The 52,411-nt window shown below is 63.6% G+C and carries 49 protein-coding genes (1 of these 49 cut by a window edge); 28 read left to right on the forward strand and 21 right to left on the reverse strand.

Going from position 1 to position 52,411, the window contains the following annotated elements; genetic code table 11:
* Positions 1-1,120 carry the 5' portion of a methyl-accepting chemotaxis protein gene (locus AC1RBA_RS20925; protein WP_070291018.1) on the reverse strand. It extends 578 nt beyond the left edge of the window, so only the first 1,120 of its 1,698 coding nucleotides appear in the window; its start codon is at positions 1,118-1,120; its stop codon lies beyond the left edge, outside the window.
* Between the two features lie 64 nt (positions 1,121-1,184).
* Positions 1,185-1,643 carry a cache domain-containing protein gene (locus AC1RBA_RS20930; protein ID WP_034780434.1) on the reverse strand — a complete coding sequence of 153 codons (459 nt, stop codon included), beginning with the start codon at positions 1,641-1,643 and terminating at the stop codon, positions 1,185-1,187.
* A 281-nt stretch (positions 1,644-1,924) separates the two neighbouring features.
* On the opposite strand from AC1RBA_RS20930, the gene AC1RBA_RS20935 reads away from it, so the two are divergent.
* From AC1RBA_RS20935 to AC1RBA_RS20955, 5 genes are all read left to right on the forward strand, one after another.
* The gene (locus tag AC1RBA_RS20935; protein WP_492419739.1) at positions 1,925-3,289 is read left to right on the forward strand and encodes a KamA family radical SAM protein; all 1,365 of its coding nucleotides are present in this window, start codon (positions 1,925-1,927) and stop codon (positions 3,287-3,289) included.
* Positions 3,290-3,291: 2 nt separating this feature from the next.
* On the forward strand, positions 3,292-4,641 hold the full coding sequence (locus AC1RBA_RS20940; protein ID WP_492419740.1) for an MFS transporter: 1,350 nt from the start codon (positions 3,292-3,294) through the stop codon (positions 4,639-4,641).
* Complete coding sequence (locus tag AC1RBA_RS20945) at positions 4,586-5,434, forward strand: fumarylacetoacetate hydrolase family protein (protein WP_070291020.1); 849 nt, start codon at positions 4,586-4,588, stop codon at positions 5,432-5,434. Before AC1RBA_RS20940 ends, AC1RBA_RS20945 begins: the two co-directional genes overlap by 56 nt.
* Positions 5,434-6,000, forward strand: a complete 567-nt coding sequence (locus AC1RBA_RS20950) for a carboxymuconolactone decarboxylase family protein (RefSeq protein WP_492419741.1) — start codon at positions 5,434-5,436, stop codon at positions 5,998-6,000. Before AC1RBA_RS20945 ends, AC1RBA_RS20950 begins: the two co-directional genes overlap by 1 nt.
* Positions 6,001-6,090: 90 nt before the next feature.
* Positions 6,091-7,638: a S1C family serine protease gene (locus AC1RBA_RS20955; RefSeq protein ID WP_492419742.1), complete on the forward strand. Its 1,548-nt coding sequence runs from the start codon at positions 6,091-6,093 to the stop codon at positions 7,636-7,638.
* A 56-nt stretch (positions 7,639-7,694) separates the two neighbouring features.
* Here AC1RBA_RS20955 and AC1RBA_RS20960 read toward each other — a convergent pair whose 3' ends face one another.
* The 3 genes from AC1RBA_RS20960 to yjgA form a co-directional block, all read right to left on the reverse strand.
* Positions 7,695-8,363: an alpha/beta hydrolase gene (locus AC1RBA_RS20960; RefSeq protein ID WP_070224231.1), complete on the reverse strand. Its 669-nt coding sequence runs from the start codon at positions 8,361-8,363 to the stop codon at positions 7,695-7,697.
* On the reverse strand, positions 8,360-8,989 hold the full coding sequence (gene mog, locus AC1RBA_RS20965; RefSeq protein WP_070224232.1) for a molybdopterin adenylyltransferase: 630 nt from the start codon (positions 8,987-8,989) through the stop codon (positions 8,360-8,362). The genes AC1RBA_RS20960 and mog overlap by 4 nt, the downstream gene beginning before the upstream one ends.
* Positions 8,990-9,078: 89 nt before the next feature.
* Positions 9,079-9,678 (reverse strand): ribosome biogenesis factor YjgA, encoded by a 600-nt coding sequence (gene yjgA, locus AC1RBA_RS20970; RefSeq protein WP_070224233.1) that lies wholly within the window; start codon positions 9,676-9,678, stop codon positions 9,079-9,081.
* 92 nt (positions 9,679-9,770) lie between these two features.
* Here yjgA and pmbA point away from each other — a divergent pair, with 92 nt between their 5' ends.
* Positions 9,771-11,123 carry a metalloprotease PmbA gene (gene pmbA / locus AC1RBA_RS20975; RefSeq protein WP_070291024.1) on the forward strand — a complete coding sequence of 451 codons (1,353 nt, stop codon included), beginning with the start codon at positions 9,771-9,773 and terminating at the stop codon, positions 11,121-11,123.
* A gap of 46 nt (positions 11,124-11,169) precedes the next feature.
* Here the strand turns inward: pmbA and AC1RBA_RS20980 are convergent, their stop codons facing one another.
* The 3 genes from AC1RBA_RS20980 to AC1RBA_RS20990 all read right to left on the reverse strand — a co-directional run bounded on the left by AC1RBA_RS20980 (position 11,170) and on the right by AC1RBA_RS20990 (position 15,903).
* A complete protein-coding gene (locus tag AC1RBA_RS20980) occupies positions 11,170-12,279 on the reverse strand; it encodes a cytochrome-c peroxidase (protein ID WP_254679551.1) in 1,110 nt (369 codons plus the stop codon).
* 421 nt (positions 12,280-12,700) lie between these two features.
* On the reverse strand, positions 12,701-14,410 hold the full coding sequence (locus AC1RBA_RS20985; RefSeq protein WP_492419743.1) for a methyl-accepting chemotaxis protein: 1,710 nt from the start codon (positions 14,408-14,410) through the stop codon (positions 12,701-12,703).
* 368 nt (positions 14,411-14,778) lie between these two features.
* Positions 14,779-15,903, reverse strand: a complete 1,125-nt coding sequence (locus AC1RBA_RS20990; protein WP_086137170.1) for a M14 family metallopeptidase — start codon at positions 15,901-15,903, stop codon at positions 14,779-14,781.
* Positions 15,904-16,044: 141 nt separating this feature from the next.
* Here AC1RBA_RS20990 and AC1RBA_RS20995 point away from each other — a divergent pair, with 141 nt between their 5' ends.
* Positions 16,045-16,299 (forward strand): hypothetical protein, encoded by a 255-nt coding sequence (locus AC1RBA_RS20995; RefSeq protein ID WP_070224236.1) that lies wholly within the window; start codon positions 16,045-16,047, stop codon positions 16,297-16,299.
* Positions 16,300-16,534: 235 nt separating this feature from the next.
* Here AC1RBA_RS20995 and paaX read toward each other — a convergent pair whose 3' ends face one another.
* The gene (paaX, locus tag AC1RBA_RS21000) at positions 16,535-17,464 is read right to left on the reverse strand and encodes a phenylacetic acid degradation operon negative regulatory protein PaaX (protein WP_070224237.1); all 930 of its coding nucleotides are present in this window, start codon (positions 17,462-17,464) and stop codon (positions 16,535-16,537) included.
* Between the two features lie 267 nt (positions 17,465-17,731).
* On the opposite strand from paaX, the gene paaA reads away from it, so the two are divergent.
* From paaA to AC1RBA_RS21100, 20 genes are all read left to right on the forward strand, one after another.
* The gene (paaA, locus tag AC1RBA_RS21005; protein WP_492419744.1) at positions 17,732-18,721 is read left to right on the forward strand and encodes a 1,2-phenylacetyl-CoA epoxidase subunit PaaA; all 990 of its coding nucleotides are present in this window, start codon (positions 17,732-17,734) and stop codon (positions 18,719-18,721) included.
* 28 nt (positions 18,722-18,749) lie between these two features.
* The gene (gene paaB / locus AC1RBA_RS21010; RefSeq protein WP_070224239.1) at positions 18,750-19,034 is read left to right on the forward strand and encodes a 1,2-phenylacetyl-CoA epoxidase subunit PaaB; all 285 of its coding nucleotides are present in this window, start codon (positions 18,750-18,752) and stop codon (positions 19,032-19,034) included.
* 14 nt (positions 19,035-19,048) lie between these two features.
* A complete protein-coding gene (paaC, locus tag AC1RBA_RS21015; RefSeq protein ID WP_492419757.1) occupies positions 19,049-19,801 on the forward strand; it encodes a 1,2-phenylacetyl-CoA epoxidase subunit PaaC in 753 nt (250 codons plus the stop codon).
* The gene (gene paaD, locus AC1RBA_RS21020) at positions 19,801-20,328 is read left to right on the forward strand and encodes a 1,2-phenylacetyl-CoA epoxidase subunit PaaD (protein ID WP_492419745.1); all 528 of its coding nucleotides are present in this window, start codon (positions 19,801-19,803) and stop codon (positions 20,326-20,328) included. The genes paaC and paaD overlap by 1 nt, the downstream gene beginning before the upstream one ends.
* Before the next feature lie 40 nt (positions 20,329-20,368).
* Positions 20,369-21,448, forward strand: coding sequence for a 1,2-phenylacetyl-CoA epoxidase subunit PaaE (gene paaE / locus AC1RBA_RS21025; RefSeq protein WP_070224242.1), 1,080 nt, complete (start codon positions 20,369-20,371; stop codon positions 21,446-21,448).
* Between the two features lie 113 nt (positions 21,449-21,561).
* Positions 21,562-22,353, forward strand: a complete 792-nt coding sequence (paaG, locus tag AC1RBA_RS21030) for a 2-(1,2-epoxy-1,2-dihydrophenyl)acetyl-CoA isomerase PaaG (RefSeq protein ID WP_492419746.1) — start codon at positions 21,562-21,564, stop codon at positions 22,351-22,353.
* A gap of 1 nt (position 22,354) precedes the next feature.
* On the forward strand, positions 22,355-23,920 hold the full coding sequence (gene paaH / locus AC1RBA_RS21035; protein WP_492419747.1) for a 3-hydroxyacyl-CoA dehydrogenase PaaH: 1,566 nt from the start codon (positions 22,355-22,357) through the stop codon (positions 23,918-23,920).
* Entirely contained in the window at positions 23,913-24,365 is a 453-nt protein-coding gene (paaI, locus tag AC1RBA_RS21040) for a hydroxyphenylacetyl-CoA thioesterase PaaI (protein ID WP_070224245.1), read from the forward strand. The genes paaH and paaI overlap by 8 nt, the downstream gene beginning before the upstream one ends.
* A 47-nt stretch (positions 24,366-24,412) precedes the next feature.
* On the forward strand, positions 24,413-25,741 hold the full coding sequence (gene paaK / locus AC1RBA_RS21045; protein ID WP_121671209.1) for a phenylacetate--CoA ligase PaaK: 1,329 nt from the start codon (positions 24,413-24,415) through the stop codon (positions 25,739-25,741).
* A 22-nt stretch (positions 25,742-25,763) separates the two neighbouring features.
* Entirely contained in the window at positions 25,764-26,969 is a 1,206-nt protein-coding gene (gene pcaF / locus AC1RBA_RS21050) for a 3-oxoadipyl-CoA thiolase (RefSeq protein WP_492419748.1), read from the forward strand.
* 84 nt (positions 26,970-27,053) lie between these two features.
* A complete protein-coding gene (locus AC1RBA_RS21055; RefSeq protein ID WP_070311614.1) occupies positions 27,054-28,205 on the forward strand; it encodes an ABC transporter substrate-binding protein in 1,152 nt (383 codons plus the stop codon).
* Positions 28,206-28,277: 72 nt separating this feature from the next.
* Positions 28,278-29,156 carry a branched-chain amino acid ABC transporter permease gene (locus AC1RBA_RS21060; RefSeq protein WP_070224249.1) on the forward strand — a complete coding sequence of 293 codons (879 nt, stop codon included), beginning with the start codon at positions 28,278-28,280 and terminating at the stop codon, positions 29,154-29,156.
* Complete coding sequence (locus AC1RBA_RS21065; RefSeq protein WP_070224250.1) at positions 29,153-30,136, forward strand: branched-chain amino acid ABC transporter permease; 984 nt, start codon at positions 29,153-29,155, stop codon at positions 30,134-30,136. Before AC1RBA_RS21060 ends, AC1RBA_RS21065 begins: the two co-directional genes overlap by 4 nt.
* A 1-nt stretch (position 30,137) precedes the next feature.
* The gene (locus AC1RBA_RS21070) at positions 30,138-30,893 is read left to right on the forward strand and encodes an ABC transporter ATP-binding protein (protein ID WP_070224251.1); all 756 of its coding nucleotides are present in this window, start codon (positions 30,138-30,140) and stop codon (positions 30,891-30,893) included.
* A complete protein-coding gene (locus tag AC1RBA_RS21075) occupies positions 30,893-31,624 on the forward strand; it encodes an ABC transporter ATP-binding protein (protein WP_070291038.1) in 732 nt (243 codons plus the stop codon). The genes AC1RBA_RS21070 and AC1RBA_RS21075 overlap by 1 nt, the downstream gene beginning before the upstream one ends.
* 102 nt (positions 31,625-31,726) lie before the next feature.
* Positions 31,727-32,341 (forward strand): phenylacetic acid degradation protein PaaY, encoded by a 615-nt coding sequence (gene paaY, locus AC1RBA_RS21080; RefSeq protein WP_492419749.1) that lies wholly within the window; start codon positions 31,727-31,729, stop codon positions 32,339-32,341.
* A gap of 62 nt (positions 32,342-32,403) precedes the next feature.
* Positions 32,404-34,455 (forward strand): phenylacetic acid degradation bifunctional protein PaaZ, encoded by a 2,052-nt coding sequence (gene paaZ / locus AC1RBA_RS21085; RefSeq protein WP_492419750.1) that lies wholly within the window; start codon positions 32,404-32,406, stop codon positions 34,453-34,455.
* A gap of 405 nt (positions 34,456-34,860) precedes the next feature.
* Positions 34,861-36,123, forward strand: a complete 1,263-nt coding sequence (locus AC1RBA_RS21090) for a hypothetical protein (protein WP_070224255.1) — start codon at positions 34,861-34,863, stop codon at positions 36,121-36,123.
* Between the two features lie 10 nt (positions 36,124-36,133).
* The gene (locus AC1RBA_RS21095) at positions 36,134-36,541 is read left to right on the forward strand and encodes a type 2 periplasmic-binding domain-containing protein (RefSeq protein WP_070224256.1); all 408 of its coding nucleotides are present in this window, start codon (positions 36,134-36,136) and stop codon (positions 36,539-36,541) included.
* A gap of 61 nt (positions 36,542-36,602) precedes the next feature.
* Positions 36,603-38,177, forward strand: a complete 1,575-nt coding sequence (locus AC1RBA_RS21100; protein WP_121670497.1) for a methyl-accepting chemotaxis protein — start codon at positions 36,603-36,605, stop codon at positions 38,175-38,177.
* Positions 38,178-38,255: 78 nt separating this feature from the next.
* On the opposite strand, the gene AC1RBA_RS21105 is transcribed toward AC1RBA_RS21100, so the two are convergent.
* The 12 genes from AC1RBA_RS21105 to AC1RBA_RS21160 all read right to left on the reverse strand — a co-directional run bounded on the left by AC1RBA_RS21105 (position 38,256) and on the right by AC1RBA_RS21160 (position 50,950).
* Positions 38,256-39,479 carry a M24 family metallopeptidase gene (locus tag AC1RBA_RS21105; protein ID WP_070291044.1) on the reverse strand — a complete coding sequence of 408 codons (1,224 nt, stop codon included), beginning with the start codon at positions 39,477-39,479 and terminating at the stop codon, positions 38,256-38,258.
* A gap of 45 nt (positions 39,480-39,524) precedes the next feature.
* Positions 39,525-40,061, reverse strand: a complete 537-nt coding sequence (locus AC1RBA_RS21110) for a type II secretion system protein (protein ID WP_240453454.1) — start codon at positions 40,059-40,061, stop codon at positions 39,525-39,527.
* Complete coding sequence (locus AC1RBA_RS21115; protein WP_070291076.1) at positions 40,048-40,431, reverse strand: type II secretion system protein; 384 nt, start codon at positions 40,429-40,431, stop codon at positions 40,048-40,050. Before AC1RBA_RS21115 ends, AC1RBA_RS21110 begins: the two co-directional genes overlap by 14 nt.
* Before the next feature lie 5 nt (positions 40,432-40,436).
* Positions 40,437-40,919 (reverse strand): type II secretion system protein, encoded by a 483-nt coding sequence (locus AC1RBA_RS21120; RefSeq protein WP_071654440.1) that lies wholly within the window; start codon positions 40,917-40,919, stop codon positions 40,437-40,439.
* Positions 40,916-42,808 (reverse strand): secretin GspD/PilQ domain-containing protein, encoded by a 1,893-nt coding sequence (locus AC1RBA_RS21125; RefSeq protein WP_240453453.1) that lies wholly within the window; start codon positions 42,806-42,808, stop codon positions 40,916-40,918. Before AC1RBA_RS21125 ends, AC1RBA_RS21120 begins: the two co-directional genes overlap by 4 nt.
* Positions 42,805-43,344 (reverse strand): hypothetical protein, encoded by a 540-nt coding sequence (locus tag AC1RBA_RS21130; RefSeq protein WP_070224261.1) that lies wholly within the window; start codon positions 43,342-43,344, stop codon positions 42,805-42,807. The genes AC1RBA_RS21125 and AC1RBA_RS21130 overlap by 4 nt, the downstream gene beginning before the upstream one ends.
* The gene (locus tag AC1RBA_RS21135; RefSeq protein ID WP_070291047.1) at positions 43,341-43,961 is read right to left on the reverse strand and encodes a type 4a pilus biogenesis protein PilO; all 621 of its coding nucleotides are present in this window, start codon (positions 43,959-43,961) and stop codon (positions 43,341-43,343) included. Before AC1RBA_RS21135 ends, AC1RBA_RS21130 begins: the two co-directional genes overlap by 4 nt.
* A complete protein-coding gene (locus tag AC1RBA_RS21140; RefSeq protein ID WP_070291048.1) occupies positions 43,949-44,497 on the reverse strand; it encodes a hypothetical protein in 549 nt (182 codons plus the stop codon). Before AC1RBA_RS21140 ends, AC1RBA_RS21135 begins: the two co-directional genes overlap by 13 nt.
* The gene (locus AC1RBA_RS21145) at positions 44,488-45,276 is read right to left on the reverse strand and encodes a hypothetical protein (RefSeq protein ID WP_139143098.1); all 789 of its coding nucleotides are present in this window, start codon (positions 45,274-45,276) and stop codon (positions 44,488-44,490) included. Before AC1RBA_RS21145 ends, AC1RBA_RS21140 begins: the two co-directional genes overlap by 10 nt.
* Positions 45,263-46,960 (reverse strand): GspE/PulE family protein, encoded by a 1,698-nt coding sequence (locus AC1RBA_RS21150; protein WP_070291050.1) that lies wholly within the window; start codon positions 46,958-46,960, stop codon positions 45,263-45,265. Before AC1RBA_RS21150 ends, AC1RBA_RS21145 begins: the two co-directional genes overlap by 14 nt.
* 22 nt (positions 46,961-46,982) lie before the next feature.
* Positions 46,983-48,176, reverse strand: coding sequence for a type II secretion system F family protein (locus tag AC1RBA_RS21155; RefSeq protein ID WP_492419751.1), 1,194 nt, complete (start codon positions 48,174-48,176; stop codon positions 46,983-46,985).
* 242 nt (positions 48,177-48,418) lie between these two features.
* Complete coding sequence (locus AC1RBA_RS21160; RefSeq protein WP_070224267.1) at positions 48,419-50,950, reverse strand: M4 family metallopeptidase; 2,532 nt, start codon at positions 50,948-50,950, stop codon at positions 48,419-48,421.
* A 674-nt stretch (positions 50,951-51,624) separates the two neighbouring features.
* On the opposite strand from AC1RBA_RS21160, the gene AC1RBA_RS21165 reads away from it, so the two are divergent.
* A complete protein-coding gene (locus AC1RBA_RS21165; protein WP_070224268.1) occupies positions 51,625-52,281 on the forward strand; it encodes a hypothetical protein in 657 nt (218 codons plus the stop codon).
* Positions 52,282-52,411: the final 130 nt, after the last annotated feature.

Below are 52,411 nucleotides of genomic sequence, written 5' to 3' on the forward strand. Positions count from 1 at the left end.
GGATATTGGTCTGGAAGGAAATGCCGTCGATCACGCCGATAATCTCCACGATCTGGCGCGAATTGGCGCGTATCGTCGCCATTGTCGCCACCGCTTGCTGCATCGATGCTCCCCCTTGCACGGCCAGGGTCGACGCTTGTCCCGCCAGCTCGCAGGCCAGCTGGGCATTATCCGCATTGTTGTTGACGGCTGCCGTCAAGGTTTCCATGGCGCTCGATGTTTCTTCCAGCGAACTGGCTTGCATTTCCGTGCGCGCCGACAGGTCCAGATTGCCGGTGGCAATTTCGCGCGAGGCCGTGTCGATCGATTGCACGGCGCCCGTGATGGTGCGCAAGGTCTGGTTCAGGTGGGCGATGGTCTGGTCCAGCACGCGCGACGTGGCGGCGATTTCGTCATTGCCCGGCTTGGGGGCGCTGGCCATCAGCTTGCCCGCCGCCAGGTCTTGCACGGCGTCGGCAATGCCGCGGATTTCCACCAGCATGGCGCGGCGCACCAGCATGGTCACCACGATGGAGACGAGGATGGACAGCAGGACCGTCAGCAGCAGGCTCCAGCCCAGGCTGCGGAACTCGGCGCTGGCCGTCGCGTGGGCTTGGCTGCTGAGCGTTGTTTCCAGGGCAGACAGTTGCGCCAGCTGCGTATTGAACTGGACGAATTGGGTTTCCGCCTTGAGCATGGAGTTGGTGGCGATCGACTGGTCCATCTGCGCCATTTCCATGGTTTCCAGTACGGCCTTGCGATAACCGGCCAGGGCCGTGATGGCCGCATCGACCAGGGTGCGCTCGGCACCCGTGGCCGTGGAACGCAGCGTGCCCAGCTGGGCGCCGATGGCCGCGTGGCGCGCCTTGATCTGTTGCTCCAGCGCATCGAGGCGGGCCTTGGCGAAGCTGCCATTCGTCCATGACAGCAGCTGGTACATATTGCCATGTACGTGCTTGGCCTCGCCTAGTACGTCCGCGGCCGCCTTCAAATGCGTAATGCGTACCCGCACCATGTTTTCCAGCGAGGCATTTTGCCGCACCATGCCATACCAGGCACCGCTCGAGCTGAGTATCAGCAACAGCAAGACCAGGGTGGGCGCCAGCAATAATTTTGGTCCGATGCGTAATTGATTGAGCATGCTTGACTCCTGGCTATGGCTGATCAAACCGCAGGCGGCGCGCGGCGTGCACGCCGCCCCTGCCTTATTTTTTGTAGATGCCCGCTTCCAGCACTACATCGTTGACGCGCAGGATGTAGGTGGTTTTCGGCTCGATCTTGCCGCTGGTGGGATTCTTGTATTGGTAGTCGACCCAGCCCTTGCCCTGCTTTTGCGCCAGCTCGATGATTTCACGCCGATATTTCTTGCCATTCGCATCGGGCACATCCGTCAAATCCTTGCCGACGATGGAAGGATTGATCGGGTGGGCCAGCACGATGCCCGTCTTGATGTCGCGCATGTCCACGTACAGCGAGCCCTGCACGAAGTCCGGGTCTTTCGCCGTGATTTTCTTCATCATTTCTTCCTTGCCATGCGCCTTCATGAAGGCGGCGCCCCGTTCGGCCATGGCGATGGCGTCTTTTTCCGTTGGTTCGACCGCGGCACTGACGCTGCCGCCGGCAAATGCCAGGCACAGCAGGCTACCCGTGAATAAGCGTTTCATGAAAGCTCCTTGTGATATCGAGGGATGTGTTGCCAAGCCGTAATTTACGTCGCCGACAGTCCCATCAAATTGCGGTGGAACAAACTTAGGTGTTGCTTGTAGGCAGCATGCAACGTATCGACCGCTTGTTGATATGTAGCAATTTGGTTCCTAGGGGCAAGAACTATGATGACTTTCACAGCATGCCGCGCTGGACTGGCATGGAGAGGAAAAAGCTGGAATTGGCCGATATACGGCCGATTTCATGAAAGTTGTCGCCATTTACAGGCAAGGAGCTGATCGTGTCCGCACTCATTACCGAGCCGTCTGCACCCAAGTTCAAGCCGTATACGCGGCAAACCATTCAACAGGCGCGGCAGTGGGAATGGCTGCCGGAAGAGCAGCGCGAAGCCGTGCAGGTGGTCTCGCACGTCTTGCCGTTTCGCACCAATGAATATGTGCTTGATCAATTGATCGACTGGAACAACATCCCTGACGATCCCATCTACCGCCTCGTCTTTCCCCACCGCGACATGCTGCCGCCGGAGCAGTACGCGCACCTGCGCGACCTGGTGCTGGTGCAGCGGGACAAGGCGGCCATCGACGCCTATGTGCATGGCTTGCGCCTGGGAATGAATCCCCATCCTGCCGGGCAGATGACGCATAACGTGCCGAGGGTCAACGATGCGCCCGTGCGCGGCCTGCAGCATAAATATGCGCAGACGGTGCTGTTTTTTCCCAGCGCGGGCCAGACCTGCCACGCGTATTGCACTTTCTGTTTTCGCTGGCCCCAGTTCGTCGGCATGGACGACATGAAGTTCGATGCGCGCGAATCGAACGAGCTGGCCGCCTACCTGAAACTGCATCCGGAAGTGACGGACGTGCTGATCACGGGCGGCGATCCGATGATCATGAACACGCGGCAACTGGCGGCCTACCTGGAGCCGCTGCTGGCGCCGGGCCTGGAACACATCCAGAACATCCGCATCGGCACCAAGGCGGTGGCGTACTGGCCGCAGCGCTTTGTCTCGGACCGCGATGCGGATGACTTGATGCGCCTGTTCGAGCGCATCGTCAAGGCGGGCAAGAACCTGGCCGTGATGGGCCATTACAGCCATGCCGTCGAGTTGCGCCAGGACATCGCGCAGCAAGCCGTGAAACGCATCGTTTCCACGGGCGCCACCTTGCGCATGCAGGGGCCGCTGATCCGCCACATCAACGAAGACCCGGCAAGCTGGGCCGAGCTATGGCAGACGGGCACGCGCCTGGGGGCGATTCCGTATTACATGTTTGTGGAGCGGGACACGGGCCCGCGCGGTTATTTCGAGTTGCCGCTGGCGAAGGCGCACGAAATTTTCCAGGCCGCCTACCAGATGGTGTCGGGCCTGTCGCGCACGGTGCGGGGACCGTCCATGAGCGCCTTTCCCGGCAAGATCGTCATCGACGGCATCGTCATCATCAATGGCGAAAAACTGTTTGCCCTGCAATTCTTGCAGGCACGCAACCCGGACTGGGTGCGCCGGCCGTTCTTTGCGAAATTCGATGCGGAAGCGACGTGGATGGACGATTTGAAACCCGCGTTCGGCCACGATAAATTCTTCTTCGAGACGGATGAACCTGTGCCGCAGCTGCCGCATAAAATCATCCGCCTGGCGCAGGCTGCCTGAGCATGCACGCGGCCGGTGCGCCCGCCCGTTCCGGCGTGGCCGTGTTTTGCCTGGTGTTCCTGCCATTCGCGCTCGGGCATTACCTGTCGTGTCTGCTGCGCGGCGTGAATGCCGTGCTGACGGCGGAATTGCTGGGCGCCATCGCCCTGACGCCAGCCCAGCTGGGCCTGCTGACCAGCGCCTTTTTTCTCGCCTTTGCGCTGGTGCAATTACCGGTCGGCATGGCGCTGGACCGCTACGGCCCTCGCACCGTGCAACTGTGGCTGCTGGCGCTGGCGGCCCTGGGCGTGTGGCTGTTCAGCCGGGGCCACAGCTTTGCCGAGCTGATGTGGGCGCGCGCCCTGATGGGGGCGGGGCTGGGCGGCTGTTTCATGGCTGCCGTGAAAGCGATCTCGTGCGCCATCGCGCCGTCGCGCCTGCCTTCCGTGCACGGCTATCTGATCGCCGTGGGTGGCCTGGGCGCGGCCACGGCCACCATGCCCGTCAAGCTGGCCCTGCATTACACGGACTGGCGCGGCGTGTTCCTGGGGCTGGCGCTGGCGGCGCTGGCCGTCGGCTTGCTGATCCGCCTGCTGTCGCCGGCCATGCCCGCGCCTGCCGCAGGCATGCACAAGGTGAGCAAGGTCAGCGTCTGGAGCGTGTACCGCGATCCCGGCTTTCGCCGCACCATCGCGCTGATCCTGTTGCCGCACACGGTGTTCTTTGGCGTGCAGGGCTTGTGGGTGGGGCGCTGGCTGGCCGACGTGGGCGGCTTGTCCGATGACAACGTGGCGTATTTGCTGTACCTGGGCATGGCGGCCGTCATCTTCGGCGCCATCGGCATGGGCATGCTGACGGAATGGGCCGGGCGGCGTGGCATTGCGCCCATGCAAGTGGCGGCCGTGGGCATCATCCTGTTTGTCGCCGTGCAAGCGGCGATGGCGTGTAATGTGGTGCCCAGCCTGCCGTTGCTGTCTGTGCTGTTTACCTTGCTGGGCACGGTGACGGGCCTCGAGTATGCGATCGTCGCGCAAAGCATGCCGACCAGCCTGACGGGCAGGGCGGCCACCTGTCTGAATTTGCTCATTTTTACGGGCGCCTTCCTGGTGCAGGCGGGTTTTGGCCTGATCCTCGGCTGCTGGCCCCTGAACGGCTTGCAGCAGTACCCGCCGCAGGCGTACCAGGCGGCGTTTGGCGTGCTGGCGGCCTTGCAACTGCCGGGACTTGCGATGTTTTTCATCAACCGCTACAGGCGTGCCGGGCCATCCGGTAAAATGTCAGCCTGCACAGCGGCAATGATCAACTCCAAGGAAGACTATGAAACTCGTTCGTTATGGACGTCCAGGCAAGGAAAAACCGGGCCTGATCGATGAAGAAGGCAAACTGCGCGACCTGTCCGGCGTGATTGCCGATATTGACGGCGCACAACTGTCCGACAAGGCCTTGCGCAAGCTGGCCAAGCTCGACGAAAAGACCTTGCCCCTGGTGCGCGGCAACCCGCGCTTCGGCGTGCCGCTGGCCAAGGTCGGCAAGTTCATCGGCATCGGCCTCAATTACGCGGACCACGCGGCCGAATCGGGCATGCCGATCCCGGCCGAACCCATCGTGTTCATGAAGGCGATCACTTGCCTGAACGGTCCGGACGACAATGTCGTGCTGCCGAAAGGCTCGAAAAAGACGGACTGGGAAGTGGAGCTGGGCGTGATCATCGGCACGCGCGCGCAGTACGTGAGCGAAGAGGACGCGCTGAAATACGTGGCCGGCTATTGCGTCGTCAACGATATTTCCGAGCGCTCGTTCCAGCTGGAACGGGGCGGCCAGTGGGATAAAGGCAAGGGCTGCGACACCTTCGGCCCTGTCGGCCCGTGGCTGGTGACGCGCGATGAAGTCATCGACGAGCAGGACCTGGACCTGTACCTGGAAGTCAACGGCAAGCGCATGCAGACTGGCAATACGCAAACCATGATCTTCACGGTGGCGCAGATCGTCAGCTACCTGTCGCAATTCATGACCCTGGAACCGGGCGACGTGATCGCCACGGGCACGCCGCCGGGCGTGGGCCAGGGCCGCAAGCCGCAGCGCTTCCTCAAAAAAGGCGACAGCCTGCGCCTGGGCATCGCCGGCCTGGGTGAACAGCAGCAGGACGTGGTCGCCTGGACGGCCTGATGGCCGGTAGCGATATCGACCGTTTGCCCGCGCTGCCTTTGGCGCAGCTGGACCAGCAGCAGCGCGCCGCCGCGCAAGCCATCATCGATGGTCCGCGCGGGGCCCTGTACGGCCCCTTCGTGCCGCTGATCCGCAGCCCCGAGCTGATGGAAACGGCGCAGCGCATGGGGGAATACTTGCGCTACCGCAGCGCCATCGGCACGCGGCTGTCGGAGCTGGCGATCCTGGTGACGGCGCGCCAGTGGGACCAGCAAGTCGAGTGGGCCATCCACGCGCCGCTGGCCGTGCAGAACGGTATCGCGCAAGCGGCCGTGGACGCCATCGCCGCGCGGCGCGCGCCGCTTGCCCTGAAGGAAGACGAGCAAGCCGTGCACGACTTCTGCATCGAGCTGCAGCAAAACAAGCGCGTCAGCGACGTCACGTATGCGCGCGCGCTGGCGCTGTTCGGCGAGCACGGCGTGGTCGACTTGATGGGCATCAATGGCTATTACACCTTCCTGGCCATGGTGATGAATGGCGCGCAGACGGCCGTGCCGGCCTTGGGCGTCACGCCTTTGCCCGATTAGAATAGTTCTTCGGCAAAGATGGACAAAGTGTAATGAAGTTGAAATTATTCAATATATAATTTTGCTTCCCTTCCATTGCCAATTAGCTCAATGAAAACTCGTCCGTGCATCACTCTGATGGGCCGCGCCTTCCTGGCGCTGGCCCTTTCTTTTTCCCCCTTGATGACGCTGCGGGCGCTTGCCGCCGAGACCACCGCCAGCGCTTCTGCGCTGGAAAATTCCGTCGTCAAGGTGTTTTCTACCCTGCGCGGGCCGGACCCGTATAAACCGTGGAGCAAGGCCGCGCCGCAGGAGGTGACGGGCTCCGGCGTCGTCATCGAAGGCCGCCGCATCCTCACCAATGCGCACGTGGTCGGCTATGCCAGCCAGGTGCAGATCCAGGCCAATGGCGCGGGCGACAAGATACCGGCCACCGTGCTGGCCATTTCGCGCGGCATGGACCTGGCCTTGCTGAAGATCGACGACGACAGTTTTTTCGCCAGCCACAAGGCGGTGCCGCGCGCCAATGTCTTGCCCGACGTGCGCGATGCCGTGCTGGCGTATGGCTATCCGACGGGCGGCACCTCGCTGTCGATCACCAAGGGTATCGTGTCGCGCATCGAATTCGTGCGCTACAACTTTCCCGTCTCCGGCCTGCGCATCCAGATCGATGCGGCTATCAACCCGGGCAATAGCGGCGGCCCCGTGATTGCCGGTGACAAGATGATCGGCCTGGCCTTTGCGGGCATGCTCAATGCGCAAAACATCGGCTACATCATCCCCAACGAGGAAATCGAGCTGTTCCTGCGCGACCAGGAAGGCGGCGCGCCCAAGGGCAAGCCGGCCATGCGCGACGTGACGCAAACGCTGGAAAACCCCGCGTTGCGCACGTATTTGAAACTGGCCAAGGGTGTCGAGGGCGCCGTCGTGATGACGCCGGCCAGCAAGGATGCCGGCTATCCGCTCAAGGAGTGGGATGTGATCACGCATATCGGCGATTTTCCGGTTGACAACCAGGGCATGGTCAAGCTGAATGCCAACAGCCGCGTGCGCTTCCAGTACCGGGTGCAGCAGCTGGCGAAAGACGGCGAATTGCCGTTGACGGTGGTGCGCCAGGGCGCGCCCCTGAAAATCAAGGTGCCCGTCTCGGCGGCGCACCCGATGCTCATCAGCGGCCTGCAGGGCAGTTATCCTTCCTATTTCATCTTCGGCCCCATGGTGTTTTCGCGCGCCACGACGGAGTTCATGGCCGCGCCCAATGGCAACCCGGCGATCTTGGGCGGCATGGCGTTCGCCGGCAATCCGCTGGCCACGCGGCGCGGCGATGCGCCCGATGCCGAGCGCGAAGAGCTGGTGGTGATCGCCGCGCCGTTCTTCCCGCACAAGCTGATGAATGGCTACAGCACCCGTTTCTTCTCGGTCGTCGATTCCGTCAATGGCGTGCGCGTGCGCAGCCTGGCGCACCTGGTGGCCTTGCTGCGTGACCAGACCGATGAATTGCTGACGTTCCGCTTTCAGCAGCGCGATGCGGAAATGGTCGTCGTGCCCCGCAAGGAGATGCTGGCCGCGACGGAATCGGTGCTGACGGACAACGGTATCCGCTCGGAAGCGTCGGCCGACATGCTGAAAATCTGGAACGAAAAAACGCCGGCGAACTGATCGTTCCCGGCGCTTCGTTTGACAACAGGCGCGGCGCACACCGCGCCTGTTTTATTTTATGCCAGCACTTTTTTCAGCCAGGCGCCGATGGCGTCGATCTCTTCCTGACACAGCGAGTGCTGCATCATGTATTCATGCCATTCCACTTTGTAACCCATACCGGTGAGCAAGTCGCGCGACTGCTGCGCGCGGCCGATCGGCACCACGGGGTCGGCCGTGCCATGCGCCATGAAGATCGGTGTTTCCAGGCTGGCCGGCGTGCGCTCAAGAGCCGTCTTGTCGGCCAGGGGCAGGTAGCCGGACAGGCACATCAGGCCGGCCAGCGGTTCCGCGTGGCGCAAGCCCGTTTGCAAGGTCATGGCGCAGCCTTGCGAGAAGCCGGCCAGGATGATGCGGCTGGCGGGAATGCCGCGCGCCTTTTCGCGCGCGATCAGCGCTTCGATCTGCGCCTGCGAGGCGCGCAAGCCGCCCTCGTCTTCGCGGCGCACGAGGTCGTTTACGAGGATGTCGTACCAGGCGCGCATCACATAACCGTTGTTGATGGTGACGGGCATGGTGCCGGCGCTGGGGAAGATGAAGCGGATGGCGGGGCAGCCGCGCAAATCGAGTTCTTTCACCAGGGGCACGAAATCGTTGCCGTCGGCGCCCAGGCCGTGCATCCAGATGATGGAAACGGTGGGATTCGGTGCGCTGTCGAGTTCTATGGTTTCCAGCAAGGTGCTCATGTATTTTCCTCAGGTAATGGTTGCGCCGGACGCAGCGCCGATTTGGGACGGAAGGCCTTGCAGATGGCCGGGTCGGTTTCCATGTAGGGACCTCCGATGAGGTCGATGCAATACGGCACGGCGGCAAAGATGCCGTTCACCAGTTGCACGCCGTCGGCGTCTTTCAAGCCTTCCAGGGTTTCCTTGATGGCTTTCGGCTGGCCCGGCAAGTTCATGATCAGGCAAGCGCGCTCGGGCGTTTCGCGGATCACGGCCACCTGGCGCGACAGGATGGCCGTCGGCACGAATTGCAGGCTGATCTGGCGCATCTGTTCGCCGAAACCGGGCATTTCCTTGGTGCCCACGCTGAGCGTGGCGTCCGGCGTGACGTCGCGCCGCGCCGGGCCAGTGCCGCCCGTCGTCAGGATCAGATGGCAGTGGTTCAGGTCGACCATGTCGATCAGCGTGTTTTCAATTTGCGAGCGCTCGTCCGGGATCAGGCGCTTTTCCAGGCGGAACGGCGTGCGGATGGCGGCGGACAGCCAGCTTTCCAGGGCGGGGATGCCCAGGTCTTCATACACGCCGCCGCTGGCGCGGTCCGAGATCGACACGAGGCCGATAATCAATTCGTCTTCTATCGTGGTCATGGGCACCTCTCTATGTCGTAAAAAAACCGGGCTGATCCCGGTTTTTCGCTGCTTTCGGGGTCAGACCCGCCGGGTCTGACCCCAGTTGCTTATTCGTCTTCTTCTTGCTCAACGCCATCTTCATCGGCATCTTTCTTGCCGCTGTTGTTCTTCTTGGCGATCTCTTTCAAGATCTGGAAGATTTCGCGGTAGGCTTTCGGCGGCTTGTTCTCGGCTTGCTCCTTGCGGGCATTGCGGATCAGGGTGCGCAGGTGTTGCACGTCCAGTTCCGGGTTTTCCGACAGCAAGACGGTCAGCGCCTTGTCATCCGTCAACAGCTTGTCGCGGCGGCGTTCCATCGCGTGCATATTGGCCGTGTCGGCTTTCGACAAGCCTTTCCAGCTATCGATGGTGCGTTGGATGGCGGCAACTTCTTCTTCATCCAGGGTGCGCATTTTCTTGCCCACGTATTGCAGCTGACGGCGGCGGCCTTCGTGATCCTTGATTTGCTGGCATTCGAGAATGGCGTCGCGCACGTCTTCCGGCATCGGGACGCGCTTGACGCGGTCGCGTGCCTCATTGACGAGTTCTTCGCCCAGCTTTTGCAGGACGGTCATCTGGCGCTTGAGTTCCGATTTCGACGGACGTTCATATTCCTGTTCGAATTCGGTGGATTGGAAGCCGCAAGCTCCCCGGTTTGGATTTGGCATGATAAGGCGGGATTGGCCGCGTAGGCCGCACCTGTAAACTGTAAACGACTGCTATGATAACCTTTTTAGCGGCTTTCCGAAGAAAACAGCGCATGAACGACTCCGTATTTACCCATAGTCAAGAGCAATTGCAGCAACTGGCCCGTGATGTGTTGTCTTTTGCGCGGGAAGCGGGCGGCACCGACGCTGCCGTCGAGGTCAGCGAAGGCGGCGGCCTGTCCGTTTCTGTACGAAAAGGCAAGATCGAGACGATCGAGCAAAACAAGGACAAGGGCATGGGCGTGACCGTGTTTGTCGGCAAGAAACGCGGCAATGCCAGCACCTCCGACTTTTCGCCGTCCGCCCTGCGCGCCACGGTGGACGCCGCCTACAATATTGCGCGCTTCACGGCCGAGGACGATTGCGCGGGCCTGGCCGACGCCGACATGCTGGAAATGTCCCCCCGCGATTTGCAACTGTTCTATCCCTGGCTCATTTCGACCGAGGAAGCCGTCGCACTGGCCCAACGTGCCGAGGCGGCCGCGTTTGCCGTCGATCCGCGCATCACGAACAGCGAGGGCGCCAGCGTGCACGTGCAGCAATCGCACTTTGTGTCCGCCAATTCGCGCGGCTTCATCGGCGGCTATCCGTTTTCGCGCCACACGCTGTCCGTGGCACCCATCGCCGGCAAGGGCGCGAAGATGCAGCGCGACGACTGGTATTCGTCCGTGCGCGACGCCGCCAAGATGTCGAGCCCGGAAGCCATCGGCCGCTATGCCGCCGAGCGCGCGCTGTCGCGCCTGAACGCGCGCAAGCTGGGCACGCGCACTTGCCCCGTGCTGTTCGAGGCGCCGCTGGCGGCCGGTTTGCTCGGTACCTATGTGCAAGCGACCTCGGGCGGCGCCCTGTACCGCAAATCCACGTTCCTGAACGATTCACTGGGCACGCAGGTGCTGCCGTCGCACGTGCAGATCTTTGAAGATCCGCACGTGATCGGCGGCGTCGGTTCGGCGCCGTTCGACGAAGAAGGCGTGAAAACCGTCAGCCGCGACGTCGTCAAGGATGGCGTGGTGCAAGGCTATTTCCTGTCGACTTATACGGCCCGCAAGCTGGGCATGCAGACGACGGGCAACGCGGGCGGTTCGCACAATCTGTACCTGACCTCGAGCCTGACGGCCGCCAGCGACGATTTTAGTGCCATGCTGAAAAAACTGGGCACGGGCTTGCTGGTGACGGAACTGATGGGACAAGGAACCAATTACGTGACAGGCGACTATTCGCGCGGCGCGTCCGGTTTCTGGGTGGAAAATGGCGTGATCCAGTATCCGGTGGAAGAAATCACGATTGCCGGCAACATGAAGGACATGCTGCGCAACATCGTTGCCGTAGGCGCCGACGTGCTGCGCCGCGGCACCAAAGAGACGGGTTCCATCCTCATCGAGAGCATGGTGGTGGCCGGCGGCTGAGTGCTTGGGGACCCGCCGCGGCTACGCCGCGCAGGCGCCCCATGCTTTACTGCTGGACTTGATAGCCATCCGTCAGGGTGGCCAAAAATTTCACCATATCCTCGATCTCGCCCGCCGTCAGCGCCGGCGCCATGCCGCGCTTGCGGTCGAACGGCGCTTCGCTGACGTTGACGTTGGCGCGGTACCTCGCGGGTACGTCATTGAATTTCTGCACTTTCCCTTGTTGGTCGCGCGGATACCATTCTTGCGGATGCGTATCGCGCCGCGCATAGAAGCGCAGGGCATCGGTCAGGTTGTCGAACACACCGTTGTGGAAAAACACCTGGCGCGTGGCCACATTGCGCAGGCTGGGCACCTTGAAGGCGCCGCACAGCTCGCCTTTCAGCGCCAGGTCCGTGCGGTCGGGACCGCACAAGCCCAGATCGAAATACGCGGGGTCGGCCGTGGCGGGAATGCGCGTATTGCGCGGCACGCCCAGATTGTCGAAACTGAAGTCCGTAAACAAGGGCGGCGCGCCATGTTCGCCCCGCCCGCTGGGGTGGCAAGCGGCGCAATTGCCCTTGCGTTCATCGTTGAACAGGGCCAGGCCACGCAATTCCGCCAGCTCCAGCGGAACCTTGTTGGCCAGGTAGAGGTCATATTTGGAATCGTAGCGGTGGAAGTCCGGCTCTTCCTGCTGGAATTGCTGCAAGGCATAGGTGATGCGGCTGAATGCCTGTTGCGGTTGCGTAAAGATGGCAGCGCCAAAGACGTGCCGGAATGCTTCCGCGTAACTGCCGTTGCGCAGCCGTTCCACCACTTCATCCGTGCTGGCATTGGCCATTTCGTGCGGTGCCAGGAAAGGCCGTTCCGCCTGTTCCGCGAGGCTGGCGGCGCGGCCGTCCCAGTTGATGCCGCCGTTGGGTGCGCCTTCCCCATCAAAGCGGAAGGGCGGAGTGTGTTCCAGGTAGCGCAGCGATGGCGTAGCGCGGTAGCCGTGCGCCTGGCCATCTGCGCCCCCCAGTTGCACGGCCAGCTTGTTGGCTGGCGCGTAAGCATGGGCCGGGTCATGGCAACTGGCGCACGACTGCTTGCCCGAGGCGGACAGGCTGGCATCGTGGAAGATGCGCCGCCCCAGCTGTGCGGCAGGGCTGAGTTCGGCCGCTGCGCCTGGCATGCCGGGCAAGCCAAGCAACAAAGATATGCACACGTGTGCAAATCGGGTCGGTGAAAATCGCGCCTCAGCGCGTGGCTGGTCTTTGATGGTCATAGGTGGGGTCGCTATCGGCAAGGGGAGGGACAGACAATGCTGCGCCCAGTATAGGCAGCAATAGCCGGCGTGGCAACGATTTGCGATGCTGCGCTGCGCCATGGTTTAGAGCCTATCCCAGTAGGGAGCGTCTTCTGCTGGCAGTTCATCAGGAGCGCGGACAAGGCGTGAGGAGGACGCGTGGCGAGCCACGCGACGACGATCAACGCAGTTCCCGCTTCTGAGGGCCGCCAGCAGGGGATGTATTCATCTACTGGGATAGGCTCTTGGTGCCGCCCGCCGTGCCGGAGTGCGGCACGGGCGGCTGGCTGCGGCACGGTCAGTACGGTCAGTATTGTTCCCACTCGCCTTCCGCCACCATGGCGGGCGCGGCGCTCTTGCGGCTGGCGGGGGCGTTGGCGACGAGCCGGGGCTGGGCCGCCGTGGCGGCTGCGGGCCGTGGCGCCGGCTTTGGCTCCGGCCGCGATGCTGGCGCGGCTGGCGCCAGCGCCTGTGTGCCGTCGAGTTTGAACACGCTGACGGCTTCGGCCAGGATGCCCGCTTGATCCTGCAGCGCTTCGGACGCGGCGGCCGCCTCTTCCACGAGGGCTGCATTTTGCTGGGTCACGGCGTCCATTTCCGTGATGGCCTGGTTGATCTGTTCAATGCCCGCTTCCTGCTCGTTGCTGGCGGACGTGATCTCGGCCATGATATCCGTGACGCGCCGCACGCTATTGACGATTTCCTCCATGGTGCTGCCCGCCTGGTTCACGAGGGTGCTGCCAAGACTGACCTGGTGCACGGAATCGTCGATGAGGATCTTGATTTCCTTGGCGGCGGAGGCGGAGCGGTGGGCCAGGTTGCGCACTTCCGTGGCGACCACGGCAAAGCCCCGTCCCTGTTCGCCTGCCCTGGCTGCTTCCACGGCCGCATTCAGCGCCAGGATATTGGTCTGGAAGGCAATGCCGTCGATAACGCTGATGATGTCGACGATTTTCTTCGACGAGGCATTGATGGAATCCATGGTGGTGATTACTTCCGCCACCACCTGGCCGCCCTTGCTGGCCACGCTGGAGGCCGATTGCGCCATCTGGTTGGCTTGGCGCGCGTTTTCGCCATTCTGCTTGACGGTCGACGTCAGTTCTTCCATCGACGAGGCCGTTTCTTCCAGCGAGCTGGCTTGCTGTTCCGTGCGCGAAGACAGGTCCATATTGCCGGAGGCGATTTCACGCGAGCCGTGGGCGATGGCGTCCGTGCCATGGCGCACGCGGGCCACGATGCCTTGCAGATTGTCATTCATCTCTTTCAAGGCGCGCAGCAGCTGGCCCGTTTCATCGTTGCCGCGCGCGTCGATGCTGACCGACAAGTCGCCGGCCGCCACCCGTTGCGCCACCTTGACGGCTTCGGCGATGGGCCGGCTGATGGAACGGCTGATCAGGATGGCCAGCGCGATGGCAATGGCCGTCGCCGCGATGGACAGGGACAAGGTCAGGATGATGGCCATGCGCCCATCGGCGGCGGCTTGCTTGCCTTCGCTTTCCATCAGCGATTCCTGGAAGCTGGTCATGGCCGCCAGGGCCGTCAAGAATTTTTCTTGCGGATAGCGCAACTGCGTCAACAGGAAGATGCCCGCCGTTTCTGATTTGCCTTCTTGTAATAGTTTGATGTTCGCATCGCGCGTCCTGGCATAGCTTTCGCGGCTGCTCATCACGGCCTGGAGCAGTTCCTGGCCCTTGGGCGTGTTGATCATGGTTTTCAGGCGCGCCAGCAGCTCCGTATTCTTTTTGATCGAGGCCTGAATCTTGGCCACGGAACTGCTGACTTCGTCGGCATCGTTGGCGCCGATGATGGCGATGCTCAGCAGGCGGGCCTGGATATTGACCTCGGACTGTATCGTATTCGACAACATGACCTTGACATAGCGGTCGTTGAGAATTTTTTCCGTCGAGGTGTTGATGTTGCGAATGCGGCTGATGGAAACAAATGCCACCATGGCAAGCAGGACAATGATCAAGCCGAAACTGACGGCCAGGCGGGTACTGATTTTAAGCTTATACATAGGTCATTCATCCTCGGCGAAAAGCGGAAAGCGTGCGCAGGGAATCGTCCCGCGGACAGGCTGTGTCCATTCAAGACGATGCTGATGCGGTCAGTTTGCGTTACAGAAAGCTAATTCGGCAGGGACAGGGCCGTGGATGCGTATTGCCGGTGGCCGGGAAGTCATTGGCGACCCGCCCGGCGAGATATTCTTGCGGGGCAGCGCAGCGTGGCGCGGCCCGATTCTGTTGCTTAGTGTAGGACGATAATTTCTGACAGGCAAGATGTTAGGAAAAAAATCCGCTCGGCCAGCAACGCTTGTCGTGCGGTCAAAAAAAATGCCCCGGCGAGCGGGGCAAGGGATCAGGCGGGCCGTGTCGGCCCAGGCGCTCAGGCGCGCAAGGTGGACAGGATAGGTTGCAGCACGGCCGCGCCCAGTGCGGCGCTGCGGGCGCCGCTCCAGCCCGTTTGCGGGTCGGGATCGTTGGCGTTGTCCTTGAACGGCAATTCCAGGGTCAGCGACAGGCAGCCGAAGGCGTGCGTGATGTGGGGCGAGCCCATGGTCAGCACTTCCGGCGTGAACGGGCCGTCTTCATAGCCATGCTCATCCTGGAAGTCGGGGCTGGCCACCTTGAAGTCGGCGATGAAGCGCTCTTGCTCGGCCTTTTGTGCTGGCGTGAAATTTTCCAGCGCATCGCTGCCGGCCACGAAGACGTAGGGCAAGCCTTCGTCACCATGCACGTCGAGGAACAGGTCGCAACCGATTTCATGCATTTTCTGTTTCACCAGGAACACTTCCGGGCTGCGCTCCATGGTCGGCGTCATCCATTCGCGGTTCAGGTTGGCGCCGGCCGCGTTGGTGCGCAGGTTGCCGTGCACGGAACCGTCCGGGTTCATGTTCGGCACCACGTAGAAGACGGCGTCCTGCAGGCACTGGCGGGCAAAGGGATTGGCCTGGTCCAGCAAGGCTTCAAGCATGCCTTCGACAAACCACTCGGCCATCGTCTCGCCCGGATGCTGGCGCGCGATGACCCAGACTTTTTTCTCGGCATCGGCGTCGCCGACGACCAGCAGATTCATGTCGCGGCCTTCCACCGTGCTGCCCAGGTCGATCAGGCGCACGAGCGGCGACGCTTGCGCGCTGTCGATCAGGGCCAGGTGGCGGTCCCATGGATACGGTTCGAAATAGGCGTAGTAGACGCTTTCTTCCTCGGGGGTGTGTTCGATGGTCATCACCGTGCCGTCAAAGCTGGTCGGCACGCGGAACCAGGTTTCGCGGTCGTAGCTGGCCACGGCCTGGTAGTCTTTCCAGCCGTCCGGGTAGGCGGACTTGCCGGCATTCATGAAGCGGATCGTGCACGCCTCGCCTTGCGCGCCTTGCAGGCGGAAGTAAAACCACTGCGTGATGTCGGCGTGGGAATCCTTGCGGATGTTCAGTTCGATGGACTGGGCATCGTCGGCGCGCAGCACCTCGATCGCGCCGGCGTCGAATTGCTGGCTGATTTTAATGGTCATGAGTGTTCCTGATAAAAACGTATGGGTTTTGCATCGTGTGCAATGGCGCGATGATACCTGTTTTGCGGTGGCCTTTGTGCTGGCGCAAACGATGACGGACATGCTTTGCTAACGTGGAAGCTCCGACATGGGGAGATCATCATGGACGACCATAGCAACCACATACGCGAACTGGAAAAGAAAATCAGCGCCCTCAGCGACGCGCTTGCGCACCTGGGCAAGGGCACGACCTTGCAGGAATTGCTGCGCATCATACGTTTCCCTGGCTATACGACGCCGGCCGAATTCACCTTCAATGTGGCCATCCTCGACACCATGCTGGTGCAGGCCAATGCGCTGGAAAAGCTGGGGCAGGATTTGCTGGCGGGGGCCAAGCAGGTGGTGGCAAAACAGTGAGCAGGCGGTGACTTACAACACCTAACAAAACCGTAGCGAGCGGAAGGGAGTTGTGGTTGAGAAGCGCAACTGTACGAAGGTACAGTGAGCATCGCAGGCCGCAAATACCGACGCGCAGTAGGTTTTGATAGGTGTTCTTATTCCTGAACACCTGAAAAATGGCCAGGGCAAGGCGCAGGGCCGCAGGCAGTACGAACGTACGCCCAGGCCCTGCAACGCCGCCATGGACGTTTTATCAGGTGTTCAGTCCGCCGAAGCGTTCGTAAAACCACGGCTCCACGTCCGGCGCGTGCTCATCCTCGCGACGCAGGGTGGCCAGGATGTGTTCCTCAGCAGGTGCATACGTGATGCGGTACAGGTCGCGCGCCAGCGCATAGGCTTGCGTGCCAGGCCACGGTTCGGGCAGCAGCTCGACGGGCAGTTGCGGGTCGTGCAACTGCACGCGGCGGTAGGCGTGCGTCAGCAGCGAGCGGATGACGAACGCCTGCTCCGCATCGAACACGGGTTCTTCCTGCAGCAGGGTCAGCAGCGGCTGGAAGCTGGCGATGAATTTTTCGTAGCCGGCCATCACTTCCGACAAGTCCCAGCAGTCGCCCACCATGTCGCGCAGGGGCCGCGTGCTGACACCCGGCAACTCTGTTGTGTGGCAGACATACAGCTTGCCCTGCACCTCGTTGCGCACGAGGATATCTTCCAGCGCCTCCGCATTGCTGGCCGGATGGCCAAAGATGCCGGGAGAGATCAAGCCGTAGCCCGCCCACAATAATTCCTTGCGCAGCGCGCCCCGTTCGGCGGCGCCGATGCTGCCGGCCGGACCGATCACCAGGGTCCAGCTGCCATCCCAATGCACGACCAGCGGCGCGTAGATGCGGCGGTAGGCGCGTTCGAAGCGGGCCAGCGCCTCCGGGCGTATCGCATAGGCGCTGCGGCGGCCGTCGCGCTGCGAGCTGAGCCAGCCTTCCTGCGCCAGGCGGAACACGCTGGTGCGCAATAGCCGGTCATTGACGCCGAATGGCGCCAGCAGTTCGATCAGGCTCCCCAGCCAGATGGCGCCGCCGCGCGGCACGATGGCGTCGCCGAAGATGGTCATCACCAGGGACTTCGAGCGCGGTGGGTCGCTTTCCAGGAAATCGGCTATCCATGCCGTGCAGCGGGTGTTCTTCATGTGGTTCCGGTCTGGCCGTGTTGCGGTCGGTTCAATAAAAGCAGCAGTTTACTTGGCTGCGCGGGTAGCGCGGCAATAATTTGCCGGAAGCGCGGGTAGCGCCCCATGGTGTTTTCTCATAAGCAATATCATACGCACAAAAAAGCTGCACAAGATACGATTTTTTAAAATGATTCACATCAAGTGTATGCAAATCGTTTTTTGTATCGTATTATCTGTTTATCGCACCGCGTTGCTGCGCAAAATCAAAGACATGGGAGACACATCATGTACGCACAAATGGTTGAAACCGGCCTCAAGAACGTCCGCTCCATCGACGACATGGGCCAGGAAGAGCGCGCTTTCCAGGCGCGCATCGACGAAGGCATCAAGATCGAGGCCAAGGACTGGATGCCGGACGCCTACCGCAAGACGCTGATCCGCCAGATTTCGCAGCACGCGCACTCGGAAATCGTCGGCCAATTGCCTGAAGGTAACTGGGTCACGCGCGCACCGACCCTGAAACGCAAGTCGATCCTGCTGGCGAAGATCCAGGACGAAGCGGGCCACGGCCTGTACCTGTACAGCGCCGCGGAAACCCTGGGCGTCTCGCGCGACGATTTGCTGGCCGCCTTGCACTCGGGCAAAGCCAAATATTCCAGCATCTTTAACTATCCCACCCTGTCGTGGGCCGACATGGGCGCCATCGGCTGGCTGGTCGACGGTTCCGCCATCATCAACCAGATTCCCCTGTGCCGCTGCTCCTATGGTCCGTATGCGCGCGCCATGATCCGCGTCTGCAAGGAAGAATCGTTCCATGCGCGCCAGGGCTACGACATCATGATGTCGCTGTGCAAGGGTACGCCCGAACAGAAAGCCATGGCGCAAGATGCCTTGAACCGCTGGTGGTGGCCGTCGCTGATGATGTTCGGCCCGTCCGACGCCGCCTCCGTCAACAGCGCCCAATCGGCGCAATGGCGCATCAAGCTGTTCTCGAACGATGAATTGCGCCAGCGCATGGTCGACCAGACCGTGCCGCAAATCGAATACCTGGGCCTGACCGTGCCCGATCCCGACCTGAAGTTCAACGCGGAAACGGGCCATTATGAATTCGGCGAGATCGACTGGTCCGAGTTCAACAATGTCCTGAAGGGCAATGGCCCGTGCAACCGCGAGCGTTTGCAAACGCGCGTGAAAGCGTATGAAGACGGTGCATGGTTCCGCGGTGCCTTGGTCGCCTATGCCGACAAGCAAGCCGCCAACAAAGCAGCAGCGTAATTACATAAGACAGATAGGGGATAGCAACATGAGCAAAGAATGGCCTTTGTGGGAAGTTTTCATCCGCAGCCAGCACGGCCTGGCGCACAAGCATGTGGGCAGCCTGCACGCCTCCGACGCCGCGATGGCGGTCAACCATGCGCGCGACGTCTACACGCGCCGCAATGAAGGCGTGAGCATCTGGGTGGTGCGCGCGGCCGATATCGTCGCCAGCAGCCCCGGCGACAAGGGCGCCCTGTTCGAACCGTCGAACAGCAAGGTATACCGCCATCCCACCTTCTTCCCGATGCCGGAAGAAGTCAAGAACCTGTGATGGGAGCGCCTGCAATGGATGACAAGGTCAACTACCTTTTGCGCCTGGGCGACAACGCCCTGATCCTCAGCCAGCAGCTGTCGCAGCTGTGCGGCAAGGGACCGGCGCTGGAAGAAGACATGGCGCTGACCAACGTGGCGCTCGATCTGTTGGGCCAGACGCGCTTGTGGTTCAGCTATGCGGCCGAACTGGAAAACGCGGGCCGCGACGAGGACGACATCGCCTTCTTGCGCGACGCCCACGATTTCAAGAACTGCCTGCTGGTCGAACAGCCGAACGGCAATTACGCCGACACCATGATGCGCCAGTTCTTCTTCGACAGCTGGCACTACTTCCAGCTGCTGGAACTGACGAAATCGTCGGATGGTCGCATCGTCGAAGTGGCGCAAAAGTCGATCAAGGAAGTGACGTATCACCTGCGCCGCAGCGGCGACCTGATCGTGCGCCTCGGCGACGGCACGGCGGACAGCCATGCGAAAACGCAGGCCGCGGCCGACAAGCTGTGGATGTACACGGGCGAGATGTTCAAGTACGACGCCGTCGACCAGGCCATGGTCGCCGCCGGCATCGCGCCGCCATCGGACGTGCTGCGCCGGGCTTTCCTCGAGCACGTGGCCGAGATCTTCGCCGAAGCGACATTGACCATGCCGGCGCCCGACGCCTGGATGCAAAAGGGCGGCAAGCAGGGCACGCACACGGAACACCTGGGTTTTATTCTGGCCGAGATGCAGTTCCTGCAGCGCGCCTACCCCGGGGCGGAGTGGTAATGCACGCCGCCGGCGCATCACTGGACGCGGCCCAGGTCTGGGCCTGGCTCGGCGACGTGCCCGACCCGGAAATCCCCGTCATTTCGGTGGTGGACCTGGGCATCGTGCGCGCCGTCGAAGTGACGGATGGCGATGCCTGCATCGTGACGATCACGCCCACATATTCGGGATGTCCGGCCATGCAAGTGATCGCCGACGCCGTCACGGATGCCTTGCGCAGCCATGGCGTGGCCAGGGTGACCCTGGTGAACCAGCTGGCGCCCGCCTGGACCACGGACTGGATGAGCGAGGCGGGCAAGGTCAAGCTGAAAGGCTATGGCATCGCGCCGCCGCAGCAGCAGGTGATCGATATCAGCGGCTTGCGTGGTGGCGTGAAACGGCAACCGATGCCCAAGCTGGACGTCATTTGCCCGAACTGCGGCTCCACGCATACGCAGCTGACCAGCCAGTTCGGCTCCACGCCGTGCAAGGCCCTGTACAAATGCCTGGCTTGCCGCGAACCGTTTGACTACTTCAAGTGCCACTAAAAAAATCAGGCACACGTTCCGAAGAAACTGGAGATGAAGCATGAGTAAATTTTATCCGCTGCGCGTAGCGAACGTGCGCAACGAAACACGCGACACCATCGCCGTCACGTTCGACGTGCCGTCTGAACTGCAGCAGCAGTTCCGCTTCCAGCAGGGCCAGCACCTGACCCTGCGCACCAATATCAATGCGGAAGACGTGCGCCGTTCGTATTCCATCTGTTCGGCGGTGCAGGACGGCACCCTGCGCGTGGCCATCAAGCGCACGCCGGGCGGCGCTTTCTCCACCTGGGCCAACGACACCCTGAAAGCCGGCGCCACCATCGAGGTGATGCCGCCCATGGGACACTTCAACGTGCCGCTCGACTGCGTCAACCGCAAGCACTACCTGGCATTCGCGGCCGGCAGCGGCATCACGCCCATCCTCTCCATCATCAAGACGACCCTGCTGACGGAACCCCTGAGCCGCTTCACCCTGTTCTACGGCAACCGCGCCTCGTCCTCCGTCATCTTCAAGGAAGAATTGACGGACCTGAAGGATGTGTACCTGGAGCGTTTGAACCTCGTCTACGTGATGAGCCGCGAGCAGCAGGACATCGAATTGTTCAACGGCCGCATCACGCAAGAAAAATGCGAACAGTTCCTGCAGCACTGGATCAAAGTCGAAGACTACGACAACGCGTTTATTTGCGGCCCGGAAGACATGATGCTCGGCGTGTCCGCTGCCCTGCAGGCGGCCGGCATGCCCAAGCAGAATATCAAGATCGAACTGTTCGCCGCCAGCATCCCGAAAAACGCCCACAAGCCGCGCGCCCAGCTGGCAGCGGATGCTGTGCAGGAAACGGAAGTGACCGTCATCATGGACGGCAACCATACCACCTTCATGATGGACAAGGACAAGGAGTCCATCCTCGACGCGGGACTGCGTCAGGGCATCGACATGCGCTACTCGTGCAAGGGCGGCGTATGCTCGACCTGCCGCTGCAAGATCCTCGACGGCAAGGTCGAGATGGACGTCAACTACGCGCTGGAAGACTATGAAGTGGCGCGCGGCTTCGTCCTCAGTTGCCAGAGTTTTCCGCTGACCGACAAGGTCGTCGTCGACTTCGATCAGGCAGAATAAAAGCCGGGGTCAGTTCCTGCGGAATCGTAATTCGGCCCATTGGGGCGAATTACCCCGCCGGGTCTGACCCCAGATTTCCGCTGCGGGCCAATAAATAAAAATAGCGAGATGCCATGACCTACCAAAACATCCTCTTCACCATCGAGCAGGGTATCGCGACGCTGACCCTGAACCGTCCCGACAAGCTCAATAGCTTTACGCAAGCCATGCACGAGGAAGTGCGCGACGCGATTGCGCAAGTGAACGCCGACAGCACCGTGCGCGTCTTCGTGCTGACGGGCGCGGGCCGCGGCTTTTGCGCGGGCCAGGATTTGTCCGACCGCGCCGTGGAACCCGGTTCGAAGGGCGTGGACCTGGGCGAATCGGTGGAAAAGAACTACGCGCCGCTGGTGCTGGCCTTGAAAGCCCTGGCTATGCCCGTGATCTGCGCCGTCAACGGCGTGGCCGCCGGCGCGGGCGCCAACCTGGCGCTGGCTTGCGACATCGTCATCGCCGGCAAGTCGGCCAGCTTCGTGGAAGTGTTCTGCAAGCTGGGCCTGATTCCGGATACGGGCGGTACCTTTTTCCTGCCGCGTCTGATCGGTTCGGCACGCGCCATGGGACTGGCCATGCTCGGCGAAAAACTGACGGCGGAAAAGGCCGAGGACTGGGGTTTGATCTGGAAATGCGTGGATGACGCGCAGCTGGCGGAAGAGACGCGCAAGCTGGCCGTGCACTTTTCTACCGCACCGACCAAGGGCCTGGCGTACACCAAGCAGGCGCTGGCTTTCAGTGGCGCCAATACCCTGCCGCAGCAGCTTGCGCTGGAAGCGCGCATGATGAGCGATCTCGGTAACAGCGACGATTACCGCGAAGGCGTGGCCGCCTTCATGGAAAAGCGCACACCGCAATTCAAGGGACATTGATATGGCAGCTTTGGACAACAACAGTATCGTCGCCGTCATCGGCAGCGGCGCCATGGGCGCCGGCATCGCGCAGGTAGCGGCAGCGGCCGGCTACACGGTCAAACTGTACGACACGCGCGCGGAAGCGGTGAGCAAGGCTTTGCTTGATATCGGCAAGATGTATGCGAAGCTGGCCGAGAAGGGCCGCATGACGTTGGACGAAGCCACGGCCGCCACGGCGCGCCTGCAGGCGGCCGGCAGCCTCGCCGACATGAGCAGCGCCGCATTGGTGGTGGAAGCCATCGTGGAAAACCTCGACGTCAAGCGCGGCCTGTTCGCCGAACTCGAAGCGTTGGTCAGCGACGACTGCATCCTGGCGACGAATACCTCGTCGATCTCCGTGACGGCGATCGCCGCCAAGCTGCGCCGGCCGGAACGCCTGGTCGGCATGCATTTCTTTAATCCCGTGCCCCTGATGGCGCTGGTGGAAGTGATCAGTGGCCTGGCCACCAGTGAACAAGTTGCCGCCACCGTCTACGACACCTCGATCGCCTGGGGCAAGAACCCCGTGCATGCAAAATCGACACCGGGCTTCATCGTCAACCGTGTCGCCCGTCCGTTTTATGCGGAAGGCTGGCGCCTGTTGAACGAGCAGGCGGGCGACCCCGCCACCATCGACGCCGTGCTGCGCGAAGCGGGCGGCTTCCGCATGGGGCCATTCGAGCTGATGGATCTGATCGGTCACGACGTGAATTTCTCCGTCACGCAATCCGTGTTCGGCGCCTACTTCAACGACCCGCGCTTCACGCCGTCCGTGCTGCAGCAGGAAATGGTCAACGCGGGATTCCTTGGCCGCAAATCGGGCCGAGGCTTTTATCTGTACGGCGAAAGCGCGCCTGCCCCCGTGGCGCAGGCGGAAAGCGCGCAAGCGGCCCCGGAATTTGTCGCCCTGTCGGCCGCCATCGGCGGCGATGGCCGTGGCCACAGCGGCATCATCCGCAGCCTGGTGCAGCGGCTGGAGCAGGCGGGCGTCACCGTCAGCCGCCGCGTGACGCAGGAAGGCCAGGCGCATGACGAGGCACCGGCCCTGCATTGCCATGGCGCCGCGATCTATCTGACCGATGGGCGCAGCGCCACCCAGCGCGCGCACGACAACCAGCATCCGGACACGGTGCTGTTCGACCTGGCGCTCGATTACGCCAGTGCAAAGCGCATCGCCGTGGCCCGTGCCGACCAGTGCAGCGACGACGCCTATGCGGCCGTCGTCGGCCTGTTCCAGGCGGCCGGTTTCACCGTCACGCGCCTGGACGACGTGCCTGGCCTGGCCGTCATGCGCACCGTCGCCATGCTGGCCAACGAGGCGGCCGACGCCGTCAACCAGGGCGTGTGCACGGCGGATGCCGTCGATATCGCCATGCAGAAGGGCGTCAATTATCCGCGCGGACCGCTGGCCTGGGCCGATGCGGTAGGCGTTCAACAGATTGTCACCGTGCTGCACCACCTGGCGCAAGGCTATGGCGAAGACCGCTACCGGGTCTCGCCGCTGCTGCGCCGCAAACTCGCCAATGGAGCACCGTTTCATGCATAAGGAAGACCATATTCACGCTGCCCAGGCTTTGGCCGAAGCGGCTGCCGCCTCCATGCTGTCGCGCGATAACGCCACCGCCGCCATGGGCATCGCCCTGGCCGACGTGGGTCCCGGCCATGCGCGCATGACGATGACGGTGCGCGCCGACATGCTCAATGGCCACCAGACCTGCCACGGCGGTTTCATTTTTGCCCTGGCCGACAGCGCCTTCGCCTTCGCCTGCAACAGCTACAACATGAACACCGTGGGCGCCGGCTGCACCATCGACTATCTGGCGCCAGGCCGCGAAGGCGACGTGCTGACGGCGCACGCCGTCGAACAGGCGCTGGCGGGCAAGAGCGGCGTCTATGACGTCAAGGTCAGCAACCAGGAAGGCCGCGCCGTCGCGCTCTTCCGGGGCAAGTCGATCCGCGTGGCGGGCGAAGTCATACAAGAGCAGGCTTGAACTGCCGGAACCGATTGAATAGTTAAAGAATTAAACAGGAGACAATGATGGTCCAACGTACGCCTTCCCCGAATGACCTCGAGCCGATCGAGCGCGCCAGCAAGGATGAACTGCAGGCGCTGCAGCTCGAACGCATGAAATGGACGCTCAAGCACGCGTATGACAACGTGCCCCATTACCGTGCCGCTTTTGACGCAGCGGGCGTGCATCCGGATGATCTCAAATCCCTGGCCGACCTGGCCAAATTCCCGTTCACGGACAAAAAAGTCTTGCGCGACAATTACCCGTTTGGCCTGTTCGCCGTGCCGCGCGAGCAGGTGGTGCGCATCCACGCCTCGAGCGGCACCACGGGCAAGGCCACGGTGGTCGGTTACACGCAGAACGATATCGACACCTGGGCCAACGTGGTGGCGCGCTCGATCCGCGCCGGCGGCGGCCGCGCGGGCGATATGGTGCATATCTCGTATGGCTACGGCCTGTTCACGGGCGGCCTGGGCGCGCACTACGGCGCCGAGCGCCTCGGCTGCACGGTCATCCCGATGTCCGGCGGGCAGACGGAAAAGCAGGTGCAGCTGATCCAGGATTTCAAGCCGTCCATCATCATGGTCACGCCGTCGTACATGCTCAACATCATCGAGGAATTCACGCGCCAGGGCCTGGACCCGGCCGAATCGTCGCTGAAGGTGGGTATCTTCGGTGCCGAACCGTGGACGGACGCCATGCGTTCGGAAATCGAAGCGCGCGCCGGCATCGACGCCGTCGACATCTACGGCCTGTCCGAAGTGATGGGACCTGGCGTGGCGTCCGAATGCATCGAGAGCAAGGACGGTCCCGTCATATGGGAAGACCATTTTTACCCCGAGATCATCGATCCGGAAACGGGCGAAGTGCTGCCGGACGGCGAAGAGGGCGAACTGGTGTTTACCTCCTTGTCGAAAGAGGCGCTGCCCATCATCCGCTACCGCACGCGCGACCTGACCCGCTTGCTGCCGCCGACCTCGCGGGCCATGCGCCGCATCGGCAAGATCACGGGCCGCTCCGACGACATGCTGATCATCCGCGGCGTGAACGTCTTCCCCACGCAGATCGAAGAGCTGATCCTCAAAATGCCGAAGCTGGCGCCGCAATACCAGCTGGTCGTCACGCGCGACGGCCACCTCGACAAGCTCGAAGTGATCGCCGAGCTGCGCATCGACCTGACGGCCACCCTCTCGGCGAGCGAAACGGACGCTCTGGCGCGCGAGCTGGAGCACCGCATCAAGACGCACGTGGGCGTGAGCACGCGCGTGCGCCTGGTGGCCGCCGCCGGCATCGAACGCACGCTGACGGGCAAGGCCCGCCGCGTGGTCGACCAGCGCCCGAAGATTTTCTCCTGATAGCCCGAACAAGGAAGCAAACATGAACGAAGCCTTTATCTGTGACGCCGTGCGCACACCTTTCGGCCGCTACGGCGGTGCCTTGTCCAGCGTGCGCGCCGACGACCTGGGCGCGCTGTCGATCGCCGCGCTGATCGCCCGCAACCCGTCCGTCGACTGGTCCGCCATCGACGACGTGTTCTACGGCTGCGCCAACCAGGCGGGCGAAGACAACCGCAACGTGGGCCGCATGGCCGCGCTGCTGGCGGGCTTGCCGGCGGCAGTGCCGGCCAATACCATCAACCGCCTGTGCGGCTCCAGCCTGGACGCCGTGGGCATGGCCGCCCGCTCGATCAAGGCGGGCGAGGCGGAGCTGATCATCGCCGGCGGCGTGGAAAGCATGACGCGCGCACCGTTCGTGATGGGCAAGGCCGACAGCGCGTTCTCGCGCGCGGCGAAAATCGAAGACACGACCCTGGGCTGGCGCTTCGTCAACGGCAAAATGAAGGCGCAGTACGGCATCGATACCATGCCGGAAACGGCGGAAAACGTGGCCGTGGAATTTGGCATCAGCCGCGCCGACCAGGACGCGCTGGCCTTGCGCAGCCAGCAGCGCTGGGCCGCCGCCAACGCGGCCGGCGTGTTCGATCGCGAAATCGTGCCCGTCGCCGTGCCGCAAAAAAAGGGCGAGCCGAAGATGGTGACGATGGATGAACATCCGCGTCCGGACACCTCGCTGGAAATGCTGGCGAAACTGAAAGGCGTGGTGAAGGCGGATGGCACGGTCACGGCCGGCAACGCCTCGGGCTTGAACGACGGCGCCTGCGCGATCTTGCTCGCGTCCGCCGCCGCCGTGGATAAATACAAACTGACGCCGCGCGCAAAAGTGCTGGGCATGGCCACGGCGGGCCTGGCGCCGCGCATCATGGGCTTCGGTCCCTCGCCGGCGTCGCGCAAGGTACTGGCGCAGACCGGCCTCACCATTGAGCAGATGGACGTGATCGAACTCAATGAAGCGTTTGCCGCGCAGGCGCTGGCCGTCACGCGCGACCTGGGCCTGGCCGACGATGCGGCCCACGTGAACCCGAATGGCGGCGCGATTGCCATCGGCCATCCGCTGGGCGCATCGGGCGCGCGCCTGGTGATGGCCGCGCTGAACCAGCTGGAACGCACGGGCGGGCGCTATGCGCTGTGCACCATGTGCATCGGCGTGGGGCAGGGTATTGCTGTCGTCATTGAACGCGTATAAAAAAGTAAAACAACAAAAAAGGCGCAGGCTTGTAAAAAAGCGCCAACCATAATTGACCGTAGTGCCAACCTGGTGGAGACCATAATGATTGCCAATATCTTCAAGAAAACCCTGATCGCCGGCGTGCTGGCCATGACTGCCGCGGGTGCGTACGCGGCCGACAACATCAAGATCGGTTCCGTGCTGTCCGTCACGGGCCCTGCCGCCTTCCTGGGCGACCCGGAACTGAAAACCCTGCAGCTGTATATCGAGAAAATCAATGCGGCCGGCGGCGTGCTGGGACGCAAGCTGGAACTCGTGCATTACGACGACGGCAGCGATGCGGCCAAGGCCAACGGTTTTACCAAGCGCCTGATCGAGTCGGACAAGGTCGACGTGCTGATCGGCGGCACCACCACCGGCGCGACGATGGCGATGGCGCCGCTGGTGGACCGCGCCAGCATGCCGTTCATCTCGCTGGCGGGCGCCGTGGTCATCATCGATCCGGTCAAGAAATGGGTTTTCAAGACGCCGCATACGGACCGCATGGCGGCCGAGAAGGTGTTCGAGGATATGAAGAAGCGCGGCATCAGCAAGGTGGGCCTGCTGTCGGAAACGAGCGGCTTCGGCGCCTCGGGCCGCAAGGAATCGCAGATCGTCGCTTCCAAATATGGCATCACCCTGGTGGCCGATGAAACCTACGGTCCGAAAGACACGGACATCACGGCGCAGCTCACGCGCATCAAGAATACGGCCGGTGTGCAGGCCGTCTTCGTGTTCGGCCTGGGCCAGGGCCCGGCGGTCGTGACCAAGAACTACGGCCAGCTGGGCATGGCCGCGCTGCCGCTGTACCAGTCGCATGGCGTGGCGTCGGACGAATACCTGAAGCTGTCGGGCAAGGCTGCCGAAGGCGTGCGCCTGCCGACGCCGGCACTCTTGATCGGCGCCATGCTGCCCGACAGCGACGCGCAGAAGGCCGTCGTCGTCGGCTACGACAAGACGTATAAAGACCGCTACAAGATCGATCCGTCGACCTTTGGCGGCTATGCGCTCGACGCCCTGAACCTGTCGGTGGACGCCATCAAGCGCGCCGGCGGCACGGACCGCGAAAAAGTGCGCACGGCACTGGAACAGACCAAGGGTTTTGTGGGCACGACCGGCGTGTTCAACATGTCGGCCAAAGACCACATGGGCCTGGACCTGTCGGCTTTCCGCATGGTGGAAGTGAAGAACGGCGAATGGCAATTGTCGAAGTGATGTAAGCCGGAGTACCTGCGCGAGGCCGCCCTCGAAGGCGGCCCGCGCATAGCCGAACATAATGGAGACACCATGGAAGTCGCACAATTTCTACAATTTCTGTATTCCGGGATGACGGTCGGTTCCGCCTACGCGCTGGCGGCGCTGGGCTTTACCATCATCTACAACACCAGCGGCGTGATCAATTTCGCGCAGGGCGAATTCATCATGCTGGGCGGGATGCTGGCCGCCGTGATGTCGGCCGCCGGCGTGCCGCTGCCGCTGGCCATCATCCTGGCCGTCATCGCCACCGGCATCGTTGGCCTGTTGATGGAAAAAGCCGTGATCGAACCGGCGCAGAACGCGCAGGTCATCACCCTCTTGATCATCACCATCGGCGCTTCGCTCGTGCTGCGCGGCCTCGTGCAAATCTGGCTGGGCAAGGATACGCACTCGCTGCCGGCCTTTTCCGGCGACGCGCCGATCGAATTTCTGGGCGCCAGCCTGCTGCCGCAAAGCCTGTGGGTGCTGGGTGTGACCGTCGTCATCGTGCTGGTGCTGGGCTGGTTCTTCGGCCGCACGCTGATGGGCAAGGCCATGCTGGCCACCTCGCACAACAAGCTGGCCGCGCAACTGGTGGGCATCAACACGCGCAAGGTCCTGCTGTTCTCGTTCGGCCTGTCGGCCCTGCTGGGCGCGGCGGGCGGCATCCTCGTCGCACCGATCACGTATACCTCGTATGACGCGGGCATCATGCTGGGCCTGAAAGGTTTTGTCGCCGCCGTCCTCGGCGGCCTCGGTGGCGGCGCGGGCGCCATTGCCGGCGGCCTGATCCTCGGCATCGCCGAAGCCATGACGGCCGGCTACATCTCCTCGGCCTACAAGGATGCGGTGCCGTTCGTGCTGATTCTGTTGATCCTGTTCTTTCTGCCGCAAGGCTTGTTTGGCGCTAAAAATTCGGAGCGTGTATGAAGAATTTCCTTACCCGCTCGCGCCATGGCGGCTTGCTCTTGCTGGCGCTCGTGCTGGCCATTTTGCCGCTGTTCCTCAGCAATGCGTTCTACTATGACGTGGCGATCCGCATCGCGCTGAACGCCATCGTCGTCATCGGCCTGAACCTCTTGATGGGCTATACGGGCCAGATCAGCCTCGGTCACGCGGGCTTCTATGGCCTGGGCGCGTATGCGTCGGCCGTGCTGACCACGCATTATGGCTGGCCGCCGCTGGCCGCCCTGGCCGCCGGCGCCGTTGCCACGGGCCTGCTGGCGCTGCTGCTGGCGCGTCCCGTACTGAAACTCAAGGGCCATACCCTGGCCATGGCGACGCTGGGACTGGGCATCATCATTTCCATCGTCATCAACAACGAGACGCAATGGACGGGCGGTCCGGACGGCATCGGCGTCTCCGCCTTCAGTGTCGCCGGCCTGGAAATCGCCGGCGAAAAATCATGGTACCTGGTGTGCGCCGTGCTGCTGTTGCTGGTCACGTGGCTGGCCCTGAACCTCATCGATTCGCCCGTCGGCCGCGCGCTGCAGGCCATCCACGGTTCGGAAGTGGCGGCCCGCGTCGTCGGCGTCGACACGACGCGCTTCAAGGTGCGCGTGTTCGTGCTGTCGGCGGTGATTGCCAGCATCGCGGGCAGCATCAGCGCCCATTACATCGGTTTCATCACGCCCAACCTGGCCGGCTTCTTCCACTCGATCGAGCTGGTGACGATGGTGGTGGTGGGCGGCATGGCGTCGATCTTCGGTTCCATCATCGGCGCCGCGCTGCTGACGGTCTTGCCGCAACTGCTGTCCAGTTTTGAAGGCTGGGAAACGGTGGTGTTCGGCGTGATCCTGATGGCGACCATGATCTTCATGCCCAAGGGCCTGGTGCCGAGCTTGGCCAGCCGTTCGCGCAAGCGTTCTGCCACGCCGAAAGCACCGCCTCAATCTGCACGGGAGGTGTGAGATGCTGACGATTAACAACCTGAGCAAGAGCTTCGGCGGCGTGCATGCGGTGCAGGATGTGAGCTTTACCGTCAAGGAAGGCAATATCCACTCCGTGATCGGGCCGAACGGCGCCGGCAAGACGACCCTGTTCAACCTGATCACCGGTGTCTACACGCCGACCAAAGGCGAGATCCTGCTCAATGGCGAGAACGTGGCCGCCATGTCGCCCGATGCGCTGGCGCGGCGCGGCATGAGCCGCACTTTCCAGAATCTGCAGGTGTGCATGAACATGACGGCCATCGACAATGTGATGGTGGGCGCGCACCTGCGCCTGAACCAGAACCTGTTCGCCTCCATGCTGCGTTTGCCTTCCGTGCGCCGCGCGGATGCGGCCTGCCGCGACGAGGCGGCGGGCCTGATGGAATTTGTCGGCGTCGGCCGCCACATCGGCGACGAGGCGGGGCAGATGTCGTATGGCGCATTAAAACGCCTGGAAATCGCCCGTGCGCTGGCGGCCAAGCCGAAGGTGCTGCTGCTCGATGAGCCGGCGGCGGGCCTGAACCACACGGAGACGGGCGAGATCGAAGCCCTGATCCGCAAGGTGGCGCAATCGGGCGTGACGGTGGTGCTGGTCGAGCATGACATGAAACTGGTGATGAATCTGTCGGACCATATCCTGGTGCTCGACTATGGCAAGAAGCTGGCCGAAGGGACCGCCGCCGAAGTGCGCGCCAATCCCGACGTGGTGGCGGCATACCTGGGAGTGGCGGCATGATGAAGATGGAAAAACCTCAGACACCGCTGGTGCTCGATATCGCCGGCCTGACCAGCCATTACGGCCGCATCCAGGCCCTGCACGGCATCGACCTGCAGGTGCGCCAGGGCCAGCTGGTGGCGCTGGTGGGCGCCAATGGCGCCGGCAAGACGACCTTGCTGCGGGCGATCTCCGGCGTGCAGCCGATCAGCGCCGGCAGCATCGCCTTCGCCGGCCAGGACGTGAGCCGCATGAGCGCCGACAAGCGCGTGCGCGCCGGCATTTGCCAGGTGCCAGAAGGGCGGCAAGTGTTCGGCCCCATGACGGTGGAAGACAATCTGCGCCTGGGCGCGTTTACACGCCCCGCACAGGACGTGGCGGGCGACATGGAGCGCATGTACGGCCTGTTTCCGATCCTGAAGGAAAAGCGCCTGCTGCTGGCCGGCACGCTCTCCGGAGGACAGCAGCAGATGCTGGCCATGGCGCGCGCGCTGATGGGCCGCCCGCAACTGCTGCTGCTCGATGAACCGAGCATGGGCCTGGCGCCGCTCCTGATCGCGGAAATCTTCCGCATCGTGGCCGAGCTGCGCGACCAGGGCATCACCATCTTCCTCGTCGAACAGAACGCGCATGCGGCCTTGTCGATCGCGGACGTGGGCTATGTGATCGAGACGGGCGCGATTACCCTGTCCGGTCCCGGCCCCGAATTGCTGCACAACGAGCAGGTACAGAGCGCGTACCTGGGTATGTGAAGACAGCAGCGGAGGGCCGGGGTCAGACCCGCCGGGTCTGACCCCAGTTTTCCGCTGCGTCTAGTAATAGCGTGCATGGCGCGCAGATGAATAGGAGTTTGTATGGTCAAAGTCTACGAAATCAACGGCGTCACCCCCGTCGTCCACCCCAGCGCCTATGTGCACCCATCGGCCGTGCTGATCGGCGACGTGATCGTCGGTCCGCGCTGCTATATCGGTCCGCTCGCTTCGATCCGCGGCGACTTCGGCCGATTGATCCTGGAAGAGGGGGCGAACCTGCAGGACACCTGCGTCATGCACGGCTTCCCCGGCTGCGACACGGTAGTCGAAGTCGATGGCCATATCGGCCATGGCGCCGTGCTGCACGGCTGCCGCATCGGCCGCAATGCGCTCGTCGGCATGAACGCCGTGGTGATGGACAACGCCGTCATCGGCGAGGAATCCATCGTCGCCGCCATGAGTTTCGTCAAGGCGGGCATGGTCGTCGCACCGCGCAGCATGGTGGTGGGCACGCCCGCCAAGGTGATCCGCACGCTGACCGACGATGAAATCAAATGGAAAAGCTCGGGCACGGGCCAGTACCACGAACTGGCCGTGCGCTCGATGCAGACGATGCGCGAAGTGGAAGCGCTGACGCAAGTCGAGGCGAACCGCCAGCGCCTCAATTTCGAATCGGCCTTGCCGCTGCATTTGCACAAGTACGCTGCTGCGCAATAACCTTTAACCCTTTAAATGCTGGGGTCAGACCCGACGGGTCTGACCCCTAACGGAGAAACCACATGGCTCACATATCCACCCTGCAAAGCCTGATCGCCGGCCGCTGGCTGGGCGAAAGCGCCGCCGTGCCCCTGCACAGTGCCTTGAACAACCGCGTCATCTATCATACGCATGCGGAAAAGATCGACTTCGACGAAGCCGTCACGTATGCGCGCAAGACGGGCGTGCCGGGCCTGATGGCGCTCGATTTCCAGCAGCGCGCCGCGCGCCTGAAGGCGCTGGCCCTGTACCTGGTCGAGCGCAAGGAAGAACTGTATGCGATCTCGCACCTGTCGGGCGCCACGCGCGCCGACAGCTGGGTCGACATCGAAGGCGGCACGGGCACCCTGTTCGCCTACGCCAGCATGGGCAGCAACGAGCTGCCGTCGTCGAACGTGCTGCACGAAGGCCCGGCCATCGCGCTCGGTAAAAAAGGCGGTTTCGCCGGCACGCACATCCTGGTGCCGCGCGGCGGCCTGGCCGTGCACATCAACGCCTTCAACTTCCCCATCTGGGGTCTGCTGGAAAAATTCGCGCCCAGCTTCCTGGCGGCCATGCCCTGCATCGCCAAGCCGGCTACGGCGACCAGCTATCTGACGCAGGCCGTCGTGCGCATGATGCATGAATCGGGCTTGCTGCCGGCCGGCAGCTTGCAGCTGGTGATCGGTTCCACGGGCGACTTGCTGGACCGCCTGAATGGCCAGGATTTCGTCACGTTTACAGGATCGGCCGCCACGGCCGCCAAGCTGCGCACGAATTCCAACCTGATCGCCCAGTCCGTGCCTTTCAACGGCGAAGCCGATTCGCTCAATTGCGCTATCCTGGCACCGGACGTCACGCCCGACGACGTGGAATTCGACCTGTTCGTCAAGGAAGTCGTGCGCGAAATGACGGGCAAGTCGGGCCAGAAGTGCACGGCGATCCGCCGCATCATCGTGCCCGAGCACCTGATGGACGCCGTCGGCTCGCGCCTGCGCGAGCGCCTGGCCAAGGTGGTGGTGGGCGACCCGTCCATCGAAGGCGTGCGCATGGGCGCGCTGGCGTCGAAAGAGCAGCAGAACGACGTGGCCGAGCGTGTCGCCACCCTGTCGCAGGGTAATGAAGTGGTGTTCGGTGCGGCCGACGGATTCAATCCGCTCGGCGATGGCGCGCAGGACGGCAGTTTCTTCTCGCCGACCTTGCTGATGTGTCGCGACGCCTTCGGCAACGATGCCGTGCATGACGTGGAAGCGTTCGGCCCCGTCAGCACCATGATGGGTTACAAGGATATCGATGAAGCGCTGGGCCTGGCCGCGCGCGGCAAGGGCAGCCTGGTGAGCACCCTGGTGACGCGCGATCCGAAGATCGCCGCGCGCGTGGTGCCGCAAGTGGCGGCCACGCATGGCCGCGTGCACGTGCTCGAGCGCGTGGCTTCCGTCGATTCGACGGGCCATGGCTCGCCCCTGCCGCAGCTGAAGCATGGCGGTCCTGGCCGCGCGGGCGGCGGCGAGGAACTGGGCGGCGTGCGCGCCGTGCGCCATTACCTGCAACGGGCGGCCGTGCAAGGCTCGCCGACCATGCTGGCGGCCATCACGGGCGAATACGTGCGCGGCGCGGACGTCAACGAAAGCCCGATCCACCCGTTCCGCAAGCACTTCGAGGACTTGAAGACGGGCGACTCGCTGCTCACGCACCGCCGCACAGTCAGCGAAGCGGACATCGTCGCCTTCGGCGGCATCTCGGGCGATTTCTTCTACATGCACTTCGATGAAATCGCGGCGAAGGAATCGCAGTTCGGCAAGCGCATCGCCCACGGCTACTTCGTGCTGTCCGCCGCCGCCGGCCTGTTCGTCTCGCCCGGTGTCGGTCCCGTGCTGGCCAACTACGGTCTGGACAACCTGCGCTTCGTCGCGCCGGTGGCGATTGGCGACACCATCCGCGCCCGCCTGACGTGCAAGCGCAAGGTCGACCGCAACCGCAAGGACGTGTTTGGCGTGGGCCAGGGCGTGGTCGCGTGGGACGTGCAGGTGACCAACCAGAACGAGGAACTGGTGGCCAGCTATGACATTCTGACCCTGGTCTCCAAGCGCGAGTAAGTCCGAGAGTAAGCGTCTCCGGCAGGACCGGTGTGAATGGCGCCACCCGCGAACTTCGCGCGGGTGGCGCTTTTTTTATGGGGGTTCTTTTGGTCTTGAATTATCCATAAGTGTATGAAAAATATAGGCTAAGTGTGGTTTTGCACAGCGTGCTATTTAGATAAACCCCTCTAGAACGCGTGCTTTTTTCATCAAAAGCGGCGAATTCGCTCATTGCCGCAAGAAAACTTTCCAACGTAAAACCTTTTCTATGTAGCATGGTTTTACTCACTGGTCACGTCGCCATGCACGCCCAAGGCGATGGTGGCGCGAAAAAAAACGGACCCGGCCTTTTGCGGCTGGTGAACCCTCGACCGCGAGTTCCATTCCACGATTAACGTTCACCGCTACGGGTATTTAATTACTATGAATAAACACGTCCTGATTTTCCTGTTGGCCATGCCCCTGGCCATCAGCCATGCCTACGCCGAAGAGGCCGTTGGCCCCGCCGTCAAGATCAGCGGTTACGGCACGGCCGCCCTGACCATGGCCGATACGGACAACGCGCAGTTCGCGCGCCCGAACCAGGCTGCCGGCGCCGGCCGCACCGCCCGCACGGGCGTCGATTCCAACCTGGGCTTGCAAGCCAATGTCACCGTCAACCCGTGGCTGTCGGCCACCGTGCAGGGCCTGGCGCGCAAGGATGGCGAAGATGATGTCGGCGCCGAACTGGCGTGGGCCTTCGCCAAGGCCAAGGTATCGGACAGCTTCAGCGTGCGCGTCGGCCGCATGGGCCTGCCCGTCTTCATGATTTCCGATTATCGCAACGTGGGCTATGCCAACACCATGCTGCGCCCGCCCGGCGAAATGTATTCGCAGGTGCCCCTCAATAGCATCGATGGCATCGACGGCACCTACCAGTTCAGCGCGGGCGATACCAGCATCACCACGCAGCTGGCGCTGGGCCGTACCAAGGCCACCCTGGCCACGGGTCCCGCTTCGACCGTGCAGGTGGAAGGCAAGTCCATCGTCGCCTTGAACGTGGTGGCTGAACATGGCCCCGTCACCGTGCGCTTCGGCCGGGCCGAGACCAGGTTGACGATCAACGATTCACCGAGCCTGAACACCTTGATGGGCAGCTTGCGCGCGGCCGGCAGCGGCTACCGGATCGCCCAGCTGGGCGCCCTGGCCGATGCGCTGGAAGTCAAGGACAAGAAGGCGTCGTTTACCTCCGTGGGCCTGGGCCTGGACTGGAACAATGTGCTGCTACAGTCGGAATATGCGAAGCGCAAGACGGACAGCTATGTCAGCGACAGCACCTCGTGGTATGTGATGGGCGGCTACCGCATCGGTGCTTTCCTGCCCTACTACAGCCACGCCAGCCTGAAGGCCGATGGCCGCGTGAACAACACCGTGCCGGCATCCTGCCCTGCCGGCTATCCGGCCGCCTGTACGCCGACCCTGCGCGCCCTGTCGGCCGGCGTCGAGACCCTGGCCACCATGCGCAACCAGCTCGAGCAATCGACGGACAGCATCGGCGTGCGCTGGGACTTCCACCGTTCGGCCGCGCTGAAAGTGCAGATCGACCGCATCAAGCCGAAGAATGGACCTGGCCTGTTCGTGCAAGCCAAGCCGGGCTTCCATGGTCCCGTCACGGTGGCTGCCGCCGCCATCGATTTCGTTTTCTGAGGAGCGCCGCATGAAACCATTGATCTTGAATGTGGCTGCCTTGCTGGCGCTGTCGACCGCCGTTCCCGCCATGGCCGAAGTGGTCGTGGTGGTCAATCCGAAAAGCGCCGCCGGCGCCATGACGAATGAACAGGTGGCGCAATTCTTCCTCGGCAAATCGACGGCCATGACGCCGATCGACCAGCCGGAAAGCGCCCCCGTGCGCGCCGAGTTCTACAAGAAGGTGACGGACAAGGAACCGTCGCAAGCGAAGGCCCTGTGGTCCAAGCTGGTCTTCACGGGCAAGGCCACCTTGCCGAAGGAAGTGGCCAATAGCGCCGACGTGAAGAAGGCCGTGGCTGCCGATCCGAAAGCCATCGGCTATATCGAAAAGAGTGCCGTCGACGCCAGCGTCAAAGTGGTGCTGACGGCGCCATAAAGCCGGCCCGGGCCGCACGCCATGCGGCGGCCCGATAATTCATCAGAATCAGGAGACAGCAATGAGCATCAAACGCAAGATATGGGCGCTGCCTGTCGTCTCGGCCGTGATTTTCGGGCTGGGGCTGGCCGTCAGCGCCTACCTGTCCACGGCCACGCTCAATTCCATCCACGCCACGGAAAGCGCGGACTATCCCGTGCTTGACATGGCCAAGTCGCTGACCCTGGACGTGGCCGCCGTCGGCGACGCCCTGCGCGATGCCGTCAGCGAAGGCGACAAGGAACGTATCGGGCAAGTCGGCGGCCAGGCGGTCAAGCTGCGCGAAAAACTGGCCGCCTTTGCGGCGATCCCCGGCCAGCGCGAGCACGGCACGCGGCTGGCCAGCGAATTCGATGCCTACTATGCGCCGGCCCTGAGCGCGGCGCGCATCATGCTGGAAATGGAAGAGGGCGACCCGCAAGCGACCGTGGCGCGCATGCAGGGCGCGCTGGCGGTGCTCAATGCCGACCTGGCAAAGACCAACGAACAGGCGCAAGCGCAGTTCAGGCAGGGCATAGAACGCAGCGCGGCCAATGTGCGCAATGCGCTCAATACCAGCATCGCCGTGGCGCTGGCCGTCATCGTCTGCCTGGTGGCCGTGTCGCATTTCGTCGTGCGCGCCATCTGGCAGCAGCTGGGCGGCGAACCCGAATATGCGCGCCAGATCGCGCGCGCCGTGGCCGATGGCGACCTGTCGATGCACATCGTGACCGAGGCGGGCGACCAGGACAGCCTGCTGGCGGCGCTGAAGGACATGCGCGCCAAGCTTGGCGGCATGGTCTCCGATATCAAGGCGTCGGCCGAAACCATCCAGGTGGCCAGCGCGGAAATCGCGCAGGGCAATGCGGACCTGGCCGCGCGCACGGAATCGCAGGCGGGCAGCCTGGACCAGACGGCGCGCAGCATGGACAGCCTGACTTCCACCGTGCGCGACAACGCCGCCAACGCGGGCCAGGCGCATGCGCTGGTGGTGTCGGCATCGTCGGTTGCCGTGAAGGGCGGGCAGGTGGTCAGCCAGGTGGTCACCACCATGGGCGAGATCAACGATGCATCCAAACGCATCGTCGACATCATCGGCGTCATCGACGGCATCGCCTTCCAGACGAACATCCTGGCCTTGAATGCGGCCGTGGAAGCGGCGCGCGCCGGCGAACAGGGGCGGGGCTTTGCCGTAGTGGCGTCCGAAGTGCGCAACCTGGCGCAGCGCAGCGCGGCAGCGGCGCGCGAGATCAAGCAATTGATCGGCGATTCGGTGGCCAGGGTGAATGTCGGCTCGAAGCTGGTCGACGAGGCGGGTCTGACCATGGGCCAGATCGTCGATTCCGTGAAAAAGGTGGCCGACATCATGGCCGAGATCAGTGCCGCCAGCCAGGCGCAGAGTGCCGGCATCGGCGACATCGGCGTGGCCATCGGCAGCATGGATCAGATGACGCAGCAGAATTCCGCGCTGGTGGAAGAAGCGTCGGCGGCGGCTGAATCGCTGCAGGAACAGGCCGTGCAGCTGGGTACGGCGCTGGCCGTGTTCAAGCTGGCGCAGGGTGCTGTGTCGGATTACGCGCTGCGCGCTAATCCGACCTACCGGGCATTGGCGGTATAGGTTGGATTAGCGCAGCGTAATCCAACACAGCAGTGTAGGTTGGATTAGCGCAGCGTAATCCAACACAGGAGCGCCGGCTTACGTGCGCAAACCGAACGGATCGTCGATGCTGTGCGCCGGTTGCGTGAACCAGCGCGGTCCGTTTTCCGTCATGTAGAAATGGTCCTCGTGGCGGATGCCGAATTCGCCGGGGATGCAGATCATCGGCTCGTTCGAGAAGCACATGCCCACGTCGAGCGGCGTCGTGTCGTTGCCCACCAGGTAAGGCCACTCGTGGATATCGAGGCCGATGCCGTGGCCCGTGCGGTGCGGCAGGCCGGGCAGCTTGTAGCCGGGGCCGTAGCCGTCCGCTTCCAGCGAGACGCGCGCGGCGCGGTCCACGTCGCCGCACGGTACGCCCAGTTGGGCGGCCGCGAATGCGGCGGCTTGCGCGGCCTTTTCGCTGTTCCATACGCTGCGCTGGCGCTCGCTGATCTGTCCGAAAACATAGGTGCGCGTGATGTCGGAGATGTAGTTCATCACCTGGCAGCCCGTGTCGATCAGCACCGTGTCGCCCGCCTTCAGGGTCTGCTCGTAGTTGACGCCATGCGGGTAGGCGGTCGCCTCGCCGAACAGCACGATGCAGAAGTACGAGCGGGGCGCGCCTACCTTGCGGTGCGCGCGCTGGATGAATTCCTCCACTTCCACCGTCGTGATGCCTTCGTACAGCATGCTGGCCGTGGCCACGTGCACGGCCAGGGTCATGTCCATCACGCGCTGCATCAGGGCGATTTCCGCCTGTGATTTTCTGCTGCGGCAGTACGCGGTGACGGTGCGCGCGTTTTCCAGTGCATAGCCGGGTGCCAGCGGCTTGATGCCGTCGTAGATGAAGAAGGCGGCGCTTTCGCAGATGCCCACGCGTAGCGGTCGATTCGCGTCCTGGACGATTCCCATGCGCGCCAGCACGTCGACGAACAGCTGGTACGGGCTTTCATGCTCTTCCCAGCAATTGACCTTGCCCTCGATGAGCATGAAGCCTTGCAGGGTGCTTTCCTCGAAGGCGGGGGCGATGTATTCGATCTCGCCGCTGGCCGGCAGGATGGCGCCCACCATGCGTTCGCTGGCATACCATTTGGTGCCCGTGAAATAGGTGAGGTTGGCGCCCGCGTTCAGGTAGATGGCGGCGATGCCCTGTGCGCGCATGAACGCTTGCGCCTTGGCGATGCGTTGCGCATGTTCGTCCTTGCCGATGGCGACCATGCCGCCCGTCATGTCCGACAGCGATGCCAATGCCTGTTCGATGGAAGTGCCACCTATGCTCATGCCTGCTCCTTTGCTCGATGCTGAATATGGAATGCGGGCATGATATCAGTTCGCGCCTTTCGGCTTGAGGCCGGGCGCGCCGCCGGCCGCGTCGGGCGGAGCCAGCACCAGGTCGTGCGGATACGTGAAGTGCCAGTCGGCGTAGCGCTGCTTGCGGCGCAGGCTGGCGTCTTCGTCAAGGAAGTTGTCCTGCTTGATGGGCAGCTGCGGCGACAGCGAATGGATGCCGACGATGCGTCCCTCCTGCCGCAGCACGCCCCATTCCGCCTTGCCCGTGACGGGGTCCGCATACAGGCGGCGCAAATGGCGCCGGGCGTTGGCAAAGCGCGGGTCGCGCAGCAGTTCCTGCAGGGTCAAGGGATAGCGGGGCCGCCCGTCGGCCGGCGTGCTGTCGTAGTAGCGGCCCAACGCGTTGCGGAATTCATGACCGATGAACAGCAGCTCGCGCTCCTTGTCGCGCCGCGCGGCCGTGGCAAACAGTTCGCCGGCCAGCACCAGGCCCACGCCCATGAAGGCCACCAGCATCAGGGTCCAGATATACGCGAAGCCCCGTGCGCCGCGCCGGAAACTAGAGCTGTTCAAACGGAATCCCCTCACGCGTCTTGCCCTTGGCGCCGCTGCGCACGTCGGCCACGCCGCCGATCTCGCCATTGGGCGAAGGGATCAATTGCCAGGTGGCGGCGGACTCCGTGACGGGATCGAGCGGCACGCTGCGGAAGTAATGGTGGGTCACCAGGTCGTCCAGCGCGGCCGGATATTCTCCCTTGTCGGCATAGTATTTATCGAGGCCGCTCCTGAGCACCTGCAGGTTTTCCTTCAGTGCGACTTCCTTCGACTTTTCCACGGAACCGAAATAGCGGGGGATGGCGATCGTCAGCAGCAGCGAGATGATCGCCAGCACCACCAGCAGTTCGACCAGGGTAAAGCCGCGGCGTATGGTCGAGGTCTGCATGGCGGTCACCATTGATTGAGCGGCACGCCGTTCAGGCCCACCTTGGTCGAGCGCGAGGCGACGTCGAACACGTCTTCGCCTTCGCTGGGATTGTCGGGCGGCGAGGCATAGGCGCGCTTGCTCCAGCTGTCGGCCGCGCTGCCGGCTTCCCTGGGCTGGAACGGGTCGCGCGGCAAGCGGCGCAAAAAGTAGATGTTCTGCTTCGACGGGCTGCGCTGGTCGGGCACGCCCTCAACCAGTTCCTCGAGTTTTTTCGGATAGCCGGAAGCGCCTAGCGACAGCTTGATGCGGCCATTGTCCGAAGCGCGCTTGTAGGCATCGATTGCTTCGCGCATCTCGATCAGGGCGCTGCGCAATTGCTGCTCCTTGGCCCGTTGCAAGGCCACCTGCGCCATCGGCACGGCCACCGTGGCCAAGGTCGCCATGATGGCCAGGGTGATCATCAGTTCGATGAAGGTAAAGCCCCGCTCTTTCACTGGCCACCTCACTGGCCACCTTTGCCGGACTTGTCGCCTGCCGCGGGCGCCTCGTCGCCGCCCGTCATGGGCGAGCCGGCGCGCGCAGGGGCTTGCTCGGGCGCGGCGATGGCTTCCGGCGTGCCGCCCACGCTGGCGCGCCCGCCCACGGACGCCTCGGTGCCCGAGTTGAATTCGGCCGTCATCAGGTCCGGGCGGCGGATGCTGCGCAGCAGGCGCGGCGTGATCGACAGCACGATCTCGCTGCGCATGGCGTCATCCTTCTGGCTGCCGAACAGGCGGTTCAGCACGGGCAGTTCGCCCACGCCGGGTACCTTGTTGGCCGTGCCCCGGTCTTCGTCGCTGATCAGGCCCGCCAGCACCTGCGTCTCGCCATCTTTCAAACGCAACACGGTCGAGGCGCTGCGCGTGCCGATCTGGTAAGCCTGCGTGCCCGTTTTGCTGATCACTTCCTTGACGACGTTCGATACTTCCAGGTTGATCTTGATGGCCACTTCGTCGTCCAGGTAGACGTTCGGTTCCACGTCGAGTTTCAGGCCCACGTCGATGTAGTTGACGCTGTCGGAACTGACGCCGTTATTCGTCGTGACGGTAATGACGGGCACGCGGTCGCCGATGAGGATCTTCGCCTTTTCCTTGTTGCGCACGCGGATGCGCGGGTTCGCCAGGATATTGCTGTCGCTGTCCGTCTTGTTGGCGTTGAGGGTGACGCCGCCGATGCCCAGGTTGATATTGTCGCCATTGATGCGGTGCAGGTCCGCCACCTTCAGGCCGCCCAGGCCTCCCGTGCTGCCTGCGACGCCGGCCAGGGTCAGGCTGGCCTGGTCGGGCCAGCGCACGCCCAGTTCCATCAGGCGCGTGCGCTTGACTTCCAGCACCTCGACTTCCAGCATCACTTCCGGGTCGGCCAGGTCCTGCACGTTGATGATGCGCTCGGCCATGCGCACCATTTCCGGCGTATCGCGCAGCATGATGATGCCCAGGCGTTCGTCGGTGACGACATCCTTGGCCTTGAGCAGGGTCTTGATGGAGAACGCCACCGTCTTGACGTCCGCATTGGCGAGGAAAAAAGTGCGTACCACCAGCTGCTGGTAATCCTTTACCTTTTGCGGCGTGTTCGGGTAGATCGTGATCGACTTGTCGCTGGTGACGCTTTGCTCGAGCTGGTTGGCGCCCAGCAGCATGGCGATCGCTTCCTCGATGCTGGTGTCGCGCACGGAAATGGTGGCGCGCAGGGCGGGATCGACTTCCTTGTCGAAGACGAAGTTCAGGCCCGACACCTTGCTGAGAAGATCGAACACGGAGCGCAGGGGCGCGTCGCGAAACTCGAGCGTCACGGGTTTGCGGTAGGCAGCAGCCAGCTTGCCGCCGGCCGGACGGCTTTTGGCCAGCTCGTCGCCGATGCGGCCTTTCAGGGCCAGCGCCTCGCGCTGCGCGGGACGTTCCTGCAGCACCTGGCGCAAGGCTTCCTGCGCCTGCGCGACATTCGCTTCGCCGCCGCGCTGGTAGCTGGACTGCGCCTCCTGCACCAGCTTGCGGTGCCGTTCATCCTGCGCCACGCCGGCCAGGCCCCGCTGCGCCACGTCGTTGCTGGCGTCCAGCGCCAGCGCCTGCTGGTACAGCGCTTGCGCTTCGGGCAGCTTGCCCTGCTGGCGCAGCGCCTCGGCGCGGCCATTGAGGTTGTTCAGCGCGCGCATCCTGCCGTTGGTGACGGCGATGCGGTACTTCGCATTCGTCGGTTCGGCCTGCGCCGCCTGTTCCAGCAGGGCCAGGCCCTGTTCCGTGCGGCCGGCGCCCAGCATGGCCTGGCCGTCGGTATAGGCCTGGTTGCCGGCGCAGGCGGCCAGCAGGGACAGCATCGGCAGCAGGGTAATGCCAGTACGTGGTGTGCGTCGTTTCAATTGATATCCCCTACGGCGAGTGTCTGTTTCAGGTTGAGCGGCAGATAGGTAAATTGCAGGGCGCCCTGCACCACGCCGTCGAAGCGGTAGCGCTCTTCGAGCGTGTCGCCGGGCCGCGCCACCACGTTGCGTTCGCCCGCCTGCAGGAAATAGGCGGCCTTGCCTTCGTCGACGAAACGGCCAAGGAACTGGAAGGGCAAAGGCGGCGGTGCGTTCGCATCGACGGCGGCGACAGTGCGCGTGGCCTGCGCCGCCTGTTGGTCGAGCATGATCTTTTTCGGCGTCTCCGGCTGCCAGCTTTGCTTGGCGAACAGGGTGGCCGCTTCTTCGTCATCGAGGCCCCGGCGCGGTTCGATGGCCAGCGCGCGATTGGCTGGCGCAGCGGCAGTGGCGACGACGAGGGGCGCGACCGCCACCCGTTCCACCTGGCGCGGCGTGGCAGTGGCCGGCCCCACGATGCTGCCTTCGTCCTCCGGGGCGAAGAGGGCGGCCAGCAAGGTCGCCACGGCGGCGCCCCCCAGTACGGCTTTTTTCATCGGCGCGCCTCCGGCTTCTTGACCAGCAGGATGAACTGGATGCGTGCATCGATCTCGCCCGCTTCGATCTGCTCGCGTTTGAACAGCACGGAGTCGAGCGTCAGCGTGGGCAACGCCTGCAGGGCGTCGACGATAAAGGTTTGCAGCTGCGCGTATTCGGCCTTCACGGGCAAGGTGATCTGGTAGCGCAAAAAGGCCGTGTTGCCGTCTTCCTGCGGCTTGTAGTCGGCCTTGGCCAGGGTGACGCCGCTCTTCTGCGCCACTTCCAGCAAGGCCTTCAGCTGCTCGGGAATGCTGTCGTGCGCGGGCAGGTAGGCGTGAAAGGCGGCCAGGCTGTCCGCATCGGCATCGAGCGTGACGGGCGCCGGCGGCAGCGCCGCCTGTTTCGCCATCACGGCCAGTTGCGCGCGCAATGGCTGCTGGCGTCCGGCCAGCGCCTCGCCCTGCTGCACGGCGACGGCGGCCAGCGCCAGGCTTGCCGCGCCGATGGCGCTGGGCCAGCCCAGCATGCGCCACAGACGCTGCGCTTCCCACGCCAGGCGCGGGGGCAGGCGCAGTTGCAGGCGCGGCCGGGCCACGGGCGTGCCGGCTTTTAACAGGGGTTTTATTGCCGCCATTGCGCCTCCAGCTGAAAACGGTAAGGGTGTGCGGGCGCGTTCGCGTTACTGTTCATCTCGTGCTTGAGCAGATACACGGAACTGAACATGGGCTGCTGGTTCAGGAAGGCCAGGTAATTGAGCATGTCCTGCGGGGTTTCCGCCTCGGCGGCGATTTTCAGCACGCTGGCGCCATCCTGTCCCTGCTGCGCGTTCAGGTCCAGCCCCAGCAGGGCCACGCGCACGTCGCGCGGCGCCTGCACCGTCCTGACCAGGCGCGTGACGGGCAGGTTGAGCTGGCGCACGGCGGCGGCTACTTGTTTCAGTTCGAGGTCGCGCTCGCGCTGCTGGTTCGCCGAGAGCGGAGCATGCACGGGACGCGCGGGCTGCAGCTGCGCCAGCTGCGCCTCCAGGCGCCGCGTTTCCTGCGCCTGCACCAGCCAATACACCGCGGCCGGCAGCAACAGCAAGCCGCCCGCCAGGCACAGGGCCAGGCGCCAGCCCTTGAACGTCTGCGCGGCGCCGGGCGGCAGGAATTCCAGGCGACTCAGGCCCATGCGGCCTCCCGCATCAGGTGGGCGGGGCCGGCCACGGCGATGGGCACGAAGCGTTCTGGCACGTTCGCCTGCGGCACGCCGCTCAAGTCGATCAGGGCCACGTGTTCGATGGCGTCGAGCTGCGGCGCGCGCAAGTTCCAGCGCCGCCATGCCCGGTCCAGTTCATCGCCCCAGGCCGCGGCGCAGGACTGGCTGTGCAGGGCCGTGATGCGTCCGCCGCCCGTCGTTGCCAGCAGCAGCCGGCCCGCTTCCACCAGGGCGAAGGCGTCGGGCTTGGCACCGGCGATGCTGCGCCAGGCCGCTCCGGCGATCGGTTCGATGGACAGGCAGCGCCGGCCATGCGCGGCCGCCGCGTCCTGCACGCCTTGCAGCAGGGCCGCATCGATGCCGCAGGCCAGGCGCGGCGTGCCGTATGGGGCGTCGTCGGCGGCCAGGCGCCAGGCGCGCGCACCCTCGCCATACACGGCGCCGAACTGGCTGTGCAGGAAGCGCTGGGCGCTGCTCCGGTCGAGCAAGGCACCGCTCCACGGCACCATCAGCATGGCGCACCAGCGGCTGGCCAGGCTGACGGCCAGCGGCATTTTTTTGCCGCCATCGTGTTCGAGCCAGCCGCGCAGGGCGGCCAGCGCCACTTCCCAGCTGGCGTCGGGATTCGCAATGGGCAGGTGGAAGGCGCTGTCGGGCAGGGGACGGCCGGCGCGGCGCAGCACGCCGTGCAGCCCGTGCGGGGCCAGGTGCAGGCACACGGTGGCGCGGGCAAGGCGTTCAATAAGTGACACGATTGAGCTCCGCTAAAGTGGTTTCTCCGCGCCGCACCAGGTCCAGGCCCGCTTCGCGCGCCAGGCGGAAACCGTTGCGCGCCGCCTCTTCCTTCATCTGGCTCAGGGGCGCGCGCGTGCAGATCATTTCGCGCATCGTATCGCTGAGCATCAAGACCTCGGCGACGGCCTTGCGGCCCTTGTAGCCGGTGCCGCGGCAGTGGCCGCAGCCCTTGCCGGCCATGAATTGCCAGTCCTGCACCTGATGCAGGGCCAGGCCGCTGTCGCGCAGCTGCTGCGCGTCGGCCAGCACCTCGGCGCTGGCGTCGACGGCGCAATGGGCGCAATTGAGGCGCAGCAGGCGCTGCGCCACGATGCCGTTCAGGGCCGCCGCAAAGCTGTAGGCATCGACGCCCATGTGCAGGAAGCGGCCGACCACATCGAACACGTTGTTCGCGTGCACGGTGGTAAATACCAGGTGGCCCGTGAGCGCCGCCTGCACGGCGATCTGCGCCGTTTCATCGTCGCGGATTTCGCCGATCATGATCTTGTCGGGATCGTGGCGCAGGATGGAACGCAGGCCGCGCGCGAACGTCAGCCCCTTCTTTTCGTTGACGGGTATCTGCAGCACGCGCGGCAGCCGGTATTCGACGGGGTCTTCGATGGTGACGATCTTGTCGCGGCCCGTGTTGATTTCCGTGATGGCCGCGTACAGGGTGGTGGTCTTGCCGGAACCGGTGGGCCCCGTCACCAGCAGCATGCCGTGCGGCTTGGCGGCCAGGCGGCGGATCTGTTCGATGGCATCCTCGTTCAGGCCCAGGCTTTCCAGGCGCAGCGCCTGCGCCGCCTCCGTCAGCGCGCGCCGGTCCAGCAGGCGCAGCACGGCATCCTCGCCAAAGATATTGGGCATGATGGAAACGCGAAAGTCGATCTCCGCCCCCTTTACGCGCACCTTGAAGCGGCCATCCTGCGGGATGCGGCGCTCGGCGATGTCGAGGTCGGCCATCACCTTGATGCGCGAGATGATCTGTTCGGCCATCTGCAGCCCCTGCACCTGGCCCGCCTGCACCAGCACGCCGTCGACGCGGTATTTGATGACCAGGCTGGCCACGTCGCATTCGAGGTGGATGTCGCTGGCCTGGAATTTCAGGGCATCGTAGATGGTGGAGTTCACCAGTTTCACGACCGGGCTGCTGTCTTCGCTGATGCGGATGAGCGAGATGTCTTCGATGCTCTGGTCGAGTCCTGGCAGATCATCGCCGTGCTGCATCTCCTGCATCGCCTGCTGCACGCTTTCCTGCTGCTGCAGGTAGGCGGCCAGGTCGTCCGGATGCGCCAGCGCCACCGTGAAGGGCGTGGACAGGGCGAAGTCGGCCCATTGCAGCAGGTCCTCGCTGAAGGGATTGCCGATGACGAGCACGGGCGGCGTGCCCGGAACGCCAGGTTGCAGCAGCACGCAGTCGCGCTGGGCGCAATCGGTGTAGGGCAGCAGGGAAAAGGCGGGCAGGGCGGCCTGCAGTTCGGCCATCGTCCAGGCCGGGTAGCGGAACAGGGCGGCCAGCTGGCGCAGGAAGACTTCGGGCGGCAGGGCCGCCGTTTCCTGCAGCACGGCCATCTGCGGACGGCCCTGTTCCAGTGCGCTCGCGTGGGCGCGGCGCAGCATGGCCGCATCGAGCACGGCCCGTTCTTCGTCGCGCGCGTTCATGGCCGCACCTTCACGATAAGGTTCAAGACAAGCTCCCCGCCAGTTCAAAGATCGGCATGTACATCAGCACCACCACGCCGCCGATCACCACGCCGATGATGGTCATCAAGAGTGGCTCGAGCAGGCGCGAAGCCCAGTCCACCCAGCGGGCGAATTCCTCGTCGTGGAATTTGGCCGAGCGTTCCAGCATGTCGCCCAGGCGGCCCGTGTTCTCGCCCACCTTCAGCAGCGATTGCGCCACCGGCGTTGCCATGCCGGCCTGTTCCAGCGCGGTGGAAAACGGCATGCCTTCCTGCACCGCGCGGCGCGCCTGCGCCAGCTGCTCCTGCTGCGCCGGCAGCAGCATGGGGCCGACCATGGCCAGCGCCTTGTGCAGCGGGATGCCCGCGTGCAGCAGCAGGCTCAGGGCGCGGTAGAAGCGGGCCAGGCGGAATTCGGCCGCCTTGTCCGCCAGTACGGGCAGGCGCAAGAGGCGCAGCACCAGCGCCATGCGCATGGCGCGGTTGGCGATGCCGAAGACCACGGCGCCGACGGCGGCGGCCAGCGCGCCGGCGCACAGCAGCGGATGCGCGGCCAGGGTCTGACCAAAACCGAGCAGCATCTGCGACATCCAGGGAATTTCGCGGCCCGAGCTTTCGTAGACGACGCTGAATTTGGGCACCACATAGCCGAGCAGGAACAGGGTCACCAGGCCGCCGACGACGAGCAGCATGCACGGGTAGATGGCGGCGGAAATGAGTTTTTTGCGGATGGCGTCGAACTGCAGCTGGTAGGCGACGAAGCGCGCCAGCGCCTCACGCAGGTTGCCCGAGCGTTCGGCCGCGTGCACGGTGGCGATGTAAATGTCGGGGAAGATATCGGGGAAATCGGCCAGGGTGTCGGAGAAGCTTTGCCCCTGCTGCAGGGTGAGCACGATGGCGGCCAGGGTGCTCCTCGCGCCCGGGCGCGTTTCCTTGTTGTGCAGGGTGGCCATGGCCTCGCCCAGGTTCAGGCCCGCTTCGAGAAGGGCCAGCAGCTCCTGGCTGAATTGCAGCAGGGGCAAGCCTTGTTTGCCGGGGCGCAGCGCGGCGCCCGCGTCCGGCGCGGCGCCGTCGTCGACGGCCAGCACGCGCCAGCCGCCGCGCACGGCCGCGCGGATCGCCTCGGCCTCGCTGGCGGCGTCGATGGCCAGCGCCTGGCTGCCCGCCGGACCCAGCACCTGGAGGTGGAACTGCATGGCCGGCTCAGGCGGGCATGGTGGCAGGCGTAAAAATGGACAGGCTGGAATGGGGGAAAGCGCGTGCGGACAAGGTCGAAGTAGGCATCGGTCAGGAACCATCCAAAAAAGTTCAATTCGTCGCGGGTACCGGCAGCAGGCAAGATGCAATCACTGCCTCAGGGTAGACTGGAATTGCCAGGAAATCAATCGTGCTGTGCGGGCAAGCCTCGTTTCGATGACTTGCCCGCATGTTCAGCCGCTTACTGGGTAACCAGGCTGACCTTGTCGATCACGAACGAGGTTTGCAGCGACGCGTCCTCGGTGGCGGCGAACGAGATCTGCACGGTCTGGCCCTTGTAGGCGATCAGGTCGAAAGTGCGGATCTGGTAGCCGGCCGCCTTGTTCACGTTCGAGTACGAGGCCAGGGTGCCCAGCACCGTGCCGGCGCTGTTCTTCACGGTGACGACCAGCTTGTCGTACACGGTATTGCCCGTTTCCGCCGTGTCGATATGCAGCGCGAAGCTCAGGCTGGCGGACGTGGCGGCGGCCGGAATGGCCACGCTTTGCGTCAGCGATTCGCTGGCCGTGACGCCATTGCCGCCCAGCCAGGCGTACTGCGTGCCTTCGTACGCGGTTTGCCCCGTAAATGTGCCGATGGCGCCGGTGGTGCCGCTCCAGCCCGTGGCGCCGGCCTCGAAGCCGCCGTTCGTCACTCTTTCGGTGGCGCTGCTGGTGCCCACCGTCAAGGTGGCGTTGTTCGACGTGGCCGTCACGGCGGGCGACGAGGAATCCGTCACCGTGGCCTTGAAGACGGCGCCGCTGTCGGCCGCCACGGCCGTGAAGCTGTAGGCCGGCGACGTGGCGCCGCTGATCACGGCGCCGTTGCGGTACCACTTGTAGGTGTACGGCGCCGTGCCGCCGCCCGCGCCCACGGCGAACGAGGCGGTGGCGCCCGGTGCGACGGTGATGCTGGCCGGCTGGCTGGTGATGGTCACCGCGCCGCCCGTCGTTGATTCATCGACGTCGGTACCCACGTTGATGGCCGCATACGCGCGCTTGACGGCGATCGATTCCGCGCTGCCCACGCCATACAGTTCCTCGGCTGCCTGCAGCACCTTGTTGCGCGCGTCGGCATAGTTGGTCGACGAGGTGAACTTGGTGGTGGCGGCCTTGAACCAGATGCGGTAAGCCTTGTCGCTGCCGATACCGGTCATGGCCAGCGGGCTTTTGTTCAGGTAGGAGCTGTAGTAGTCGCTGCTGGACGTGGAATTCGAGCCTTGCGACAGGAAGTAGAACATGCGGTTGTTCGGGCCGCTGCTGTAGTGGACGTCGAGGTTCTTGATGGTGCTGCTCCACGCATTCGGGCTGCTGCCATCCTTGCTCGGCTTGTACAGCCAGCGCAGCGGCTGGCCATTCTTGGCGATCTCCTTGCCCGTCATCCAATCGTTGCCCGTGTTGGGGATCGTGGTGCCCGTGCCGCCGGCGCGCGCATACGCTTCCACCATCTCGCCGGCGATGTCCGAGCTCGATTCGTTCAAGCCGCCCGACTCCTGCGAGTAGATCAGACCCGAGGTGGCGTCCGTGATGCCGTGACCCATCTCATGGCCGATCACGTCGATGGAGCCGAGGTTGTTGAACGCGCTGCCGCCGTCGCCGATGTACATGCATTTGCAGTTGCTGTCGTAATAGGCGTTGTCGTAGGCCGTGTTGACGTGGGCGGCGATGTGGGTGGCCGTGTTGTTGCCGTCCAGGCTGGACCAGCCCAGCACATTCTTGTGCGTGTCGTAGGTGTTCATCAAGCCCCACATCGCATTGACGGCCGCCGTCTGACCGTTGGCGTTGGTGGTGCTGCCGCCGCTGATGTATTGCTGGCCGTCGCCCCAGGTATTGCTGGTGTTGCTGTACACGCTGCCCGAGGTGGTGCCGTGGTTGGCATTCGTGATGGCCATGCCGCCGAAGCTGCCGCCCGTGCCGCGGCTGGGGTCCTTCATGGTGTAGGTGCTGCCCGTGAGCGTGGTGTTGAGCGGCACCTGGCCGTTGTACTGGCTGTTGCCGATGCCGGCGACGGTTTTCAGGGCTTTCCATTGGCGCAGGATGCGGCCATCCCGGGCGCTGACGATGGTGTCGTAGTAGACGGGCTTGCTGCCGCTGATCATGCGCGTCTGCACCAGGTAGGCCAGCTCGTAGTGGTCGACCACGTCCTGCACGTCGAGGGCGTTCAGCGCGGCTTCCGATTTGTTCTCGGCGCCGGCCACGCGCACGGTTTTCATCACGGGATAGATCAGCAGCTGCGCATGCGGCGGCACATGGTCGACGGCCGGCACGCCGATGCTTTTTACGGCAGCGGCGATGGCGGCGGCGGCGCTGACGGCCGGCGTGGTGTCGATATCGGTGGTGGCGCTGCGGGTGACGGAATTGACGCCACCGCTGCCGAGGCCGGACGCGCGGTCCGACACGGATTCGCTGACGATGTCGCCGGCGCTGTTGCTGACCACCACCGTCTCGGAACCGAAGACGGGCAAGCCCTTGTAGGTGTGCTGTACGCGGCTCACGCGCGTGCCGCTGACGCCCGGATGCTGGGCGCCGACGGCAAAGCCATGCTCGGTATTCAGACCGCGGCTGCGTGCCTGCGCGGCCAGCTTGTTGACCAGGCTGGCGGTCTCTTGTGGAGAAGCCAGGGCGACCGGCGCGGCCATCAGGGTCTGTGGCAGCGGGGTGGCGGCATCGGCCGTGGTGGCCATCAGCGGCAGGGCGGCGATGGATGCGGCAACTATCGTCAAACGTAAATTCATTTCTGCTCCATGGTATCGGTTAAGGAAATGGTGAATGAGCTGGCCGCGATGCCTGATGGCCACCCCGGCGCGCCTGGCGGCGGGCGGATAGCCTGCCGTTTTGTGATGGCATGACGCCGGGTAGGGGGACACTAAACTTGTCGAGATCGCCATGTCAAAAAATTCAAGAAATGGGTCATCAGGCGAATTTTTGTTAAAAATTGAACATTTATCGGCGTCGCATCGTTGGAAAGTTTGATCTACCACAAGCTGCAACTTTTGTTTTGGACTACTACCCCTATTGGCGCGCTCTGTTGGAAAAACACTGTTGCCTTTTCTAAATGTTGCGATCTACACTAGCTCTTCGCATTGCCCCCCAGCGGAGCACGTGAAGACAAAAAAAGCGCACGCGGCAATGACCGCGTCCAGATACAGCGCATCGGGAAAAAAATCGGGAGTTTCACATGACGTCAGTTCTGTTTTCTGCTGTTGGTTTCAGCCATTTCCCCTCTGGAGCGGCACTCATGCTGCATCCGCCTTCCTAGCGGCCGCCAGCCGGCTCTTCCCCCGCGAGGGGATTCTTTTCTGTAAGTCCGACCGTGCCGCCCGGCGCGGCCGCTGGCGCAGTGCATCTTTTTTTCAGGAAGGGTTGCCGGCTCCTGGTGCGTGCACCGGAATCACCGGCCCGACGAACTATGCTTTCGATAGCGACCAAAGTGGAACAGATCGTGATGGAATCGGCCTTTCTCAGCGAGGGATTGGGCCGTGGCTTGCTCAACCTGTCGGAGCTGGCGCGCCAGCTGCAGCCGCAATTGCAGACCGACTTATGGAAACCGGTGGGGCAGGCCGCCGTGGTGATGGCGCTGCGCCGCCTGGCCGAGCGGATGCCGCAGCAGAAAAACGGCGAGATCGTGCTGGCGCACCGCGCGGGCGAACTGTCCACGCGCAGCGAATTGATGGTTGTTACCTACCGCTATTCCGACCAGACGTATGCCTGCCAGCGCCAGTTGCTGGCGCTGGCAGCGCCCCAGCGGGGCACATTCATCACCATTACGCGCGGCGTCAACGAGGTGATGGTGATCTGCAGCCGTTCGCTGCACGCGCTGGTGGAGGAGGTGTTCGGCGAAGAGCAGGAACTGGCGCGCCTGGAGCGGGTGACGGCCGTGACCCTGCACCTGGCGGCCGAAACCTGCTATACGCCGGGCGTGTATCACGCCATCCTCAAGCGCCTGGCCTGGGAGCGCATCAACCTGATCAACATCATCTGCACGTATACGGAGCTGACCTTGCTGCTGGAAGCGTCGCAGACGGGCGCGGCTTTTTCCGTATTGTCGAAAATCGTCGCACAATGAAAAGGCTCTGTCCCCGTTAAGTAGGGGAAGTTCAGGAATCTTCCTGTATCCCTGCTGTCTGACTGTGCATCGCAGACAAACGGGAGCCTTTCATGCAGATAGCTCAATGGAAAACCTTCATCGCCCAGTT

This window comes from Janthinobacterium sp. GW823-FHT03B06, assembly GCF_058796955.1.

Coding starts and splice junctions, on each gene's coding strand:
- AC1RBA_RS21055 (WP_070311614.1), top strand. CDS start 27,054: ATGATTGCCAATATCTTCAAGAAAACCCTGATCGCCGGCGTGCTGGCC.
- paaY (WP_492419749.1), top strand. CDS start 31,727: ATGGTCAAAGTCTACGAAATCAACGGCGTCACCCCCGTCGTCCACCCC.
- AC1RBA_RS21100 (WP_121670497.1), top strand. CDS start 36,603: ATGAGCATCAAACGCAAGATATGGGCGCTGCCTGTCGTCTCGGCCGTG.
- paaE (WP_070224242.1), top strand. CDS start 20,369: ATGAGTAAATTTTATCCGCTGCGCGTAGCGAACGTGCGCAACGAAACA.
- AC1RBA_RS20945 (WP_070291020.1), top strand. CDS start 4,586: ATGAAACTCGTTCGTTATGGACGTCCAGGCAAGGAAAAACCGGGCCTG.
- paaD (WP_492419745.1), top strand. CDS start 19,801: ATGCACGCCGCCGGCGCATCACTGGACGCGGCCCAGGTCTGGGCCTGG.
- AC1RBA_RS20930 (WP_034780434.1), bottom strand. CDS start 1,643: ATGAAACGCTTATTCACGGGTAGCCTGCTGTGCCTGGCATTTGCCGGC.
- AC1RBA_RS21150 (WP_070291050.1), bottom strand. CDS start 46,960: ATGAACGCGCGCGACGAAGAACGGGCCGTGCTCGATGCGGCCATGCTG.
- AC1RBA_RS21105 (WP_070291044.1), bottom strand. CDS start 39,479: ATGAGCATAGGTGGCACTTCCATCGAACAGGCATTGGCATCGCTGTCG.
- AC1RBA_RS21130 (WP_070224261.1), bottom strand. CDS start 43,344: ATGAAAAAAGCCGTACTGGGGGGCGCCGCCGTGGCGACCTTGCTGGCC.
- AC1RBA_RS20985 (WP_492419743.1), bottom strand. CDS start 14,410: ATGTATAAGCTTAAAATCAGTACCCGCCTGGCCGTCAGTTTCGGCTTG.
- AC1RBA_RS21060 (WP_070224249.1), top strand. CDS start 28,278: ATGGAAGTCGCACAATTTCTACAATTTCTGTATTCCGGGATGACGGTC.
- yjgA (WP_070224233.1), bottom strand. CDS start 9,678: ATGCCAAATCCAAACCGGGGAGCTTGCGGCTTCCAATCCACCGAATTC.
- pcaF (WP_492419748.1), top strand. CDS start 25,764: ATGAACGAAGCCTTTATCTGTGACGCCGTGCGCACACCTTTCGGCCGC.
- paaB (WP_070224239.1), top strand. CDS start 18,750: ATGAGCAAAGAATGGCCTTTGTGGGAAGTTTTCATCCGCAGCCAGCAC.
- AC1RBA_RS21165 (WP_070224268.1), top strand. CDS start 51,625: ATGCTTTCGATAGCGACCAAAGTGGAACAGATCGTGATGGAATCGGCC.
- AC1RBA_RS21140 (WP_070291048.1), bottom strand. CDS start 44,497: ATGGGCCTGAGTCGCCTGGAATTCCTGCCGCCCGGCGCCGCGCAGACG.
- AC1RBA_RS20990 (WP_086137170.1), bottom strand. CDS start 15,903: ATGACCATTAAAATCAGCCAGCAATTCGACGCCGGCGCGATCGAGGTG.
- AC1RBA_RS21135 (WP_070291047.1), bottom strand. CDS start 43,961: ATGGCGGCAATAAAACCCCTGTTAAAAGCCGGCACGCCCGTGGCCCGG.
- paaC (WP_492419757.1), top strand. CDS start 19,049: ATGGATGACAAGGTCAACTACCTTTTGCGCCTGGGCGACAACGCCCTG.
- paaG (WP_492419746.1), top strand. CDS start 21,562: ATGACCTACCAAAACATCCTCTTCACCATCGAGCAGGGTATCGCGACG.
- AC1RBA_RS20940 (WP_492419740.1), top strand. CDS start 3,292: ATGCACGCGGCCGGTGCGCCCGCCCGTTCCGGCGTGGCCGTGTTTTGC.
- AC1RBA_RS20980 (WP_254679551.1), bottom strand. CDS start 12,279: ATGCCAGGCGCAGCGGCCGAACTCAGCCCTGCCGCACAGCTGGGGCGG.
- paaX (WP_070224237.1), bottom strand. CDS start 17,464: ATGAAGAACACCCGCTGCACGGCATGGATAGCCGATTTCCTGGAAAGC.
- AC1RBA_RS20995 (WP_070224236.1), top strand. CDS start 16,045: ATGGACGACCATAGCAACCACATACGCGAACTGGAAAAGAAAATCAGC.
- AC1RBA_RS21115 (WP_070291076.1), bottom strand. CDS start 40,431: ATGCAGACCTCGACCATACGCCGCGGCTTTACCCTGGTCGAACTGCTG.
- AC1RBA_RS20960 (WP_070224231.1), bottom strand. CDS start 8,363: ATGAGCACCTTGCTGGAAACCATAGAACTCGACAGCGCACCGAATCCC.
- paaK (WP_121671209.1), top strand. CDS start 24,413: ATGGTCCAACGTACGCCTTCCCCGAATGACCTCGAGCCGATCGAGCGC.
- AC1RBA_RS21160 (WP_070224267.1), bottom strand. CDS start 50,950: ATGAATTTACGTTTGACGATAGTTGCCGCATCCATCGCCGCCCTGCCG.
- AC1RBA_RS21070 (WP_070224251.1), top strand. CDS start 30,138: ATGCTGACGATTAACAACCTGAGCAAGAGCTTCGGCGGCGTGCATGCG.
- paaH (WP_492419747.1), top strand. CDS start 22,355: ATGGCAGCTTTGGACAACAACAGTATCGTCGCCGTCATCGGCAGCGGC.
- AC1RBA_RS20950 (WP_492419741.1), top strand. CDS start 5,434: ATGGCCGGTAGCGATATCGACCGTTTGCCCGCGCTGCCTTTGGCGCAG.
- AC1RBA_RS21095 (WP_070224256.1), top strand. CDS start 36,134: ATGAAACCATTGATCTTGAATGTGGCTGCCTTGCTGGCGCTGTCGACC.
- AC1RBA_RS21090 (WP_070224255.1), top strand. CDS start 34,861: ATGAATAAACACGTCCTGATTTTCCTGTTGGCCATGCCCCTGGCCATC.
- mog (WP_070224232.1), bottom strand. CDS start 8,989: ATGACCACGATAGAAGACGAATTGATTATCGGCCTCGTGTCGATCTCG.
- AC1RBA_RS21155 (WP_492419751.1), bottom strand. CDS start 48,176: ATGCAGTTCCACCTCCAGGTGCTGGGTCCGGCGGGCAGCCAGGCGCTG.
- AC1RBA_RS20955 (WP_492419742.1), top strand. CDS start 6,091: ATGAAAACTCGTCCGTGCATCACTCTGATGGGCCGCGCCTTCCTGGCG.
- pmbA (WP_070291024.1), top strand. CDS start 9,771: ATGAACGACTCCGTATTTACCCATAGTCAAGAGCAATTGCAGCAACTG.
- AC1RBA_RS21075 (WP_070291038.1), top strand. CDS start 30,893: ATGAAGATGGAAAAACCTCAGACACCGCTGGTGCTCGATATCGCCGGC.
- paaA (WP_492419744.1), top strand. CDS start 17,732: ATGTACGCACAAATGGTTGAAACCGGCCTCAAGAACGTCCGCTCCATC.
- paaZ (WP_492419750.1), top strand. CDS start 32,404: ATGGCTCACATATCCACCCTGCAAAGCCTGATCGCCGGCCGCTGGCTG.
- AC1RBA_RS21065 (WP_070224250.1), top strand. CDS start 29,153: ATGAAGAATTTCCTTACCCGCTCGCGCCATGGCGGCTTGCTCTTGCTG.
- paaI (WP_070224245.1), top strand. CDS start 23,913: ATGCATAAGGAAGACCATATTCACGCTGCCCAGGCTTTGGCCGAAGCG.